General features: G+C 62.9%; 33 protein-coding genes and 2 tRNA genes (1 of these 35 running past the window's edge). 21 read left to right on the forward strand and 14 right to left on the reverse strand.

Annotated elements, in window-relative coordinates; translation table 11 throughout:
* Both cphA and ACIPHM_RS21540 read right to left on the reverse strand, forming a co-directional pair.
* Positions 1 to 962, reverse strand: the 5' portion of a protein-coding gene (gene cphA / locus ACIPHM_RS21535; protein ID WP_400332786.1) for a cyanophycin synthetase. The gene continues 1,672 nt to the left of window position 1, outside the view; the window shows 962 of its 2,634 coding nt (coding positions 1-962); the start codon lies at positions 960 to 962; its stop codon lies beyond the left edge, outside the window.
* 13 nt (positions 963 to 975) lie between these two features.
* Entirely contained in the window at positions 976 to 1,269 is a 294-nt protein-coding gene (locus ACIPHM_RS21540; RefSeq protein ID WP_400332789.1) for a hypothetical protein, read from the reverse strand.
* Here ACIPHM_RS21540 and ACIPHM_RS21545 point away from each other — a divergent pair.
* The 3 genes from ACIPHM_RS21545 to ACIPHM_RS21555 all read left to right on the forward strand — a co-directional run bounded on the left by ACIPHM_RS21545 (position 1,259) and on the right by ACIPHM_RS21555 (position 5,154).
* Positions 1,259 to 3,661, forward strand: coding sequence for an ABC transporter ATP-binding protein (locus tag ACIPHM_RS21545; protein WP_400332792.1), 2,403 nt, complete (start codon positions 1,259 to 1,261; stop codon positions 3,659 to 3,661). The genes ACIPHM_RS21540 and ACIPHM_RS21545 overlap by 11 nt on opposite strands.
* 29 nt (positions 3,662 to 3,690) lie before the next feature.
* Positions 3,691 to 4,158, forward strand: a complete 468-nt coding sequence (locus ACIPHM_RS21550) for a DUF1854 domain-containing protein (RefSeq protein ID WP_400332795.1) — start codon at positions 3,691 to 3,693, stop codon at positions 4,156 to 4,158.
* Between the two features lie 87 nt (positions 4,159 to 4,245).
* Complete coding sequence (locus tag ACIPHM_RS21555) at positions 4,246 to 5,154, forward strand: recombination-associated protein RdgC (RefSeq protein WP_400332798.1); 909 nt, start codon at positions 4,246 to 4,248, stop codon at positions 5,152 to 5,154.
* Between the two features lie 147 nt (positions 5,155 to 5,301).
* Here ACIPHM_RS21555 and ACIPHM_RS21560 read toward each other — a convergent pair whose 3' ends face one another.
* Positions 5,302 to 6,015 (reverse strand): SDR family oxidoreductase, encoded by a 714-nt coding sequence (locus ACIPHM_RS21560; RefSeq protein ID WP_400332801.1) that lies wholly within the window; start codon positions 6,013 to 6,015, stop codon positions 5,302 to 5,304.
* Between the two features lie 195 nt (positions 6,016 to 6,210).
* On the opposite strand from ACIPHM_RS21560, the gene ACIPHM_RS21565 reads away from it, so the two are divergent.
* Positions 6,211 to 6,855 carry a TetR/AcrR family transcriptional regulator gene (locus ACIPHM_RS21565; protein ID WP_400332804.1) on the forward strand — a complete coding sequence of 215 codons (645 nt, stop codon included), beginning with the start codon at positions 6,211 to 6,213 and terminating at the stop codon, positions 6,853 to 6,855.
* Between the two features lie 410 nt (positions 6,856 to 7,265).
* On the opposite strand, the gene ACIPHM_RS21570 is transcribed toward ACIPHM_RS21565, so the two are convergent.
* Complete coding sequence (locus tag ACIPHM_RS21570; RefSeq protein WP_400332807.1) at positions 7,266 to 7,454, reverse strand: hypothetical protein; 189 nt, start codon at positions 7,452 to 7,454, stop codon at positions 7,266 to 7,268.
* 351 nt (positions 7,455 to 7,805) lie between these two features.
* On the opposite strand from ACIPHM_RS21570, the gene minC reads away from it, so the two are divergent.
* Genes minC through minE form a run of 3 tightly spaced genes read left to right on the forward strand, consistent with a single transcriptional unit; the run spans position 7,806 to position 9,690 of the window.
* Complete coding sequence (minC, locus tag ACIPHM_RS21575) at positions 7,806 to 8,567, forward strand: septum site-determining protein MinC (RefSeq protein ID WP_400332882.1); 762 nt, start codon at positions 7,806 to 7,808, stop codon at positions 8,565 to 8,567.
* 43 nt (positions 8,568 to 8,610) lie between these two features.
* Positions 8,611 to 9,426 carry a septum site-determining protein MinD gene (minD, locus tag ACIPHM_RS21580; RefSeq protein WP_400332810.1) on the forward strand — a complete coding sequence of 272 codons (816 nt, stop codon included), beginning with the start codon at positions 8,611 to 8,613 and terminating at the stop codon, positions 9,424 to 9,426.
* A gap of 9 nt (positions 9,427 to 9,435) precedes the next feature.
* Positions 9,436 to 9,690, forward strand: a complete 255-nt coding sequence (gene minE, locus ACIPHM_RS21585; RefSeq protein WP_039397958.1) for a cell division topological specificity factor MinE — start codon at positions 9,436 to 9,438, stop codon at positions 9,688 to 9,690.
* Between the two features lie 342 nt (positions 9,691 to 10,032).
* On the opposite strand, the gene ACIPHM_RS21590 is transcribed toward minE, so the two are convergent.
* The 6 genes from ACIPHM_RS21590 to ACIPHM_RS21615 form a co-directional block, all read right to left on the reverse strand.
* Complete coding sequence (locus ACIPHM_RS21590) at positions 10,033 to 11,781, reverse strand: AMP-binding protein (protein WP_400332814.1); 1,749 nt, start codon at positions 11,779 to 11,781, stop codon at positions 10,033 to 10,035.
* Between the two features lie 183 nt (positions 11,782 to 11,964).
* Complete coding sequence (locus ACIPHM_RS21595) at positions 11,965 to 13,284, reverse strand: acetyl-CoA C-acetyltransferase (RefSeq protein WP_400332817.1); 1,320 nt, start codon at positions 13,282 to 13,284, stop codon at positions 11,965 to 11,967.
* Positions 13,281 to 14,339 (reverse strand): MaoC/PaaZ C-terminal domain-containing protein, encoded by a 1,059-nt coding sequence (locus tag ACIPHM_RS21600; protein ID WP_400332820.1) that lies wholly within the window; start codon positions 14,337 to 14,339, stop codon positions 13,281 to 13,283. The genes ACIPHM_RS21595 and ACIPHM_RS21600 overlap by 4 nt, the downstream gene beginning before the upstream one ends.
* A gap of 2 nt (positions 14,340 to 14,341) precedes the next feature.
* Positions 14,342 to 15,769 (reverse strand): 3-oxoacyl-ACP reductase, encoded by a 1,428-nt coding sequence (locus tag ACIPHM_RS21605; protein ID WP_400332823.1) that lies wholly within the window; start codon positions 15,767 to 15,769, stop codon positions 14,342 to 14,344.
* A 51-nt stretch (positions 15,770 to 15,820) separates the two neighbouring features.
* Positions 15,821 to 18,319: an acyl-CoA dehydrogenase gene (locus ACIPHM_RS21610; protein ID WP_400332885.1), complete on the reverse strand. Its 2,499-nt coding sequence runs from the start codon at positions 18,317 to 18,319 to the stop codon at positions 15,821 to 15,823.
* Between the two features lie 327 nt (positions 18,320 to 18,646).
* Positions 18,647 to 19,474, reverse strand: a complete 828-nt coding sequence (locus ACIPHM_RS21615; RefSeq protein ID WP_400332825.1) for a TetR/AcrR family transcriptional regulator — start codon at positions 19,472 to 19,474, stop codon at positions 18,647 to 18,649.
* Between the two features lie 433 nt (positions 19,475 to 19,907).
* On the opposite strand from ACIPHM_RS21615, the gene tig reads away from it, so the two are divergent.
* The 8 genes from tig to ACIPHM_RS21655 all read left to right on the forward strand — a co-directional run bounded on the left by tig (position 19,908) and on the right by ACIPHM_RS21655 (position 28,964).
* Complete coding sequence (gene tig / locus ACIPHM_RS21620; protein ID WP_400332828.1) at positions 19,908 to 21,248, forward strand: trigger factor; 1,341 nt, start codon at positions 19,908 to 19,910, stop codon at positions 21,246 to 21,248.
* Between the two features lie 126 nt (positions 21,249 to 21,374).
* Complete coding sequence (gene clpP, locus ACIPHM_RS21625; RefSeq protein ID WP_400332888.1) at positions 21,375 to 22,028, forward strand: ATP-dependent Clp endopeptidase proteolytic subunit ClpP; 654 nt, start codon at positions 21,375 to 21,377, stop codon at positions 22,026 to 22,028.
* Positions 22,029 to 22,263: 235 nt separating this feature from the next.
* Positions 22,264 to 23,544, forward strand: coding sequence for an ATP-dependent Clp protease ATP-binding subunit ClpX (gene clpX / locus ACIPHM_RS21630; protein ID WP_400332829.1), 1,281 nt, complete (start codon positions 22,264 to 22,266; stop codon positions 23,542 to 23,544).
* Positions 23,545 to 23,738: 194 nt separating this feature from the next.
* Entirely contained in the window at positions 23,739 to 26,159 is a 2,421-nt protein-coding gene (gene lon / locus ACIPHM_RS21635; RefSeq protein WP_400332831.1) for an endopeptidase La, read from the forward strand.
* A 307-nt stretch (positions 26,160 to 26,466) separates the two neighbouring features.
* A complete protein-coding gene (locus ACIPHM_RS21640) occupies positions 26,467 to 26,739 on the forward strand; it encodes an HU family DNA-binding protein (RefSeq protein WP_400332832.1) in 273 nt (90 codons plus the stop codon).
* A gap of 53 nt (positions 26,740 to 26,792) precedes the next feature.
* A tRNA-Val gene (locus tag ACIPHM_RS21645) sits at positions 26,793 to 26,868 on the forward strand.
* 14 nt (positions 26,869 to 26,882) lie between these two features.
* Positions 26,883 to 26,959, forward strand: a tRNA-Asp gene (locus ACIPHM_RS21650).
* Between the two features lie 82 nt (positions 26,960 to 27,041).
* Positions 27,042 to 28,964 carry a SurA N-terminal domain-containing protein gene (locus ACIPHM_RS21655; RefSeq protein ID WP_400332835.1) on the forward strand — a complete coding sequence of 641 codons (1,923 nt, stop codon included), beginning with the start codon at positions 27,042 to 27,044 and terminating at the stop codon, positions 28,962 to 28,964.
* A gap of 74 nt (positions 28,965 to 29,038) precedes the next feature.
* On the opposite strand, the gene ACIPHM_RS21660 is transcribed toward ACIPHM_RS21655, so the two are convergent.
* Positions 29,039 to 29,713, reverse strand: coding sequence for an arylesterase (locus tag ACIPHM_RS21660; RefSeq protein WP_400332837.1), 675 nt, complete (start codon positions 29,711 to 29,713; stop codon positions 29,039 to 29,041).
* Between the two features lie 22 nt (positions 29,714 to 29,735).
* Here ACIPHM_RS21660 and ACIPHM_RS21665 point away from each other — a divergent pair, with 22 nt between their 5' ends.
* Positions 29,736 to 30,425, forward strand: a complete 690-nt coding sequence (locus ACIPHM_RS21665; RefSeq protein ID WP_400332840.1) for an ABC transporter ATP-binding protein — start codon at positions 29,736 to 29,738, stop codon at positions 30,423 to 30,425.
* Here ACIPHM_RS21665 and pgi read toward each other — a convergent pair.
* The 3 genes from pgi to ACIPHM_RS21680 form a co-directional block, all read right to left on the reverse strand.
* Positions 30,409 to 32,082: a glucose-6-phosphate isomerase gene (gene pgi, locus ACIPHM_RS21670; RefSeq protein WP_400332843.1), complete on the reverse strand. Its 1,674-nt coding sequence runs from the start codon at positions 32,080 to 32,082 to the stop codon at positions 30,409 to 30,411. The genes ACIPHM_RS21665 and pgi overlap by 17 nt on opposite strands.
* Before the next feature lie 109 nt (positions 32,083 to 32,191).
* The gene (locus tag ACIPHM_RS21675; RefSeq protein ID WP_400332846.1) at positions 32,192 to 33,946 is read right to left on the reverse strand and encodes an NAD(P)H-hydrate dehydratase; all 1,755 of its coding nucleotides are present in this window, start codon (positions 33,944 to 33,946) and stop codon (positions 32,192 to 32,194) included.
* Positions 33,947 to 34,187: 241 nt separating this feature from the next.
* Positions 34,188 to 35,462, reverse strand: coding sequence for a D-amino acid dehydrogenase (locus tag ACIPHM_RS21680; protein WP_400332848.1), 1,275 nt, complete (start codon positions 35,460 to 35,462; stop codon positions 34,188 to 34,190).
* A gap of 254 nt (positions 35,463 to 35,716) precedes the next feature.
* Between ACIPHM_RS21680 and purL the strand changes: the two genes are divergently transcribed.
* The 5 genes from purL (at position 35,717) to ACIPHM_RS21705 (ending at position 46,013) form a co-directional block, all read left to right on the forward strand.
* On the forward strand, positions 35,717 to 39,748 hold the full coding sequence (gene purL, locus ACIPHM_RS21685) for a phosphoribosylformylglycinamidine synthase (RefSeq protein WP_400332851.1): 4,032 nt from the start codon (positions 35,717 to 35,719) through the stop codon (positions 39,746 to 39,748).
* Between the two features lie 391 nt (positions 39,749 to 40,139).
* Positions 40,140 to 40,781 (forward strand): hypothetical protein, encoded by a 642-nt coding sequence (locus tag ACIPHM_RS21690; protein ID WP_400332854.1) that lies wholly within the window; start codon positions 40,140 to 40,142, stop codon positions 40,779 to 40,781.
* Positions 40,782 to 40,996: 215 nt separating this feature from the next.
* A complete protein-coding gene (locus ACIPHM_RS21695) occupies positions 40,997 to 42,583 on the forward strand; it encodes a hypothetical protein (RefSeq protein WP_400332856.1) in 1,587 nt (528 codons plus the stop codon).
* Positions 42,584 to 42,718: 135 nt separating this feature from the next.
* Entirely contained in the window at positions 42,719 to 44,245 is a 1,527-nt protein-coding gene (locus tag ACIPHM_RS21700; RefSeq protein ID WP_400332859.1) for a hypothetical protein, read from the forward strand.
* Between the two features lie 136 nt (positions 44,246 to 44,381).
* Positions 44,382 to 46,013 carry a hypothetical protein gene (locus ACIPHM_RS21705; protein ID WP_400332862.1) on the forward strand — a complete coding sequence of 544 codons (1,632 nt, stop codon included), beginning with the start codon at positions 44,382 to 44,384 and terminating at the stop codon, positions 46,011 to 46,013.
* The last annotated feature ends 68 nt before the right edge of the window (positions 46,014 to 46,081 follow it).

Genomic DNA, 46,081 nt, shown 5'->3' on the forward strand with positions numbered 1-46,081 from the left:
TCGCCCATGGCGGCAGCCACGACACGACCGCCCACGACCAGCAGACGGTGCTCCAGCCCCGGCACGAAGCGCTCGACGATCACGCCGTTGCCTTCGTCCAGCGCCACACCGAACGCGGTGATGACTTCGTCTCGCGTGGCGAGATTGATGAACACACCTCGGCCATGGTTGCCGTCATACGGTTTGACGACCACCGGCAGGCCGATGTCCTGTGCAGCTTCCCAGGCGTCTTCGGCGCTGTCGACCAGACGGCCTTCCGGCACGGGCACGCCGCACGATTCGAGCAACTGCTTGGTCAGGTCTTTGTCGCGCGAGATGCTCTCGGCGATGGCGGGAGTGCGGTCGGTTTCGGCGGTCCAGATGCGGCGGGCGGCGGCGCCGTAGCCGAGTTGCACCAGATTGCCGTCCGACAGACGCAGATGCGGGATGTCGCGGTCGTCGGCCGCGTCGACGATGCACGCCGTGCTCGGGCCGAGGCAGTGCTTGTCGACCAGCGAGCGCAATGTTTCGACGGCGGCCTCGACGTCGTAAGGACGGTCTTCGATGGCGGCCATGACCAGATCGCGGGCCGCGAACAGTGCCGCGCGGGTCACCTCTTCGTGCCAGGCCCGCACGATGACTTTATAGACGCCGCTGATCGGGGTCTCGCGCGCCTTGCCGAAGCCGCCGGGCATGCCGGCGAGATTCTGGAGCTCGAGCGTGACGTGCTCAAGAATGTGGCCGGGCCAGGTGCCTTCACGCAGACGCTGAAGGAAGCCGCCGCGCTCGCCTATGCTGCAGCGATGCTCGATGAGAGTGGGCAGCCACTCGGACAGCCGTTCGGGGAACCCCGGGATCTTGTTCGACGGGAACTCCTCGAGTTCACCGATATCGACCCATGCCTCAAGCACCGGCCGATATGTCCACATATTCGGGCCGCGCAGCGACAGGACATCGAAAATCTCAATGTCTTTCTTTTTCATCTAAGGCTTTTATTCACGCGTCAGGGCTGGGTACGGAGAAGCCGGCGAGGCCGATTTCAAGCGGCACAGCCGGTCGCGCTCTTACAGTTAACTGGTTACTTAACGTAAAAATCCGTAAACGGTTGACCGGCGCAATAATATTTCCATGCTGCAGCGTGTCATCGCGGAACTCCGTGCCGCAAAAAGCGTCGCTGTGGTTATACTTGCGGCAATTTTGCGGATTGACAGGGAAAATCCGCCTCGATTTTTTTCGTTTGCCTCGATGTCCGCCCCTTGAGGACACGTCTGCCGCATCAATGACCGACACCTCCGCTCTTGCGGCGTCAACCGCCGCCGCCCCGACCGATTCTCCTGCGCTTTCCACCGCCTCCCGCAGTGCTGCCGCCGAGTCCTGGTATCCGGACCTCGCCGCGCAACTGGCCGACGGGGAGTCCGTGCTGGCCTGGCTGAGCATCGATCTGGACGCCCAGTTGCACTTCGCGCGCGGCGTGGTCGTGGCAACCGAGCACCGGGTGATGGCGCGCGAGGCGCGTCGTGACGGGCCGTCCGGTGCCGCCCAACCCTGGCAGTCCTGGCCCTACCTGGCAGACTTGACGCTCACGCACACCGACCACGCGGGCGTCGGCTCGCTGGAGTTGTGCGACGCCCGCGAGAAGCTCGCGAACTGGCGTTACACCCTCGGCCACAATCCGGCGGCGCTCGCGCTCATGGATGCGGTCGTGCGTCAGCGCGACGCCCGGGTCGCCGGGCATGCCGCGCGCGACGTGCCGCAAGCGCCGGGCACGTGCCCGATCTGTCAGGCCGAACTGCCGCCGGGCGCGGAGGAGTGCCCGCAATGCAACCCGGAGGTGGAAGCCCCGCCGTCGACATGGGCATTGCTGCGGCTGTGGCGATTCGCGCGTCCGTATCGTTTTCAGTTGCTGGCCGGTTTCCTGCTCACGCTGTGCGCCACGGGCGCCACGTTGATCCCGCCGTATCTGACGATGCCGCTCATGGACAACGTGCTGATCCCGTTCCAGAACGGCCAGCCGATCGATTACCACCTGGTGGGAATGTACCTGTCGGGCTTGCTGGGCGCGGGGTTGGTCGCCTGGGTGCTGGGCTGGGCGCGCACGTATCTGCTCGCCAAAGTGTCGGAGCGCATCGGCGCCGACTTGCGCACGGCTACGTACTCGCACCTGCTGCGGCTCTCGCTCGAATACTTCGGCGGAAAGCGCACGGGCGACCTGATGGCGCGCATCGGCTCGGAGAGCGACCGCATCTGCGTTTTCCTCTCCTTGCACCTGCTCGACTTCGCCACCGACGTGCTGATGATCGTCATGACGGCGATCATTCTCGTGTCGATCAATCCGTGGCTGGCGGTCGTCACGCTGCTGCCGCTGCCGTTCATCGCGTGGCTGATTCATCTCGTGCGCGACCGCTTGCGTCATGGTTTCGAGAAGGTCGACCGGATCTGGTCCGAAATCACCAACGTGCTGGCCGACACCATTCCGGGCATTCGGGTGGTCAAGGCGTTTGCGCAGGAAAACCGCGAGGTCGCGCGCTTCAAGGAAGCGAACCGTCACAACCTGATGGTCAACGACCGCGTGAACAAGGTCTGGTCGCTGTTCACGCCGACGGTGACCTTCCTCACGGAAGTGGGGCTGCTCGTGGTGTGGATCTTCGGCATCTGGCAGGTCTCGAAGCATGAGATCACGGTCGGTGTGCTCGCCGCGTTCCTGACCTACATCAGCCGTTTCTATACGCGTCTCGATTCGATGAGCCGTATCGTGTCGGTCACGCAGAAGGCTGCGGCTGGCGCGAAGCGCATCTTCGACATTCTCGATCACGTCTCCAATGTGCCTGAGCCGGTCAATCCCGTGCATCTGAAGGAAGTGAAAGGCGCCATCGACTTGCGCGACATCGGCTTCCGCTACGGCAACCGCGCGGTCATCCGGGGGATGGACCTGCGCATTGCGCCGGGCGAGATGATCGGTCTCGTCGGTCACAGCGGCTCGGGCAAGAGCACGCTCGTGAACCTGATCTGCCGTTTCTACGATGTGGCCGAAGGCTCGATCCAGATCGACGGCGTGGACATTCGCGCGCTGCCGGTCTCGGACTTCCGCCGCAACGTCGGTCTGGTGTTGCAGGAGCCGTTCCTGTTCTTCGGCACGATTGCGGACAACATCGCCTATGGCAAGCCGAACGCGACGCGTGCCGAGATCGTGGCCGCAGCGCGGGCCGCTCACGCCCATGAGTTCATCCTGCGTCTGCCGCACGGCTACGATTCGCTGGTCGGTGAGCGCGGACAGGCGCTCTCGGGTGGCGAGCGTCAGCGTATTTCCATCGCACGGGCGCTGCTGATCGATCCGCGGATTCTGATTCTCGACGAGGCGACGTCCTCCGTCGATACGGCGACCGAGAAGGAAATTCAGAAGGCGCTCGACAACCTCGTCAAGGGACGTACGACGATTGCCATCGCGCACCGCCTGTCGACGCTGCGCAAGGCCGACCGGCTCGTGGTGCTCGATCGCGGCAAGATCGTCGAGGTGGGCAATCACGACGAACTGATCGCCCGCGAAGGCGCGTACTACAAGCTCTATCAGGCGCAGCAGCGCAACGTCGATACCGATACCGACGAGGTCGTCGCGTCGGCCGAAGCTGCCGCGGTGGTGGCAGCGGTGAGCGCTGCGCCGGCGCAGCCGCTGTCCGTCAATTAATCGTTCACCGATCGCTCGCGAAGACACTCATGCAGATTGATTTCACCCTGTCGCGCAACGCCTTCGGACGTCTGGTGCTGACGGACGCCGAGGGCGTCGCCCATGAAGGCGTGGTGCCCGTGCGGGCATTTCCGATTGCCGCGCCGGACGACGGCCTCGCGCTCGTGAGCACCGAAGGGCGCGAGCTGGTCTGGCTCGACTCGCTCGACACGTTGCCGTCGGCCATGCGCGCGCTGGTGCACGACGAACTCGCCGCGCGCGAATTCATGCCGGAGGTGCTGCGCATCAAGGGCGTGTCGACCTTCGCCACCCCGAGCACGTGGACCGTCGAGACGAATCGCGGCGAGGCGTCGTTCGTGCTGCGGGGGGAGGAGGACATCCGGCGTCTGGGTGGACAGACGTTGCTCATCACCGACAACCACGGCATTCACTTCCTGATTCGCGATTCGGCCGCGCTGGACAAGCCCAGCCGGAAGATTCTCGACCGCTTCCTCTGAGCGCATTTCACCCGATTGGGGTTGCCGCACTTCGCCGGACCTCCCGTCACTGGTAAAATCCGTGCTTTTGATTTTGCGGTGATGCCGATGTGGTTCAAGAATCTTCAGTTGCACAGAATTCCTGCCGGTTGGTCCATGAGCGTCGCGCAAATGGAAGAGGCGCTCGAGAAGCACGCCTTCCGCGAGGGCGGCAGCCTTGAGATGCAGGTGCAAGGGTGGGCGCCGCCGCGTGACGGCGGTGAGCTCGTGCACAGCATCAACCGTCAGTTCCTGCTGGCCTATCGTGCGGAGAAGAAGCTCCTGCCGACGACGGTCGTCAACCAGGTCACGCGTGCCAAGGCCGCCGAGCTCGAGGAGCAGCAAGGCTTCAAGCCGGGCCGCAAGCAGATGAAGGAACTCAAGGAGCAGGTCACCGACGAATTGCTGCCGCGTGCGTTCGGCATTCGTCGCGACACGCGTGTGTGGATCGATCCGGTCAATCGCTGGCTGGTCATCGATGCCGCTTCACCCGCGAAGGCCGACGAAGTGCGCAGCCTGCTGCTCAAGACGCTCGATATCATTCTCGAGAACGTCGAACTCAATGAGGCGCCGGTCGCCGTGATGACGTCGTGGCTTGCCGGTAACGATGCGCCGGCCGGCTTTACCGTCGATCAGGACGTGGAACTGCGCTCGAATACCGACGAAAAAGCCGCGGTCCGCTATGTGGCTCACCCGCTCGACGGCGCCGACGTGCGTCAGCACATCGAGGCGGGCAAGCGCTGCACCAAGCTGGCGATGACGTGGAACGACCGCATTTCGTTCGTGCTGACCGACGCGTTCATCATCAAGCGGATTACGCCGCTCGATATCATCAAGGACGCCGCCGATCCGACCGCCGAAGGCGAAGCCGAGAAGTTCGACGCCGATGTCGCGCTCATGACCGGTGAACTCGCCCGCATGCTCGACGATCTGGTCGAGGCCGTGGGGGGCGAGCGTGAGATGGACAAGGCCGCGTGATGTAGCGTTGTTTGCGCCTTTGCCGTTTTGGCGAGGCGAGCGAGACGAATAACAGGAACGCCGCGATGCCCCTTGGGATGTCGCGGCGTTTTTGTTTCCGATGCTGTGCCGAGCGGCGAGCGCTTATGACTGCGCCGACTACGCCGGCTACGCCGTCTGTGCCGTCGGCTCGATCAGATAGATGCCCTGCGAGAGCCCCTGTTTGACCTGACGCGTGCTTTCGTCGACGCTCACCTCCTCTTCACCGGCTTCGACAGCGTCGTATGCCTGACGCACGACATCGGACGGGGCGCTCTTTTCGGCGTCGAGACCGCTGGTCAGATCGGTATCGATGTAGCCGGCGTGCAAGCCGACCACCTGTGTGTTCTGGGCGCGCAACGCCTGGCGAACGCCGTTGGTCAGCGACCACGCGGCTGACTTCGTGATCGCGTATTCGGGAATATTCGACGAACTGATCCAGCTCACGATGGAGAGCACGTTGAGCAGGGCGCCGCCGCCGTTGTGGCCGAGGGCAGGGGCAAACGCCTGTGTCATGGCAAGCACGCCGAACAGGTTGGTTTCGAGCGTTTCGCGCAGCAACTCCGCCGCGCCGGGACGCGTCAGACCGTTGCTCTGGCGCGCGATGCCGGCGTTGTTGATGAGCAGGGTGACGTCGCCGGCCAGCTTCGCGGCAGCGGCGACCTGTTCCGAATCGTTGACGTCGAGCCTGACCGGGATGACGCCCGGCAGCGTGACCTTCGCCGGGTCGCGCGATCCGGCGTACACCTTCTTCGCGCCACGAGCCAGCGCCTGCTTTGCAAATTCGAGCCCCAGGCCACGGTTGGCCCCGGTCACGAACACTACGGCATCTTTGATCTTCATTTCACTGCTCCAGCAAGGTAAGAGGACGCGGAGTTTCGGCTATACTTTATGACAATTGTGATCGACATCGTCATTGGTGGGGCCATTGTGCCGAGTTGTGCGGGTAAATGTCAATGTCGATCAACATTGTCTTTTTCGATGACGTCGATAAACGTGATTGCGCGATTGCGTATGGTGGGCGTGAAGGAGTCGCAAATGGGTATTTCAAGAGAACAGGCGGCGGAAAATCGTGAGGCGATTGTTGCGGCTGCGGAGCGGCTGTTCCGCGAGCACGGTGTGGATGCCGTGGGGCTGACAGCGCTGATGAAGGAAGCGGGCTTTACGCAGGGTGGGTTCTACAACCACTTCAAGTCGAAGGGCGCGCTGGTCGCCGCCGTGATGGCGCGCGCCGTGGCGAACAGCGAAGGGGCGCTGACGAGTGCCGTGGCGGGGGGCGGGCAATATCTGTCGACCACGCATCGCGACGACGTGGCAAACGGCTGTCCGCTGGCAGGCTTCGCGGGGGATGTGCCGCGCATCGGCGACGAAGCGCAAGCGTGCTACGCAAAAGCGCTGTCGGAAGCCATCGACCGCATGGTGGCCAACGAGGTTGCGCAAGGAATAACTCGCGAGCAAGCCAATCGGGCCGCGATGGCGCGCTTCGCCCAGATGGTAGGGACGCTGGTGCTCTCGCGCGCTGTCGTCAGTGCCGATCCGGCGCTGTCGGACGCATTGCTGGAGGCTGGGCGTGGGGCGATTGATGGGGGGGGCGTTCTCGGAGATGAAGATCCCAATCTTTGTCGTCGTCTACCGTGTGGATCGACGCTGGCGGCCCCATCGCTGAAGGGCGGGGGCGTGTAGACAATGCTGCGTCGCCACAACATGGCGGCGCCGATCTCTCGACGCTTTGGATGTCACCCAAACACGGTATACCCGAATCGCTTTCGGGTACCTATTTCGATAGGGATTGCCTAGAATGAAAACGTGCCATCCCGCCTTATCGAAGTTAGGAGGCGACTATGCTGACAGGGAGCTTGATTGGGATGTTGGTGATTGCGCTGGTCGTCGGTGCTGCCGTCGCCTGGCTGGCCGATCGCAATTGGTGTCGCGAGCATCCGGCGGCGCGGCACACATGGCGTCGTCACCGTCGTGATGTAAGACACGGTTGAGTCGTGAAGGAACCCGCTGGGGCATGCGCCCCGGACAAATGAAAAGCCCGCCTTCCGGCGGGCTTTTTGTGACTACAGACACCTCAACAACTGGCTGGGCGTTCAGGCAACGGCCTGAAGGAAGTACTTGCCCTGAACAGTCAGACGCGGCGATTTCTTCCCCGCCTCCAACTCTTCCCACTCGATCAGTTTGCTCTCGAGCAACGATTCGAGGTCCGGGCGATCAAGCTCCACTTGCTCCGGAGCGTCCTTGACCAGCATCAGGGTGGCAAATTCATGATGACTCAGCATCTCCGTCTCCCGGTTTGCGGTTCCACAGGGGGGTCCCTCGTCAGGGACTTTAAGGATAGGTCACGATTATGGCGCTTGCGCGACAAAATTCGCACTTTCGATGCTGCTTCGCAGCATTTCTTTTAGTGGACTTTCCCATGGCCAGCTTAGGCTGTCGTGATGACATTAGTATGTCAATCGACTCGCATTTATCAACGCATAAAACGTATACAAAATGCATCGATTTGCTGCGGCGCACCAATGGTGAAATTCGAGCAAAACAGGGTCTTGCCCCGCTTATTTGCGGTTTGCTCTGACGAAGGAACGGTAGAATGCCCCAATTCGCCAGTCATTCGCGCACAACAACCTGACATGCCGCAAAAGAAAACGCCGTACTTCGAGTTGCGCAGCGGTGCCGTGGACACCCTGCATTTCGTAGTCAAGACGCCTCAACTGGATACGCTGCGCACTGAACTGGCGCAGCGTTTTGAAGCGACCCCGGAGTTTTTTGCTGGCGACACGGTCGCCATCGACGTGCGGCGTCTGGCCGGCGGCGAGCGCGTTGCCGTGCCCGCGTTGGCCAAAATGCTGGCCGAGTTCTGCATGAAGCCGATCGGGGTGGTCGCCAACTCGGAGCAAACGGATTGGGCGGTGGTCGACGGTCTGCCGCTTCTGGATAGCCAGGAGCGTCACGAGCGCCGTACGTCGCGCGCATCTCGCGATAGCGAGGCCTCGGCCGAGACCGGCACCGGGTCCTCGCAAGCCACCGCGGCGCCGGTCGTGCCCGACGTATCTTCGATCCCCTCGACCATCATCGACCGGCCGTTGCGTTCGGGCCAGCAGGTGTATGCGAAAGGCGATCTGATCATCCTCGATCTCGTCAGTTTTGGAGCCGAGGTGATCGCGGAAGGTAATATTCACATTTACGCGCCGCTACGGGGACGGGCGCTGGCAGGCGTAAAGGGCAAGCTCGATGCGCGCATCTTCTGCACCTGTCTGGAGCCCGAGCTGATTTCCATCGCCGGTATTTACCGGACCGGCGAATATGCGCTGCCGCCCGATGTTCAGGGACGGTCGGTTCAGGTGCGGCTGGTAGACGACAAACTGATTTTCGAGCCCCTCGGGCTCAAATGATTCGTAGCTAAATTCATCCTCAAGTTTGGGAAGGCATCGACAGATGGCAAAAGTGATTGTGGTGACCTCTGGCAAGGGTGGTGTCGGCAAGACGACGACCAGCGCCAGCTTTTCCGCCGGCCTCGCCTTGCAGGGGCACAAGACGGCAGTCATCGATTTCGACGTCGGCCTGCGCAATCTCGACCTCATCATGGGTTGCGAGCGCCGCGTGGTGTATGACCTGATCAACGTGATTCAGGGCGAAGCAAACCTCAATCAGGCACTCATCAAGGACAAGTCCTGCGAGAACCTGTTTATCCTGCCCGCCTCGCAAACGCGTGACAAGGAAGCGCTCACGCAGGCCGGAGTCGAGAAGGTTATCAAGGACCTGGCCGGCATGGGCTTCGAGTACATCGTGTGCGATTCGCCGGCCGGTATCGAGTCGGGCGCGCTGCTCGCGATGCATTTCGCCGACGAGGCACTCGTGGTGACGAACCCCGAAGTGTCGTCGGTACGCGATTCGGATCGCATTCTGGGCATTCTCTCGTCGAAGACGAAGCGTGCCATCGAAGGCGGCGAGCCGATCAAGGAGCACCTGCTCATCACGCGTTACAACCCGAAGCGGGTCAACGATGGTCAGATGCTGTCGCTGGAAGACATTCAGGAAATCCTGCGTATCAAGCTTATCGGCGTGATTCCGGAGTCGGAGTCGGTGCTTCATGCCTCGAACCAGGGCACACCTGCCATCCACCTGGATGGTACGGATGTAGCCGATGCGTATCGCGACGTGGTGAGCCGATTCAAGGGCGAAGACAAGCCCATGCGCTTTACCGACTATCAGAAGCCGGGCCTGTTGCAGCGCATTTTCGGCTCGAAGTAAGGAGCGCCAATGTCCTTCCTGTCTTTCCTCCTGGGGGAGAAGAAAAAGACCGCCGCCGTTGCCAAAGAGCGCTTGCAGATCATTCTGGCGCACGAACGCACGGGCTCGTCGCCGCCGGCAGATTATCTGCCGGCCCTGCAACGTGAACTGGTGGCCGTCATCTCCAAGTACGTAAAAATCGCACAAGACGACATCAAGGTCAGCGTCGAGCATCAGGACAACCTGGAAGTGCTCGAAGTGAAGATCGAACTGCCGCAGACCTGACAGGTCCTGGCCGGCCGGCGCCAGCGCAACAACGCGGGTGCCGTTGGTGATGTCCGAATAAGCGAAAGCCCGCCACCCTCGATGCAGGGTGGCGGGCTTTTGTCGTGCCCCACGCTTCGATACCGCGAGGCCGTCCGGTTTTCAGATCGATCAACACGCGCGCCTCGCTTGCGTAATGTTGCGGCGGCCCGGACGGGGCCTCCTACTCCAGCGCCAGTGCGCGAACGCCATTCGCTTCGGAGACCGATATTCTTGCGGGCTTTTCGGAAAGCCCTGCGGCGCGAAAGCGCTTGCCGTCGAGCCCATCGCCTTGCGTGCTCACCCGCTCACTCGATTGCTCGCTTATGCGCTCTCGCGCGCGGGTGGATTGGGCATGGCATTTGCGGGCGCCGGATCGCGCAACTCGCGTCGCAGGATCTTGCCGACAGTCGTCTTGGGCAGTTCGCCCTGACGGAATTCGATGATGCGCGGCACCTTGTAAGCGCTCAGATGCTTGCGGCAGTGCGCGGTCATGGCTTCGGCGCTCAACCGCGGATCTTTCGCGACGACCACGAGCTTCACGCGCTCGCCTGCCACCGGATCGGGCACCCCGACCACCGCCGCCTCGCGCACACCGGGGTGCAGCATCGCCACATCCTCGATCTCATTCGGATAGACGTTGAAGCCCGACACGAGAATCATGTCCTTCTTGCGGTCGATGAGGCGCACGTAGCCGCGCGCGTCCATCACGCCGATGTCGCCCGTCATCAGCCAGCCGTCGGCGTCGAATGTCCTGGCCGTTTCCTCGGGACGATTCCAATAGCCGCTCATGACCTGGGGGCCGCGCACGCACAATTCGCCCGGCTCGCCGATCGGTGCCCAGGTGCCGTCGTCGCGCTTGAAGCGCACGTTCGTCGACGGGGCGGGCAGGCCGATGGAACCGGTGAAATCGCAGTCGGCCATGTGCGCGATATCGACCGGATTCATCGTGACGATGGGCGAGCATTCGGTCAGGCCGTAGCCTTCGATGATCGGCTTGCCGGTGACCTGCTTCCAGCGCTCGGCAATGGCGCGTTGGGTTGCCATGCCGCCCGCCAGCGACAGCTTCAGTCGGGAGAAGTCGCGCGCGCGGAATTCGTCGTTTTCGAGCAGGCCGTTGAACAGCGTGTTCACGCCCGTGACACCGGTGAAGGTCTCGTTGCGGATGATGTAGACGACTTTCTTCACGTCGCGCGGATTCGCAATCAGGATGTTGCGTCCGCCAAGACTCATGAAGACGAGGCAATTCACCGTGAGCGAGAGGATGTGATACATCGGCAGCAACGACAGATTCACTTCGATGTCACCGTCGAGTTGATCGGCCGCCCATGCCTCGGTTTGCAGCAGGTTGGCCAGCACGTTGCCGTGCGAGAGCATCGCGCCCTTGGCGACCCCGGTCGTGCCCCCCGTGTACTGAAGGAAAGCAAGGTCGTCGCGGGTGAGCGGCACCGGGCTCGCCTGGCGTTTCGCGCCGTCGGCGAGCGCGTGACGCAGCGGCGTCGCCTGCGGCAATTCGTAGGGCGGCACCTGCTTGGCGATGCAGCGCATGAGGAAGTTGACGGCGCGTCCCTTGACGTTGACCCCCGGCGCTAGCAGGTCGCCGATCTGCGTGATGAGGACGTTGCGCACTTGTGTGGCGGGAAGTGCCTCCTGCAAGGTTTTCGCGAAGTTCTCGAAGACGACGATCGTGCGTGCGCCGCTGTCCTGCAATTGGTGCTTGAGCTCACGCACTGTGTAGAGCGGATTGACGTTGACGACCACCGCGCCCGCGATGAGGGTGCCGAAAAGGCAGATCGGATACTGGAAGCAATTCGGCATCATGAGCGCGACGCGCTCGCCCTTTTGCACACCGTTCGCTTGCAGCCAGGCGGCGAAAGCATACGCCTGACGGGATACTTCGGCATAACTGATTTCGCTGCCCAGACTCACGAACGCAACGCGTTCGCGGTACTTCCCGATCCATTCGTCGAAGGCCTGCACCAGCGACCTGTAGCGCGTTACGTCGATGTCGGCGGGCACGCCGGGAGGGTAGGCGTCGAGCCACACGCGCGCATGCTGAACCGCTTGATCCATTGTCGTCTCCGTTGAAATATTTCTTTTTTCACTGCCGTTCGTGGCCCGTTGGCGGATCATCGTTTGATGCGCGCTTATGCGGCCATGCGGTCATGCGGACACGGCCGCTCTGCCGTCGGCTCGCCTGCGCTGGCGCGGCAGCGTCTGTGGCTTCTCCTGTGTGCCTTTGTGGCTTTCCTTTGGTTATCGCTCCAGCATCGCGACCACGCCTTGACCGCCGGCCGCGCAGATCGAGATGAGACCGCGTCCGCCGCCGCGCTCGGCCAACAGCTTGGCGAGCGTGGCCAGAATGCGCGCGCCGGTTGCGGCGAACGGGTGGCCACACGCGAGCGAACTGCCGTTCACATTGAGTCGTTGACGGTCGATGCTGCCCAGTGGCGCGGTCAGTCCCAGCTTGTCGCGGCAGTAGGCGGGGTCTTCCCACGCCTTCAATGTGCAGAGCACCTGCGCGGCGAACGCTTCGTGGATTTCGTAGAAATCGAAGTCCTGTAGCGTGAGTCCGGCCTGGGCGAGCATGCGCGGCACCGCGTAGGCCGGAGCCATGAGCAGGCCTTCGCGCTGTGCGTCGTCCGCGTTGAGGAAGTCGACGGCGGCCGTTTGCGAGTACGTCAGATAGGCGAGCACCGGAATGCCGCGCGCTCGCGCCCAGTCTTCGCTGGCGAGCAGCACGCACGACGCGCCGTCGGTGAGCGGTGTGGAGTTGCCTGCCGTGAGCGTGCCGCTCGCGCTGCGGTCGAACACCGGTTTGAGGCTGGCCAGTTTTTCGAGCGTGACGTCGGGGCGCAGGTTGTTGTCGCGTTGCAGGCCGTGAAACGGCGTCATCAGATCGAGGAAGAAGCCGCGTTCGTAGGCTTGCGCCAGATGTTCGTGACTGGCGAGCGCGAGGGCGTCTTGCGCGGCACGCTCGATCTCCCAGTGTTTGGCCATCAACTCGCAATGCTCGCCCATCGACAGGCCCGTGCGCGGCTCGCTGATACGCGGCAACGCCGGGTTGAACAGCATGCCGGGACGCACCTTCGCGAGCGCCCCCAGCTTGCCCCCGGTGCTGCGTTGACGGTTCGCTTCGAGCAGGATCTTGCGCAGCTTTTCGTTGACGGCGACAGGCGCGTCAGAGGCGGTGTCCACGCCGCCCGCAATCGCCACGTCGATCTGACCGAGCGCGATTTTGTTGCCGGTCAGGATGGCCGTCTCTAGCCCCGTGCCGCAGGCTTGCTGGACGTCGTAGGCCGGGGTCTGGGCGGCGAGCGTCGTCGACAGTACGGATTCGCGCGTCAGATTGAAGTCGCGGGCGTGCTTGATCACGGCACCGGCGGCGACTTCGCCAAGTGTCTGAGCGTGAAGTTCGAACCGGTCGACGAGGCCCTGAATCGATGCGGTGAGCATGTCCTGATTCGACGCCGTGGCGTAAGCCGTATTAGAGCGCGCAAACGGGATGCGATTGCCGCCGAGGATCGCAACGCGGCGTAACGCCGGCGCGGGTGCAGTGGGTTTGAAGGCGCTCATGGAAGGTCCGTGTCGGAGGATGAGGAGGGGTGGGCGAGTGGGGCGTGGGGCGCGGCTGGCGCATGGCGATTCGCCTGCCACCGTCCGCGCAGATGTGGGACGGTGCCTGCTGCGTCGCGTAGTTCGAAAATATCGCCGCCGGTCGTACGCCAGAGGGTCACGTCGCCCGGCAGCAGCACCGGCGTTTTGAATTCCACCAGCAGATCCAGATCTCGTGCCTGAGCGTGCACCTCAGCGGGCAATACCGCGGCGAGCGTTCGGGCGAAGCTCCACATGCCGTGAATGATTGGCCGTGCAAAGCCGAACAGCTTCGCGGTGAGGGGCCACAAATGGATCGGGTTGTAATCGCCGGAGACGCGCGCGTACTGACGGCCGAGGTCGCCCGGTACGTGCCACGTGGCGGATCTCGTCAGCGCCGGATCGGTGCTCGGGTTCGCGCCCGATTCCGCCCGTCGTTCGGTCCGCAGTTCTGCGCGATAAGGCGCACCGAGCGGGTCGCGCACGCCGGTTCGCAGATACAGGCTCTCGCCCATCCACACCACGACATTGTCTCGGCGAGCCGTCGTGAGGACTGTGAACACTTGCCCCTTGTCGTGCGCGTACAGCGGGCCGCAACGAACATCGATCGTGAGACAGTCCCCGGCGGCAAGCGTTGCCTGCTGGCGGATTCGATTCGCCAGATGCACCATGCCGAGCATCGCGAATGGAAACGCGCGGTCGGTCATCAACAGCATGTGCAGCGGGAACGCGAGCAGATGCGGCCACGTCGGCGGCACGCCCTGGGCGTCGGAGAAATCGCAAAGACGGGCGTAACGCGCGATGTCGGCGGCGTCGAGCAAAAGATCGCGACGCTCGAATGCCAGCGGCGGCATGGCTTGCGCGCGCGCCGGCTTGCGCGATGACAGTAACGCCCGCTGGTAGAGATGCAGCGGCGAGGGCAGATGCGTGACGGGGGTCACGGTGGTCACGGCGGTCTCGGTGGCCACGCGCGGCGTCGATGCCGTGTCTGCAACGTGTGCCATATCGGGCGGATCGCCTGGGCGGTCGTTGGGCATCGTCACGCTCCAAGCAGGCTTTGCCCGCACACGCGTACCACTTGTCCTGTCAGTGCGCCCGACGCCGGATGCGCCAGCCACGCAATCGCCTGCGCAACGTCGACCGGCTGGCCGCCCTGACCGAGCGAGTTCATGCGGCGTCCGGCTTCGCGAATGGCGAACGGCACGGCAGCGGTCATTTGCGTCTCGATGAAGCCGGGGGCGACGGCATTGATGCTGATCTGGCGGGCGGCCAGTATCGGCGACCAGGCTTCGACCATGCCGATCACCGCCGCTTTCGACGCCGCGTAATTCGTCTGCCCCCGGTTGCCCGCAATGCCGCTGATCGACGCCACGCCGACGATCCGGCTGTTCGCGCGCAGCACGCCGGCGTCGAGCAACGCGCTGTTCAGACGCTGCGGCGCCCCGACGTTGATGTCGAGCACGCTTTGCCACTGGGCGTCGCTCATGCAAACGAGGGTCTTGTCGCGGGTGATGCCCGCATTGTGAACGAGGATGTCCAGGCCGCGCGGCGCATGCGCGGCCAGATGCGCGAGCAGCGTGGCAGCCGCGTCGGGGGCGGCGATGTCGCACGTCAGTGCGCTGCCGTCGAGGCGGGTGGCGACGGTGGTTAGCGCGTCCTGTGCCGACGCAATGTCGACGCACACGACATGGGCGCCGTCTCGTGCCAGCACGGTGGCGATGGCCTCGCCGATGCCGCGCGCCGCCCCGGTCACGAGCGCTACCTGACCGGCCAGCGGGCGGGTGTCGCGCATCGGCGGTGCCTCGAACACGGGGGGCTGGAGCGTAATGGCCTGACCGCTGACATAGGCCGCGCGAGGCGAAAGGAAGAAGCGCAGTGTCGAGTGCAGGGCTTCGCGGGCGCCCGGCGCGACGTATAACAACTGCGCTGTGGCACCGCGCTTGAGTTCCTTGGCAAGCGAGCGCACGAACCCTTCCAGCGCACGTTGCGCGGTGCTGGCTTGCGGTGTGGGCGCCAGCGACGGCGGCACCCCCAGCACGAGCACGCGTGCGCATCGGTCGAGCGAGGCAAGGGTGTCGTGGAAGAAGGTGTACAGCGCGCTTAACTCATCGGTGCTCGCGATGGCGCTCGCGTCGAACAGCAACGCTTTGGGGCGCACGCCTTCGCTCGGATTGAACCGGCCGCTCATCGTGCCCGTCTTGTTGGCGTATGAAATCCAGTCGAGACGTTCGGCGTGCGCGAGGCTCGGCACGCCCAGCCAATGTAGCTCGCGCGCGAGTCCCGGCAACAACGGTGCGTCGCCCGCACCACCGACGACGGCGAGCGGAGCCGGCATGGAGCGGACTTCGGCGACGTCGTCGCCGGACTCGGGCATGCGCTCGAGCGGCACGGGGCGGGGCAGGCCCAGCGCGTTGGCCAGACGGCTGCCCACGGCGGAGTTGGCAAAGGCAAGATATCGGTCGGACATCGTCACGGCGTGGAAATCCTCAGAGTGATGGGCGCTGGCTGGCGGGAGAACTCATGACGCGAGCGCTTCGTTCGCCGCTTCCTGTTGCTGGGCTTGCTGCATGTCGGCGAGGCGGCCGAAGTCGGCCGGGAAGTCGTCGACCGCTACCGCTCGCGCAGCGTAGTCGGCGTATTGCGCGAGCAGGCGGCGCTCGTCGTCGCTCACGCGTTGTTGCTTCGCGGCGTCGTCGACCCATGCGGTGAATTCGGGCAGGCTCTGCGGCATGGCCGGCAGATGACCGTCCTTGATCGCCGCGCGCAGGCGTTGCTCGATGGCGGTGACTTGCGGCGTCATCTGGAAGACGATTTCGCCGTAAGCCAGACCGTCGATCTCAGGTCTCGGCGAATAGCTGTCGGCGATGAGACGCTCGCGGGCGTCGCCCGGCGTTTGCATGATTTCAGCCACGCGCGAGGCCAGCGCATCGGCGGGCTTGGCGTACGGCAGGCCGAGGGGCGCGAGCTTCCAGTGCATCCACCATGCCACGCCGCGCGACGGATAGTTCGCCAACACGCCTTCGAAGGCTTCGCGCGCTTGCCAGAGGGCATCCTGCGCGGCCCAGTGCACCAGCGGCAGATCGGCCTCGGGACGTCCTTCGTCCTCGAATCGCTTGAGCGTTGCGCTCAGCACGAAGAGTAGGGAGAGGATGTCGCCCAGGCGTGCCGAAATGCTCTCGCGGCGCTTGAGCGAGCCGCCGAGCACGGCCATCGAGACGTCGGACGCAATGGCGAGCAGCGTCGACATGCGGTTTGCGGCGCGATAGTAGGCGTGCAGTTCGGGCGCGGCGTTCGACGGCACCGACGAGAATCTGGCGTGCGTGATGCCTTGCAGGGCGCCGCGCACGATGTTGCTCGTGACGAAGGTCAGATGGCCGAAGAGGGCGTCGTCGAAGGCGCGCACGGCGGCGTCGTGATCCGCCGTTTGGGCGGCGGCGAGTTCCTTGAGTACGTACGGATGGCAGCGAATCGCGCCCTGGCCGAAGATCATCAGGCAGCGCGTCATGATGTTTGCGCCTTCGACGGTGATCGACACCGGAATCTGCTGATACGCGCGGGCGAGGAAGTTGTTCGGGCCCATGCAGATGCCTTTGCCTGCAACGACGTCCATGCCGTCGTTCACCACTTTGCGGGCGCGCTCGGTGACGTGGTACTTCGCGATGGCCGAAATCACCGACGGCTTTTCGCCGAGATCGACAGCGAGCGCAGCCATGCGGCGCGTGGCGTCCATGGCGTAGAGATTGCCGGCCATGCGCGCGAGCGCTTCCTGCACCCCTTCGAACTTGCCGATCGGCGTGCGGAACTGGCGACGAACCGCCGCGTAAGCGCCGGTAGCGCGCACGGCGATCTTCGAGTAGCCGACGTTCGACGAGGGCAGCGAGATGGCGCGGCCCGCGGCGAGGCATTCCATCAGCATTCGCCAGCCCTTGCCGACTTGCGCCTGTCCGCCGATCACCCAATCGAGCGGAATAAAGACGTCCTTGCCCGAGTTGGGGCCGTTCTGGAAGACGGCGTTCAACGGCCAGTGGCGACGGCCGATGACGACGCCCGGATGGTTCGTCGGGATCAGAGCGCAGGTGATGCCGGGCTCGTCGTCGTCACCGAGCAGATGGTCGGGGTCCAGCGCGCGGAATGCGAGGCCGAGCACGGTGGCGATGGGGCCCAGCGTGATGTAGCGCTTGCTCCATGTCACGCGAAAGCCCAGCGTTTCGCGGCCGTCGTGCAGGCCGCGGCACACGATTCCGATGTCGGGAATCGCGGCGGCGTCGGAGCCGGCATAGGGACTCGTGAGCGCGAAACAGGGAACCTCATCGCCCTTGGCCAGACGCGGCAGGTAATAGTCCTTCTGGGCCTGCGTGCCGTAGTGCAGCAGCAATTCGGCCGGACCGAGCGAGTTGGGCACCATGACCGAGACAGCCGCAGACGAGCAGCGCGAGGCCAGCTTCATCACGACCTGTGAGTGCGCGTACGCCGAAAACTCAAGGCCGCCGTAGCGCTTCGGGATGATCATGCCGAGAAAGCCTGCGTCCTTCGCGTATTGCCACGCTTTGGGCGGCAGATCCTGCCAGACTTGCGTGCTTTCCCAATCGTTGGACAGGTCGCACAGGTGCTCGACCTGATGGTCCATGAAGGCCTGTTCGTCGGGCGAGAGGGTGGGCGCGGGTAGTGCCATGAACTTCTGCCAGTCGGGGCGGCCGGAGAACAGATCGGCGTCCCACCAGACGGTGCCGGCTTCGATGGCATCTTTTTCGGTGTCCGACATTTCCGGCATGATGGTCCGGAACTTGGCGAGCATCGGCGCGGTAACCCACGCGCGGCGCAGCGGGCCGATGGTGAGGATCAAGGACGGGAGAATGAACACGACGCCGAGGATGACGGCTGCGACCGTTCCCGTCAGTCCCGAGAGGACGCCTGCGCCGACCCATAGCACGGTTGCGATCAGCCACTGCCAGGCATGGGCGCGATAGAAAAGCAGGGCGGTGACGCCCACGACAAACGCGAGAATCCATACAGCCATCATTTTCTCCTCCCTTTCGGTTCAGCTTCCCGGCAGGCGCTACACGACCTGTGCGCATCATGCGTTCTCCACGAAGGGAAAACGGGTAGCGCCGGGGGCTGTCGTCCTCATGCCGTCTGTCGGTTTTCGCTGACGTTGTGCGCAGTTCGAATCGGCGACGGCGTTTTTGTTGGATCGTTCGGCGACGTATTGGTGCGCCGGGAATTTGGGTAAAGCGTCGAAATTGGGATTTCCATTCAACGGAGATCCGGTGCCGACGCAGCGCGGGCGGTGAATGTCGCGCGGCGCGTCGGAGGTCTCGTCGGTCGCTTGCCGGGCTTCGGGGTTTCAGGCGTTCGCGAGCGAGCGGTCGTTGTCGCTCGCTGCCGGCCCATCGTCATTCGACTGAGATGGCGAAGGAGCGTCTGGCACGTGTCCCGTTTCGCGGGGCGGTGTTACATCGGCATCCTTTGCGAGCGCGAAGACGGCGGCGAAGCTCGCCAATTGTTCTTCGCCAGGCATCGGGGCCTTGAGCGCCGCGACCATGAGCGCGGTGAGGCGCGCGACGACGTGAAGGTCGCCCATCGGCTGGCCTTGCGCGAAGGTGTCGATCAGGCGTGAGGTGTCGCTGCTCGCGAGCACGCCGGCGAGCGCTTGCAGCGCGAAGTGCAGACGCCAGCCCAGCTCCTGGCGCGGCAACTCGGGCAGCGCGCGGGCGAACGCTTCGAAGAAGCGCTCGAAGACCGGGGCGTAGTGCTGTTGCAGATAGTCGCGGATGAAGGGCGAGGGGTCGGCGTAGACGCGTCCGAGCAGGCGCAGGAACGCCGGGCCGCCAATATCGCGATGGTGCGAAATGGCCAACGCGGGGATGAACATGGCGCCGAGTACATGCTCGCAGGTCAGTTGCGGCGCGGGCCATGCCGTTTCGGCGCGGGTGAGCAGCGCCAGGCGTTCGTCGTTGAGCCGGTCGAGCCGGCGCGCGAGCATGGCCTGGAGTAGTGTTTCCTTGCTGCCGAAGTGGTAGTTCACGGCGGCCAGATTGACTTCGGCGCGCGAGGTAATCTGCCGCAGCGACATCGCTTCGTAGCCGAATTCGATGAATAGATCTTCTGCGGCATCGAGAATGCGCAGCTTGGTGTCGCCGGCTTGGCGGCCGACAGAGATGCGAGGGCTCACGACGAATCTCCAGTGAGACGCGGCACGACGCCGCGTCATCTCAAGGAACCGATGTTTCATTCAAACGTTCGATTGAATCCTAGGCGGTAAGCGTGCGTCTCCCAAGATCTTTTTGTGGACGTCGCCCTCTAATGCGTGGTTTCGCCACAGGGGTGCACGGCTCACGAGATGACAGTCGCCGGGCGCCCACGAAAGGTGAAATGTCCAGATTTCCTTGCTTTGCAGGCGGAAAGTCTGGAGGCGGGACAATAGTTTGCTAAAATGTCCCGCTTTGTGTGCAAGACCGTTTTGGCGCTACCCCGATTTGTCGGGGGCGGAGGGAAGCCGGCGTCGCATCGTCGGTTCCGGCCCAAGGTTGATTAACTGACAGGGTCCGCTTGTGGCAATCCCTCGCCGCAACACAGAACGACCCTCTGGATGGACGAATATCCTCATGACTATCGCTGTTGAAAACCTCGGCAAGCTCGAGCGTCGCTTTACCATCGCCCTGCCCAAGCAGGAAGTCGAAAAAGAAGTTGCAGCACGCATTCAGAAGCTGTCGAAGACGGTGCGTATGCCGGGCTTCCGTCCGGGCAAGGTGCCCCTGAAGATGGTCACCCAGCAATACGGTGGTCAGGTCGAAGCCGAAGTCGTGAGCGACAAGGTTGGCCAGCAATTCTTCGAAATCAGCAAGGAACAGGATCTGCGCGTTGCAGGTCAGCCGCGTTTCGCGCCGAAGGCCGACGCTGCCGAGACCGAGTACGCATTCGACGCCACGTTCGAAATCTATCCGGAAGTGAAGCTCGGCGATCTGGCCACGGCTGAAGTGAGCCGCACCACGACCGACGTTTCGGAAGCCGAGATCGATCGCACCATCGACATTCTGCGCAAGCAGCGCGTGCACTACCACGTGCGCGGCGAAGCCGGCGCCCACGGCGACGGCGGCTCGGTCGAAGCCAAGGACGGTGACCGTGTGACGGTCGATTTCGTCGGTAAGATCGACGGTGAAGTGTTCGCTGGCGGTAGCGCGGAAGACTTCGTGTTCGTGCTGGGCGAAGGCCGCATGCTGCCGGAATTCGAAACGGCTACGCTGGGCCTGAAGGTCGGCGAGTCGAAGGAATTCGAACTCAAGTTCCCGGACGAGTACCACGGCAAGGAAGTGGCCGGTAAGACCGCCACGTTCACCGTCACGCTCAAGAAGGTCGAGTGGGCGCATCTGCCGGAAGTGGACGCCGAGTTCGCCAAGTCGCTGGGTATTGCCGACGGCAGCATCGAAAAGATGCGCGCTGACATCAAGGAAAACCTGTCGCGCGAAGTGAAGCGTCGTACGCAAGCGCTGCTTAAGGATCAGGTGATGAACGCGCTGATCTCCGTGGCGGAGCTGGACGTGCCGAACGCGCTGGTTGCTCAGGATCAGGAGCGTCTGGTGGCGATGGCGCGTCAGGATCTGACGCAACGCGGCGTGCCGAACGCCGGCAACGTGCCGATCCCGGCGGAAATGTTCAAGGAACAAGCCGAGCGTCGCGTGAAGCTGGGTCTGATCCTGGCGGAACTGGTCAAGCAGAACGACCTGCAAGCCAAGCCGGAGCAAATCAAGGCCGAAGTCGAAGAGTTCGCGAAGAGCTACGAAGACCCGCAAGAAGTCGTCCGCTGGTACTATGGCGATCAGCAGCGCATGGCGGAAATGGAAGGTTTCGTCGTCGAGAACAACGTTGTCGAGTTCGTCCTGGGTAAGGCCAAGGTGACCGACAAGCAGGTGAGTTTCGAAGAGTTGGCCGGCAATACGCAAGCCTGATCGAACGCGACACGACCGACTGAACCGCCGCGGCCGCAAGGCCGTGGCGGTTCTTTACCAAATGGCCTCCGGGTTTCCCCCTTGCGGCGCGCAAAACCATCTCGATAGAAGGGTCGAACCGATATGATTACCCGTTCCGAATTGCTCGCCCAACTCGCCTCCCAGACACACAACTCCGCCCTCGAGACGCAAGGCCTTGGCCTCGTGCCGATGGTCGTCGAGCAAAGTGGTCGTGGTGAGCGCGCTTACGACATCTATTCGCGACTCCTCAAGGAGCGCATCATTTTCATGGTTGGCGAGGTCAATGACCAAAGCGCCAACCTCGTTGTCGCCCAATTGCTGTACCTCGAGAGCGAAAATCCGGACAAGGAAATCTCGATGTACATCAACTCGCCGGGTGGCTCCGTTTCGGCGGGCCTGGCGATTTACGACACGATGAAGTTCGTCAAGCCGCCGGTCTCGACGCTGTGCCTCGGCATGGCCGCGAGCATGGGGGCTTTCCTGCTGGCCGCCGGCGAGAAGGGCAAGCGTTTCGCCCTGCCGAACGCGCGCATCATGATTCACCAGCCGCTGGGCGGCGCGCGCGGTCAGGCCTCCGACATCGAAATTCACGCCAGGGAAATCCTTCTGCTCAAGGACCGGTTGAATCGTCTGCTCGCCGATAACACCGGGCAAGAGATCGACGTGATCGCGCGCGACACCGACCGCGACAACTTCAAGTCGGCCGCCGATGCCGTGGAGTACGGGCTGATCGATCGCGTGCTGCAAGAGCGTCCCTGATTCGGGCACGAATTCGGGGCGTCTGACGGCAAAATCGTTGGCGCGACACCCTGCATTTTCGTTTTGAGACGCGGGGTGATCGCGCCAAGCCTTTGTCGTATAAGGGAATTTATGGCTGTCGCGGGTGGGCCACACGCTCGCGCAGCATGGCGTTACAATGGAATTCACGTATGCCGCGTTTGCCGCCCCGGCGGGGGACGACCGGGGCGCAAATTGCTAGCAGGCTGACACAGATATGGTGGATAAAAAAAGCACTTCCAACGGCGAAAAGCTGCTCTACTGCTCCTTCTGCGGAAAGAGCCAGCACGAGGTCAAGAAGCTCATCGCAGGTCCGTCCGTGTTCATTTGCGACGAGTGCATTGATCTGTGCAATGAGATTATTCGCGACGAGGCCGCAGCGGCCGAAGACGAGAGCGGCAGCGGCGCCAAGTCCGACTTGCCGTCGCCGCAGGAAATTCGCGAGAGTCTCGATCAATACGTGATCGGTCAGGACCGTGCCAAGAAGATTCTGGCCGTTGCGGTCTATAACCATTACAAGCGATTGAAACACCTCGGCGACAAGCGCGACGAGGTCGAACTTTCCAAGAGCAACATCCTGCTGATCGGGCCGACCGGCTCGGGCAAGACGCTGCTCGCACAGACGCTCGCGCGTCTGCTCAACGTGCCTTTCGTGATTGCCGACGCGACCACGCTGACCGAAGCCGGTTACGTGGGCGAGGACGTCGAGAACATCATCCAGAAGCTCCTGCAGAACTGCAATTACGAGATCGAGCAGGCGCAGAAGGGCATTGTCTACATCGACGAAATCGACAAGATCAGCCGCAAGTCGGACAATCCGTCGATTACGCGCGACGTGTCGGGCGAAGGCGTGCAGCAGGCGCTGCTCAAGCTGGTTGAAGGGACGATGGCTTCGGTGCCCCCGCAGGGCGGCCGCAAGCATCCGAACCAGGATTTCATCCAGGTCGACACGACGAACATCCTCTTTATCTGCGGCGGCGCGTTCGATGGTCTCGAGAAGATCATCATGAACCGCACCGAGAAGACGGGGATCGGCTTCGGCGCGACGGTCAAGACGGGCGAAGAGCGTGACGCGGGCGAATTGCTGCGAGACGTCGAGCCGGAAGATCTGATCAAGTTCGGTCTGATTCCCGAGTTGATCGGTCGTCTGCCGGTGGTTGCCACGTTGGGTAAGCTTGACGAAGACGCGCTGGTCACGATTCTCATCGAACCGAAGAATGCGCTGGTCAAGCAATACCAGAGTTTGTTCTCGATGGAGGGCGTGGAGCTGGAGATTCGTCCGGCGGCCATGCACGCGGTGGCGCGCAAGGCCATCAAGCGCAAGACCGGCGCGCGTGGCCTGCGTTCGATCATCGAACAGGCGCTGCTCGAAGTCATGTATGAACTGCCGTCGCTCAAGGGCGTCACCAAGGTGATCCTGGACGAAAACGCGATCAGCGGCGACGGAAAGCCGCTCTTGATCTATCAGGAGTCGCCCAAGGTTGCCGGCTCCAATTGAACGGTCAACTCAGCGCTACCCCAAGCCGTTCATGGAAACATGGACGGCTTTTTTTCCTTCATACTAGTGCCACGGGCAATGAAACCCCGAGTGGTGCAACTTGTTGGCGAAAGGGCTCTTCCAGCCTCTTGTAATTCTCGCCGGCGGCCTCAATTAGCTGGAACACAACGGTATCGTTAAATATGGGGAACGAGATGTCAGGCACCCAAATCCTCCCGCCCGAAGCGATTCAACTGCCCCTGTTGCCTTTGCGCGACGTGGTCGTGTTTCCGCACATGGTGATTCCCCTTTTCGTGGGGCGTCCGAAATCGATCAAAGCGCTTGAAACCGCGATGGAAGGCGGCAAGCACATCATGCTGGTCGCACAGAAGGCCGCGGCCAAGGATGAACCCACGTCGAAGGATCTCTATGAGATCGGCTGCGTGGCAAACATCCTGCAAATGCTCAAACTGCCGGATGGCACCGTCAAGGTGCTGGTCGAAGGGATTCAGCGCGCGCGTACGCTGAGCGTGGATGAGGAAGAAACTCAATTCACCTCGGAAGTCATGCCGCTCGAACCGGACGACGGCAATTCGCCGGAATCCGAGGCGCTGCGTCGCGCGATCGTCGCGCAGTTCGACCAGTACGTGAAGCTCAACAAGAAGATTCCTCCGGAGATCCTGACCTCGCTGTCGGGCATCGACGAAGCGGGTCGTCTGGCGGATACCATCGCCGCACATCTGCCGCTCAAGCTTGAGCAGAAGCAGAAGATTCTGGAAATGTTCCCGGTCATCGAGCGTCTCGAGCATCTGCTCGCGCAGCTCGAGAGCGAGATCGACATCCTCCAGGTGGAAAAGCGTATCCGCGGGCGCGTGAAGCGTCAGATGGAGAAGAGCCAGCGCGAGTACTACCTGAACGAACAGGTCAAGGCAATCCAGAAGGAGTTGGGCGAAGGCGAAGAGGGCGCGGATCTCGAGGAACTCGAGAAGCGCATCAAGGCCGCGCATCTGCCGAAGGAAGCCAAGAAGAAGGCCGACGCCGAGCTCAAGAAGCTCAAGCTGATGTCGCCGATGTCGGCCGAAGCGACCGTCGTGCGCAACTACATCGATACGCTGGTCGGTCTGCCGTGGCGCAAGAAGAGCAAGGTGAACAACGACCTGACGAACGCCGAGAAGGTGCTCGACGAGGATCACTTCGGTCTTGAGAAGGTCAAGGAACGTATCCTTGAATATCTTGCCGTGCAACAGCGCGTGGACAAGGTCAAAGCACCGATCCTGTGCCTGGTCGGGCCCCCCGGCGTGGGCAAGACCTCGCTCGGTCAGTCGATCGCACGTGCCACGAACCGCAAGTTCGTACGCATGGCGTTGGGTGGCGTGCGTGACGAGGCCGAGATTCGCGGTCACCGTCGCACGTACATCGGTTCGATGCCCGGCAAGATCTTGCAGAGCCTGTCGAAGGTCGCCGTGCGTAACCCGCTGTTCCTGCTCGACGAAGTGGACAAGATGGGCATGGACTTCCGTGGCGACCCCAGCTCGGCGTTGCTCGAAGTGCTTGACCCGGAACAGAACCACACGTTCTCGGATCACTACGTCGAAGTCGACTTCGATCTGTCGGACGTGATGTTCGTGGCCACCTCGAACTCGCTGAACATTCCGGCGCCGCTGCTCGACCGTATGGAAGTGATTCGCCTGTCGGGTTACACGGAAGACGAGAAAGTCAATATCGCCCAACGTTATCTGCTGCCGAAGCAGAAGAAGAACAACGGGTTGAAGGAAGGCGAAATCGATCTGACGGAAGCCGCGATTCGCGACATCATTCGCTACTACACGCGTGAAGCCGGTGTGCGTTCGCTTGAGCGCGAGATCTCGAAGATCTGCCGCAAGGTTGTGAAGATGTTGCTGCTCAAGAAGGTCGAAGGCTCGTCGATCAAGGTCGATGCGGGCAATCTCGACAACTTCCTGGGTGTGCGCAAGTTCGACTTCGGTCTGGCGATGAAGGAAAACCAGATCGGCCAGGTCACGGGTCTGGCGTGGACGGAAGTGGGCGGCGATCTGCTGACCATCGAAGCCGCGCTGATGCCGGGCAAGGGCAACATCATCCGCACGGGTTCGCTCGGCGACGTGATGAAGGAGTCGGTCGAAGCGGCCCGCTCGGTGGTGCGTTCGCGTGCACGCCGTCTTGGTGTATCTGATGAGCAGTTCGAGAAGAAGGACATTCACATCCACGTGCCCGAAGGCGCGACGCCCAAGGACGGTCCGTCTGCCGGTATCGCGATGACGACGGCGCTCGTGTCGGTACTCACCGGTATTCCGGTGCGTGCGGATGTGGCGATGACCGGTGAGATCACGCTGCGCGGCGAAGTGCTGCCGATTGGCGGTCTCAAGGAGAAGCTGCTGGCGGCTCATCGTGGCGGCATCAAGCTCGTGTTGATTCCGGAAGAGAACGTGAAGGATCTCGCAGAGATTCCCGACACGGTCAAAAACGCGCTGGAGATCGTGCCGGTGCGCTGGATCGACAAGGTGCTTGAGCTCGCACTGGAGCATGCACCGGCGCCGCTGCCTGAGGAAGAAGCGAAGGCAGCGCCTGTGACGCCGAATGCAGATGCAGGCGGCAAGCAGGACGTCATCAAGCACTGAGTGTTGTGTTCTATCGAGGCGAGTGACTGAGCGTGAAAGCGTCCTGTCATCGCCCGACAGGAAAATACTCAAAAAGCTCGGGGTTTTCCCCGGGCTTTTTTTATGGGGGCAAGGTGCCCGAAAATAGCGGTCGGCAAGTACGGATTCAGGAGTGCTTCCGATGCTGTCCAGTGGCCGCAAAACGGCTTGACATCAGGGTTTGCGGCTTGTCTAATGGCAAAGCCAGCGGACCTCTCAGATCAATGTCAAGGCGCGCCAAGAGCGCTTCCGCGGCTCAATCGCCTACTATCCTTGCAAGGGGGTTACAGTGAATAAGACGGAACTGATCGATCAAATCGCGCATGAGGCCGACATTTCGAAAGCGGCTGCCGGTCGGGCACTTGATTCGTTTGTGGGTGCGGTAAAAAAAGCTTTGAAGAAAGGTGACGATGTGACGCTGGTCAACTTTGGCACGTTCCATGTTGCCAAGCGCGCGGCCCGCACGGGACGTAATCCGCGCACCGGTGAAGCCATCAAGATCAAGGCGGCGAAGGTTCCGAAATTTCGTCCTGGCAAAGAACTCAAAGATGCTGTAAACTGACCAGCTTTCCTGCTTCGGCAGGAGGTAGTAAGAACAAGACTAAAATCGGGAACGGGTGCTTAGCTCAGTTGGTAGAGCGGCGCCCTTACAAGGCGTAGGTCGGGGGTTCGAGCCCCTCAGCACCCACCAGTTCCAGATCTTGGGGAGCGGTAGTTCAGTTGGTTAGAATACCGGCCTGTCACGCCGGGGGTCGCGGGTTCGAGCCCCGTCCGCTCCGCCAAATTGTGAAAAGGCGAACTTCGGTTCGCCTTTTTTGCCATATAGCGTCATAAAACGCATCCAGACGACTCTTCCGATTTCGTATGTTCGACTTCATTCGCCGTCATCAACGATTGGTACTCATCTTCCTGACGGTGTTGATCGTGCCGTCGTTTGTGGTGTTTGGCGTTCATGGCTGGCAGGAATACGCCTCGGACGCCAGCACGATCGCCAAGGTCGGCGATCAAACCGTGACGCGTCAGGAATACGACAGTGTGCTGCGCGCACAGACCGAGCGCATGCAGCAGATGTTCGGCGGCGCCGTCGATGCAAGCCAGATCAACACGCCGGAAATGCGCGCTGCGGTGCTGGATAACCTGATCCAGCAGAAGCTGCTCACGCAGGAAACCCTCAAGAAGAACCTGTCGGTGCCCGACGCCCAGGTGCGCGAGGCCCTGCTGGCCATTCCGGCGATTGCGCAATTGCGCCGCGCGGACGGGTCCATCGACCAGGCCGCTTACGAACAACTGCTGTCTGCACAGAACCTCACGCCGCAGCGTCTCGAAGCGCAGATTCGCTACGAACTCGCATCGAACCAACTGCCGTCGAGCGTGCAGGCAAGCGCGATGCTGCCGAAGGCCGTGCTCGATCGTTTCGCGCAACTGCGTTCGCAGCAGCGCGAAGTCTCGGCGCTGAACTTCCCGCTCTCGGATTACGCTGACAAGATCGTGCCGACGCCGCAGCAGATCCAGGCGTACTACGACGCGCACAAGGCGGCTTTCCAGACGCCCGAGTCGGCTGACATTCAGTACGTGTTGCTCGATCCGAAGGCCATGCCGGCATCGGCTCAGGCAGCGCCGAGCGATGATGTGCTGCGCAAGATGTACAACGACAATCTGAAGCAATACACGACGCAGGAAGAGCGTCGTGCGTCGCACATTCTGATTGCCTCGCCGGCGGACGCCTCGCCTGCCGACCATGCCAAGGCAAAGGCCAAGGCCGAAGCCGTGCTCGCGCAGCTCAAGCAGAACCCGAACGACTTCGCCAGGCTGGCCAGCCAGAACTCGGAAGACCCGGGCTCGAAGGCCAACGGCGGCGATTTGGGCTTTTTCACGCGCGACGCGATGGTCAAGCCGTTCGCCGACGCCGCGTTCGCGCTCAAGCACGAGGGTGACGTGAGCGATGTCGTGAAGAGCGACTTCGGTTATCACATCATCAAGTTGACGGGTATCAAGCCGTCGCAAACCAAGTCGTTCGACGACGTGAAGGCGCAACTGGCCGATCAGTACCGTCAGCAGGAATCGGCCAAGGGTTATGCGAAGCTTGCCGATCAGTTCACGAATTCGGTGTATGAGCAGCCCGACAGCCTGCAACCGGTGGCCGACAAGCTCAACCTGAAGGTGCAGACGGCGAAGGTGACGCGTACGCCGGATGCAGCGCTGGCGCGGAGCCCGCTGGGCAACGACAAGCTGCTCAAGGCAGTGTTCGGTGACGAGTCGCTCAAGAACAAGCGCAACACCGAAGCCGTGGATGTTGGCCAAGGTGTGCTGGTGTCGGCTCACGTGGTCGCCTACCATCCGGCCGCCACCCCGCCGCTCGAGCAGATCGAAGCGCAGGTCAAGCAGAAGGCGATTGCCGATCTGGCGGAGCAGGCGTCGAAGAAGGCCGGGGAAGCCAAGCTGGATGCGCTCAAGAAGGGTGGCGACGCCCAGTTCGGTGCTGCGCAAACCGTCTCGCGTGACAATCCGGGCAAGTTGGCGCCGACGGCCCTGACCGCAATCTTCAGTGCCGACGCCAGCAAACTTCCCGCCTACGTTGGCGTGGATCTGGGCGAGGGGCAGGGCTATGCGGTGTATCGCATCAGCAAGGTGACGCAGCCGGCCGGCCAGGACGCACAGCGTCTCGCTGCCGAAGCGCAGCAGTTGAGCCAGTTGGCCGCTCAGGCCGAATGGAATGCGTGGCTGGGTGACCTGCGTGCGCGCTCGAAGGTGAAGGTTGTCAACGACGTCACCAAGTCGAGCAACTGATTGCACGGCAGACGCTCAAGTCGTCTGTCCGGTGAGTCGGAAGGAAAAAGCGGCCAATCAGTTGGCCGCTTTTTTTATGCGCCGGATTTCGGTGCGCGTGAGTCGGCGGCTTTGGCGGGTGGTTTCCCGGCGGGCTTGAGCAGTGGCTTCACCGTTGGCCAGACGTTCTGAAGGATCTGCGGATGGGCCTTGGCGAGCGGGTGAATCTGGTCCTGCTGGAACCAGTCCTGATGCTCGATGACGCCAGCAAGCAGGAACGGCACGTAGCCGGTTTTTTCCTGCTTGGCGACAGTGGAGAACATGTTGAAGAACTGCTCGCTGTAGTCGGGTCCGTAGTTCGGCGGAATGCGCATGCCGACAACGATCACACGGCTGCCGGCTTTGCGGGACGCGTCGATCATTTCGCGCAAATTGCTGCGCGTGAGATCCAGCGGAATGCCGCGCAGGGCGTCGTTTCCGCCGAGTTCGATGATGGTGATCGCGGGGTGATAGCGCTCGAGCAAAGGGGCGAGGCGCGAGCGCCCGCCGCTTGTCGTGTCGCCGCTGATGCTCGCGTTGACGACGTTATAATCGAACCCGCTTTGCGTGATCGTCTGCTGCATCAGATTGACCCAGCCGGCGCCGCGCGCGATGCCATATTCCGCCGAAAGGCTGTCGCCGACGACAAGAATCGTCGGCGCGCCAGAACTTGCCGCGTTCGCTGTGGTCCCTGTCAGCATGCACCAGCCCACGAGGGCTGAGGCGGCCATTTTCAAGAACTCTCTTCTTGCCATGTCGTTTTCCGAAAACGTTATTGAAGTGCGGGGTCTGGGCAAACGGTTGCGTGACGCGACCGGTGAACTGATCATTTTGCAGGATATCGATTTTTCCGTCGCGAAAGGCCAGACCGTGGCTATCGTCGGCGCGTCCGGGTCAGGCAAATCCACGCTGCTCGGCCTGATGGCCGGCCTCGACACTGCGACCGACGGCCGCATCACGCTGCTGGGCAAGTCGCTTGGCGAACTCGACGAAGAAGGTCGCGCTGCGCTACGGCGCGGTGCCGTCGGCTTCGTCTTCCAATCCTTCCAACTGATGCCGCATCTGACCGCGCTCGAGAACGTGATGCTGCCGCTCGAATTGTTGGGTGAGACACGTGAAGTGCGCAATCGTGCCGTCAAATTGCTCGAAGAGGTGGGATTGGGATCGCGTCTGACGCACTATCCGAAGCAACTCTCGGGCGGCGAGCAGCAACGCGTGGCGCTCGCGCGCGCATTTGTCACCGAGCCTACTGTGCTGTTTGCCGACGAACCCACGGGCAGTCTCGATACGGCGACGGGCGAGCGGGTGATCGACCTGATGTTCTCGCTCAATCAGGCGAGCGGCGCGACGCTGGTGCTGGTCACGCACGACTTGGCGATTGCACAGCGTTGCGATGCAACGGTGCAACTCGCCGGCGGTCGATTGGTCAACGGCGACGCCTGAGCGCCTCACCCGCAATACGGATCAACGACGCTGTGGAGGCGTCGTGCGCACCGGGCTTGAGAGAGTCCGGATCGACGAGTTCGGGTTCGATCGCACGACACAGCGTCTTGCCCAGCTCCACCCCCCATTGGTCGAACGGGTTGATGTTCCAGATGGCGGCCTGAACGAATACCTTGTGCTCATACAGGGCGATCAGCGCCCCGAGGCGCTCCGGCGTCAGCTTGTCCATGACGAGCGTGTTGCTGGGACGGTTGCCGTCAAAGCGACGTTGCGCGCCTAACGGGGTGCCTGCCTGTTCCGGTGTTGCCGTCGAGCCGCCTTGCAGGAACGCTTCGCTTTGCGCGAAACAATTGGCAAGCAGCTTGCGGTGATGATCGAGATAAGCCGGTTGATCGTACTGCGGTTCGAGCACGGCAATGAAGTCGACCGGCACGAGTGTGGTGCCCTGATGCAGCATCTGGAAGTACGCGTGCTGGCCATTCGTACCCGGCTCGCCCCAGATGATCGGCGCGGTCTGCCACGCGACGGGCGTGCCGTCGATCTGCACCGACTTGCCATTGCTCTCCATGTCCAGTTGCTGCAAATACGGTGGGAGCTTCTGCAGCGCGTCCGTATAAGGGGCGATGGATAGGGTCTGCGCGTCGAAGAAATTCCGGTACCAGATGCCGATCAATCCGAGCAGCACGGGCATGTTGGCTTCGAGCGGCGCGTTGTGGAAGTGTTCGTCCATCGCGTGTGCGCCGGCGAGCATCGCCTCGAAATGCGCGGCGCCCAGATAGAGCATGATGATCAGGCCGACCGACGACCACAGCGAGTAACGTCCCCCCACCCATTCGCTGAACTGGAATACGTTCTCGCGAAGAATGCCGAAGCCCATCGCTTCGTCGACATTGGTCGAGACCGCGACAAAATGCTTGTCGAGATCGCGCTCCGGAATGCCATGGGCGATGAACCACGCGCGAATCGTGCGCGCGTTCGTCATGGTTTCGAGCGTGGTGAACGTCTTCGAGCACACCACGACCAGCGTCGCCTCGGGATCGAGCGTCGGCAGCGTGCGCGCGAGTTCGGTCGGGTCGATGTTGGCGATGAAGTGCGCCGAGAGGTCCGGGCGGCCGTAGACGGCGAGGGCGTCGCACACCATGCGCGGTCCCAGATCCGAGCCGCCGATGCCCACGTTGATCAGATGCTTGATGCGTTTGCCGGTGGCACCCACCCAGCGGCCATCGCGCACGCGCTCGCTGAAGTCACGCATGCGTGCGAGGGATTCGGCCACGCCGCTGCTGACTTCGCCCGAGGTGTCGCGAAAGACCATGCCCTTGGGCGCGCGCAGCGCAATGTGCAACGCCGCGCGATTTTCCGTGACGTTCACATGTTCGCCCGCCCACATGGCGTCGCGTTTGGCGGGCACGTGGCATTCGCGTGCGAGATGCGTGAGGAGGGTGCGCGTCTTCTCGGTGATGCGGTTCTTCGAGTAATCGAGATACAGGCCAGCCGCGTGCAGCGAAAAGTTCTCGACGCGCGCGGTGGCACCTGCGCCGGCGAACCAGTCGCGCATATGCTGCGAGGCGATTTCGTCGCGGTGCTGGAGCAGGGTGCGCCAGGCGGGGAGGTGGTCCAGACGAACGGATGTCTTGTACGGCATGTGCGATAGGGACATTTCGATAAAGCGAAGTATAACGGGAGTCACCGCGAAATCACGCCGAAATGCGGCTACGGGCAAGCCCCGGCGTACTTTGGCATGGCTTGCAGGTCCCGAAATGAGGTTTTCAGGGCGCGCTGGCGACGTTCGGGCGGCCTGTTGGCGCCGATCGCATGGATCGTGCCGAGCGCGTGGCACGCATTCCCTCGCTCAGCCATTCACCCAGTTCGGCGCGAATGGCCGGCAGGAGTTCGGACGCCGTCAGCCCCGCAGGTCCGGTGCCTGCGCTCACGCAGCGATCGGCGGCCCTGCCGTGCATCCACACGGCGGCCAGGGCGGCCTGCGTTGCCGGCATGCCTTGCGCGAGCAGGGCGCCAATGACGCCGGTGAGCACGTCGCCGGTGCCTGCCGTCGCCAGACCGGCGTTTCCCGTCGTGTTGATCCAGGCACGAGTGCCATCGTCGATCACGCTGCCTGAGCCTTTGAGCACGATCGTCACGCCGAAATGCTGGGCGAGCGCGCGCGCGGAAGCCAGCCGGTCCGATTGAATTTTTGCCACGTCGCAGCCCGCCAGCCGTGCGGCCTCCAGCGGGTGCGGCGTGAGCACCGTCGGCCCTGAGCGACGGCGCACGCGCTCGGCGAGCGACGGTTCGGCGGCGAGCAGATTGAGCGCATCGGCGTCGATCACCAACGGCGTATGTTCCAACGCGAGTGCGCGCGACAGACACGCGGCAGATGCCGCCGAAGTGCCGAGTCCCGGTCCGATGGCGACCGCCTGCATGGCCGAAAGGTCGAGATTCTCGGCGTGACGAAGCATCAACTCCGGATGTACCGGATCCCACGCAGGGGCGTCATGGGCGACGAACCCCACATAGACGCGCCCGGCGCCGGTCATCAAGCCGGTCCGGCCCGACAGCATGGGCGCGCCGACCATGCCCTCGTTACCGCCGAGCACAGCCAGCGATCCATAGCTCCCTTTGTGGGAAGCCTGACGACGCTGCGGGAGATGCGCGAGGAACGCGCTCGGGGCGCTTGTCGCAAGGACGTTGCCGCTCACACCCGCAGCGTCCGTAGAGCCCGCAGCGCGCATGGCTGTCAGCACGTCTTCCGTTCCCAACGAAGCGACGAGTACGTCTCCCGCGATGTCGCGGCCAGAGCCGGTCAACAGGCCTGGGCAGGCGCCGAGCATCGCAATCGTCACGTCGGCATGGATAACGGGTCCGTCGACCACACCCGTGGCGGCCGCCAGCCCGCTGGGGATGTCGATGGCGAGCACCGGCGTGCCTTGCGCGTGGGCATGCGTAACGTTTTCGACGAGCGCTGCAGCGGCCCCGTCGAGCGGACGAGACAGCCCGATGCCGAACAGGCCGTCGACGATCCATGCGTAGGCCGTCGGCTGTGACCACGTGGCGGGCGCGGGCCGCACCGGCACGCCCGCGGCGAGAGCCTCGCCGTGCGCCCAGCGTGCGTCGTCGGCCACGGGCGGCGCGAGTTGCCACACGTCGACGCGCACGCCGAGACGATGCAGCTCGCGTGCCGCCACGTAGGCGTCGCCGCCATTGTTACCCGGACCAGCGAGCAACAGCACCGGCTGCCGCCCGGCACTCGCGAGCGCCGGAAGATGGCCGTAGAGCCAATGCGCGACGGCGGCGCCTGCGCGAGCCATTAGCGTATGCGGGGGCAGTTGCGCGGCAGCAAGGCGCTCGATCTCGCGCAGCGCACCGGGCAGAGATAAATCGAGCGCGACGTAGGCGCTTGCGGTCGTCGATACGGTGTCGGGCGGGAGGTGGGGGGGCGTTGGGCGGGCCAGCGGACTTGGGCTGACAGGAGAGGTGATGGCCGCAAGGGCGGCAGCATCGTCGACGCGCGGAGAATCGGACATGACAGGCATAGCTCCCTGAAGCGAGGGCGGCAAGGACGGCGAGAGCGGCAAGCACAGCGCATGGCTTGCCGCGCCATGCTTGCCGACACGGCGGGCCGAATGCGGCCGTACGCCGCGTACCGATCTTGAGATTATGCCGTCAACGCACGATTCTGCCTGCCGGTGCGAATCCCGATGTCGTGTGGGTCGTCTCTGACGCGGTGCGCCCGATTGCCGAGCGCAATCAGGGTAATCAGCGCAATCAGTGCTCGTAACGAGCGAGCGTCAGCCCGTTCAGGTCGATGCCCGGGGTTTGTCCCGAAATGACGTCGGCGAGTACGCGTCCGGAGCCGCAGGCCATCGCCCAACCGGTCGAGCCGTGGCCGACATTGAGGAAGATCCCCGGCACATGCGTGGGGCCAAGCAGCGGGGGACCGTCGGGCAGCATCGGACGCGCACCTACCCACGCCCGCGCTTCGCGGTATCGGCCCGCGCCTGGGAACCAGTCCGTCGCCACCTTGTAGAGCGTAGCGATGGCGCGCTCGCGCAGCACGAGCTGCGTGTCGCCCAGCTCGGCCGTGCCCGCGATGCGCAGACGGTTGCCTTGCGGGGTGATCGCGGTCTTGAACGACTCGTCCATGACGGCGATGCGCGGGCTGAAAAGCTCGGTCTTGACCGGCACCGTGATCGAGTATCCCTTGATGGGCCAGAGCGGCAGATCGATGCCCAGCGGACGCAGCAACGCCGTGCTGGCCACGCCGGCGGCGATCACCACCGCGTCGGCTTCGAGCGTCGTTTGCTGCCCCGTCTGGACGGTGCTGGCCGTCTCGACCGTCACCCCGGCGCGGCCGACATTCGGGCGCACGGACAGCACGGTCGTCTCGGTGGCGAGCGTCACGCCCATGTCGCGGGCGATCTGGGCGAGGCGCTTGGTGAACAGCGGGCAGTTGCCGGTTTCGTCGCGAGGCAGGTGGAGTCCGCCGGCGAGTTGCGCGTCGGTGGAGATCGCGGGTTCGAGCTTGCGGCACTCGTCGGCGCTTAGCACGCGGTGCGGCACCTCATTCTCGGTGAGCATCGCACGCGCCGGCCCGTTCATCCTGATTTCGCGCTCGGTGCGGAACAGTTGCAGATAGCCCTGCGTCTGCTCGTATTCGAAAACGTGGGTCTCGCGCAGTTCGTGCAGGCAGCGCTGGCTATAGAAGGCGATACGTTGCATCCGCTCGCGATTGATGCGGTAGCGCTCCAGCTTGCACTCGCGCAGCCAGCGCGTGGCCCAGCGCCACGTGCCGGCAGACAGGCCCGGCCGGAAGATGAGCGGGCTCGCGGCGCTGAACATATAGCCCAGCAGCTTGCGCGGCATGCCGGGCGCCGCCCAGGGCGTGACGTAGCCCGGTGCGATGACGCCCGCATTGCCGAAGCTGCTCTCCTGCGCAACCGTGCTGTTGCGCTCGACGAGCGTGACCGTGTGCCCCGCGGCGGCCAGATAGTAGGCAGTACAAGTGCCGATGACCCCGCCGCCGATAACGATGACCTTCATTCCCAACCGTCTGGTGTGTGGCGAACGCCCGTTCGTTCGCTTGTTAGTGTCGTTCTTTGACGTGCCGCGCGCCGGGCAACCGGTTTCGCGGCCCGAGTGGATACGGGGCGCATAGGTTACCAGAGAGACGCCCTCACAGGGCGGGACGCAACGCAGAATGCCTGTCTCGCACCCGGGTATAACCCGGGGTAAGCAGGGTATAATCCCGGTTTGTCGTTCCCCCGCGTTTTGAACGCCTCGCCTTCCGTCCTTCCATGACTCACATTGCCTGCTTCGCCGGCGCCTTGGCGCTTTCCGAATTCCGCCAGCAACGTCTTCTGCAGACCCTGCAAGCCATCGACAGTTCGATCGTTCGTATCGACGCCCGCTACGTTCATCTCGTGGCCAGCGCCGAGCCGCTTTCGAGCGAAGACGTGGCCCGCGTCGCCGGTCTGCTCACTTACGGTGAGCCGGTACGCGAAGCGCCGGTCGGCGACCAACTGCTGGTGATCCCGCGTCTGGGAACGATTTCGCCGTGGGCGAGCAAGGCAACCGATATCGCACGCAACTGCGGCATCGATCACGTGCGTCGCATCGAGCGCGCCGTCGAATACACGATCGGTGTGAAGTCCGGCCTGCTGGGTGGCAAGAAGTCGCTCGCGGCCGATGTGCTGGCGCGTGTCGCCGGTGTGCTGCACGACCGTATGACGGAGACGGTCGTCGCCTCGCGCGCCGACGCCGAGGCGCTCTTCGTCGAGCTGCCCGCCAAGCCGTTGCAGACGGTGGACGTGATCGGTGTGGGTCGCAGCGCCCTCGAAGCCGCCAACGGCGATTTGGGACTGGCGCTCGCCGAGGACGAAATCGACTATCTGGTCGACGCCTTCACCACGCTCAAGCGCAACCCGACCGATGTCGAACTGATGATGTTCGCGCAGGCCAACAGCGAACATTGCCGTCACAAGATTTTCAATGCGGACTGGACCATCGATGGGCAGCCGCAGGACAAATCGCTGTTCAAGATGATCAAGAACACGCACGAACTGCACCCGCAGGGTACGGTGGTTGCGTATTCGGACAACGCTTCGGTGATGGAAGGCGCCGAAGTCGAGCGTTGGTATCCGCGCGGTGCCGATGGCAAGTATGGCCGCAGCGTCGAGCTCACGCACACGCTGATGAAGGTCGAGACGCACAACCACCCGACGGCGATTTCGCCGTTCCCGGGCGCGTCGACCGGCGCGGGTGGCGAGATTCGCGACGAAGGCGCAACGGGCCGTGGCTCCACGCCGAAGGTGGGCCTGACGGGCTTCACCGTGTCGAACCTCGCGCTGCCGGACGCGCGCGAATCCTGGGAAAACGATCGTGACGTGGCCGTGCCGCCGACGCTGCGCAAGCCCGACGACACCGGCGCCGACTATGGCCGCCCGGACCGCATCGCCTCGCCGCTGCAAATCATGATCGACGGCCCGCTGGGTGGCGCTGCGTTCAACAACGAATTCGGCCGCCCGAACCTCGGCGGCTACTTCCGTACCTACGAACAGAACGTGGGCGGTCGTGTGCGCGGCTATCACAAGCCGATCATGATCGCCGGCGGCCTGGGCAATATCGCCGCGCAGCACACGCACAAGCATGATCTCCCGGCTGGCACGCTGCTCATCCAGATCGGTGGTCCGGGCATGCGCATCGGCATGGGCGGCGGCGCTGCCAGTTCGATGGCGACCGGCACCAACACGGCTGAACTCGACTTCGACTCGGTGCAGCGTGGCAACCCGGAAATCGAGCGTCGCGCACAGGAGGTCATCAACGGGTGCTGGCGCCAGGGCGAAGCCAATCCGATCCTGTCGATCCACGACGTCGGCGCAGGCGGTATCTCGAACGCATTCCCGGAACTCGTGGACGGCGCAGGCAAGGGCGCTCGTTTCGATCTGCGTCAGGTTCAGCTCGAAGAGTCGGGCATGTCGCCCGCCGAAATCTGGAGTAACGAAGCGCAGGAACGCTACGTGCTGGCTATCGCGCCGGACAGCTTCCCCGCGTTCCAGGAGATCTGCCAGCGTGAGCGTTGCCCGGTGGCGGTTGTCGGTATCGCAACGGACGAGCGTCAACTGAAGCTGGTCGACCCGATGCATCCGGAATCGCCGGACCCGGTCGACATGCCGATGGACGTGCTGCTCGGCAAGCCGCCGCGCATGCATCGCAACGTCACGCGTGTGAAGACCGAACTGCCGCCGGTGGACGTCACCGGTCTGTCGCTCGACGACGTGGCGCGTGCCGTGCTGCGTCACCCGACGGTGGCCAGCAAGTCGTTCCTGATCACGATTGGCGACCGTACCGTGGGCGGCCTGACCGCGCGCGACCAGATGGTTGGCCCGTGGCAGGTGCCGGTGGCCGACTGCGCCATCTCGCTGATGGACTACGCCGGTTATCGCGGCGAAGCGATGACGATGGGCGAGCGCACACCGCTGGCGGTGATTGACGCCCCAGCGTCGGGCCGTATGGCGGTCGGCGAAGCCATCACCAACATTGCGGCGGCGCCGATTGCGGCGCTCGACCAGATCAAGCTGTCGGCCAACTGGATGGCGGCGTGCGGCACCGAGGGTGAAGACGCTGCGCTGTTCGATACGGTCAAGGCCGTGGGCATGGAACTGTGCCCGGCACTGGGTCTGTCGATTCCGGTCGGCAAGGATTCGCTGTCGATGCGCACCAAGTGGGACGACGCGGGCCGCAGCAAGGATGTAGTCGCCCCCGTCTCGCTGATCGTGTCGGCGTTCGCACCGGTCGAAGACGTTCGCGGCCATCTCACGCCGCAACTGCGCTCGGTGGCAGACGCCGGTGAGACGGTGCTGATCGCCATCGATCTGGGTCACAACAAGAATCGTCTGGGTGGCAGTATCCTCGCGCAAGTCACGCAACAGATTGGTGACGTCACGCCGGATCTGGACGATCCGGCCGATCTCCAGCGCTTCTTCGACGCGATTCAAAAGCTCAACCGCGAGGGCAAACTCCTCGCTTATCACGATCGCTCGGACGGCGGTCTTTTCGCCACGGTCGCGGAAATGGCGTTCGCCGGTCACGTTGGCGTGTCGCTCAATGTCGACATGCTCACGCTCGACGACGGCTTCGAGTCCGACTACGGCGACGCCAAGGACTGGGCAAAGCAGACGGTCGGCCGTCGTGAAGACAAGACGTTGCGCGCGCTCTTCTCGGAAGAGCTCGGTGGCGTGATTCAGGTGCGCGCTTCGGAGCGCGACGCCGTCTTGCAGACGCTGCGCGAAGCCGGGCTGTCCTCGTGCACGAACGTGATCGGCAAGCCGAACACGAGCGACGTCATCGAAATCTATCGCGACGCCAAGAAGATCTTCGGCGCATCGCGTGCCGAACTGCATCGCGTGTGGTCGGAAGTGAGCTGGCGCATTGCGCGTTTGCGCGACAATCCGGCCGCTGCCGACGCCGAGTACGAAGCCCTGAACGACACCAGCGATCCGGGCCTTTCGCCGAAGCTGACGTTCGACGCGAGCGAAGACGTGGCGGCGCCGTTCATTGCGACCGGCGCGCGTCCGAAGGTCGCGATCCTGCGCGAACAGGGCGTGAACTCGCATCTGGAAATGGCCTACGTGCTGGACAAGGCCGGTTTCGACGCGTACGACGTGCATATGAGCGACCTGCTCGCGGGCCGTCACTCGCTCGAAGCGTTCAAGGGTTTCATCGCTTGCGGCGGCTTCTCGTACGGCGACACGCTGGGGGCGGGTGAGGGCTGGGCGAAGACGATTCTGTTCAACCCGGCGCTGGCCGAGCAGTTCGCGGGCTTCTTCAACCGCGCCGATACCTTCGCGCTGGGCGTGTGCAATGGTTGCCAGATGATGAGCAACCTGTCGAACCTGATTCCGGGCGCGGCCGCATGGCCGAAATTCACGTACAACCAGTCGAAGTACGAAGCGCGTCTCACGCAAGTGGAAGTGCTCGAATCGCCGTCGCTGTTCTTCAAGGACATGGCCGGCTCGCAACTGCCGATCGTGATCGCGCATGGCGAAGGTTTCGCGAACTTCGGTCAGCAGGGCAACATCGATCAGGCGATTGCCGCGATGCGTTTCGTCGATCATCGTGGTCAGCCGACCGAGCAATATCCGTTCAACCCGAACGGCTCGCCGCGCGGGCTGACGGCCGTGACCACCGGCGACGGCCGCTTCACGGTGATGATGCCGCACCCGGAGCGCGTGTTCCGCACCGTGCAGATGAGCTGGGCGCCGCCGCAATGGGGCGGCGACAGCCCGTGGATGCGCATGTTCCGCAACGCTCGCCGTTGGGTGGCCTGATGGCCTGAGCCTGTCACCGGCGGGGCGATAAGTCGCCCCACGGCCGCGAGGCGTCGCCGGCGCCACCATTGCAATGAAAAAAACCGCCTGTCCTGTCATGGGGCAAGCGGTTTTTTTGTGGGTCGACGTCTTGACCTGTCAGGGTTGACAGTTGTTCGCCGCAAACGGGCCATGGCTCAATCGTGTGTCGGCATTTCGCGTCCGACGCGAAATGAAGCAGGGCCGCCATGTTTCTCATTCCAGCGTTCCGGAGGAGGTGTTGTGCATCCGCGAGCGCAATGGATATCGCTCGTATGCGCAAATGTCGTGCCACGAGTGATCGTGCGGCGTAACTCGCAGTTTTTGCGGTTACGGCAGAAACCCAGGAGAGTATCTGCTAGGAGATGTGATCATGGAAAACAAGCCGGTGGTGGAGTCGGAACCGAGAATACTGGAGGCGACCGGGGACAACGGAAAACTGTTGTTGACCTCGGATTACTACAATCGCGAGCACGTGACGGCGGAGGTGCCGCAATACGAGGGCATGGCGACGGGGCAGACCGTGGGCGTGCGATGGCGAGGCCCTGCCGTGCCCCCCTACGACTCACCGATCAGAATCGTGCCGTTTCCGGCCATTCTGACCTTTGACATTCCGCGCTACGAAGTCCTCGACGCTATCGGCAGCGCGGTTGTCGTGACATTTACGGTGCAGCGCGGCGCCCAGCAACCCATCGAGTGGTCTCTCCCGCTCAATCTCAGAGTGCAGGGCACGGCCTTGCCCGCGCCGACGATTGCCGTCTCGGGAACCACCGCGACGGTCACGGTCACTTACCCGTCGCAGGCCACCGGTCAGCGGGTTCACGTCCGGTGGCAGGGTACGGTTGTTCACGACACCGAACAGCAGTCCGTCACACCCGGCACACCGAACGTGTTCCACATCCCGCCGGCATGGGTCTCGCAGAACAGCGGGAAGATGGTCTACATCAACTACGCCGTAGGAACGACATCGGGCGATCCCTACCTCTTCTCCCGAACGTTGCGCAAACAGCTTTGACGCGGATTCGAAGTCCGGACACCCCTGCGCTCCAGAACGTGACGACGGCGAGTTCGTCACGTACTGGATAACGGGGCGCCTGGTTTGCGCGAACGGCCGCGACACCTCTGGACCCGGTTCATGAGCCATGGGTTGACAGCTCGCGGCGCGCCATGGAGCGTCCGGCCGGGCAAGGCTCGGCAACGCTGGGGCGCATGAATGTGTGGGGGTGACAAATGAAGATCCGTTTGATCAAGAGTATCAAGAGCGGCGGCGCTGGCTGCGCCCTGGTGCTTTGGCTCGTGCTTGCGGCGTGTACGACGTTCGGCCCGCAGGTGTCCGGGCCAGTGCCCCCCGAGGCGCGCACCCCTCCCGCCGTCGCACCGTCGCTCAACGCCGTCATCGATCCCGCCGCCCAATTGGAGGGGTGGTACAACCGTACCGATCAGAATTGCGGCACGGCGAATCGTCCGGCGTTTCTTTGCAGTGGCGTCATGTTACGGGCGACGGAAACCAATCCGGCTTTCTTGCCGTGGGATCCGAGTCCGGATGCCATCCAGAAGGGGGGGATTTCGTTCTCCTGGCTGCGCACCGATAGCGGGTTCTCGAAGATGTTCCATAACCCGAACGGGTTTGTCGTCTACCCGGATATGGAAGTGCCGTCCGGGACGCAGGAACTACAGGTGTATTGCGCGTTCCCGCTCGATGCGGATACGTGGAGACGGCCAACGGATCAGGGCTGTGGCCCCCTGACTTACGATCCCGTCGAAAGCCGGTCTTGCGAGGTGCTTGGCATCACCACGGCGCAGCAATGGGTCGCGCATTTTGACAAAAGGAAGAAACGCCCCTACAACATGTGCGCGTGGAATGTTCGCATCGGCCAGCAAGGTACGGCAGACAGGTTTTATCAGAACATTCGGGCCGAAGCGTTAGTCACTCGAACCGATTCGATGGACTGGAACGAACTCATTATTGCAACGTGGGCGACCGGCATCGGTACGGCGCTGCCGATTCAATCGTTCTTCTATCTCCAGAATGTGTCAGGCGGGCTTGTCAAAGCGCAAACGGACCAGCAGCGTTACTTCCAGGCGTACGGTAAATTCGTGCCGATCGTTCGCATCGGATTGCCGGCAAATAGCGGTGCGAAGGCCACGTTCGTCTACACCCTCGCCGATCAGGTGGTAGCCCCGCCCGACGACAGCATCGCAACGATGACGCCCAAGGTGCTGGAAGCCTCGGCAAACAACGGGCAGCGGCTATTGCTCAATGACTTCTACTCGCGCGATTTCGTCACGATCGAGGTGCCCGTCTATCCGGGAATGAGCACTGGGCAGACCGTGGGCGCGAGGTGGCGGGGACCGTCCGTCACTTACGACACACCGATCCATCCGGTGACGTCGATTGCCCCTGTGACGTTCCAGGTGCCGCGCGTCGAAGTGATCGATGCGATTGGTACGACGGTGCCCGTATCGTTCACCGTGAAGCGCGGCAACAATCCAATCGAGCATTCGGCGGCGCTGAATTTGCAGATCGAAGCGCAAGTGCTCGTGTTACCGGCGCCGACGATCAACGCGGGCAAGACAGAGGTCACCGTGTCATTCCCCGGCGCGCTGAGTGATCAGACGGTGCAGGTCCGGTGGGCGGGGGTCGTGGTGCGTGACACCGTCAGTCAGTACGTCGATCCGGGGCATCCCAACGTGTTCGCAATACCGTCCTCGTGGGTCACCGAGAACGCGGGCAAACCGATTGCGGTGAACTACGCGGTCGGCACCCGATCGGGGACTCGCTATCAGTTCTCGAAGATTCTCCGGATCAACCCGTGAGCACCTGTGCGGGGATTTCGCACCGCGACACGAACGGTGCGAGGCGGCGGACGACCTGTCAGGGTTGACAGTTGTTGCCCATGTTTATCGGATGGCCAAATTAGTCATCTTCGAAGCGCATGAGGGGGCATCATCATGAGCCACGATCTTATTACGTCACTGCGTAGAAACCTGCGCCATTGGCGCAACGGGGTGCTGTGGGCGCTGCTCTTTGCCGTCATGGCCCCGGCTCATGCGCTGACGGGCGTCGAGTATCTTGTCAATCAGCGCGACGAGCTCAACTTCGGTATTGCGCTGGCGCAACGCCTGAACGCGCGGTTCGCGGATACGTCAGCGTGCCCGGGAGGCGAGGCGCCGTACTTGTGCAATGGCGTGATTATCCGTGAGACGGGATATAGCCCGGACTTCCATGCATGGAATCCGAGCCCGAGCTCGGTCACCCGCAACGGCGTCTCGGCGTCTTACATGCGTGCCGATGCAGGCGTCACGGCGATCGCCCACCAGGGCGGCGAGGGACTGATATTCGCGCCGTTCGGTGCGCCGGCGCAGTTGCCGCTTACCGCGCGTTGCATCTACCCGTCCGACGCAGGGACCGATGGGCGTGCAGACAAGTGCGGCATTCGCACGATTCCGCTGAGCGCACCGTGCGCTCAACTGGGCATTACCACGTTGGAGGCCTGGCGAGCTAACTACGATCAGACCAAAAATCCTTACCAATGCGCGTTGGGCGTGGATACAGCGGCATTCATGCTGAGTCTGGCCGCGCGCGCGACGTTCCCATTGCCCCATACCCGGCTGGAGCAATGGAACGAGTTCATCATCGCGCCCTGGCCGCAGGACGTCCCTGCGCAAATTCCGCTCGAAGCCGCCATGTATACGCCCGAGTCGGCGAGCTACCGTACGGGTGCGCAGGCTATCCAGACGGACTACTTCAATCAGACGGGGAAATTCCTGCCGGTCATCAAAGTCGACATCAAAGGCAATCCGCAAGCGCCGTTTTCCTATTCCGCAGCCGATCAGGTGATCGTGCCGGACGAGAGCATCGCTGCGATTGCGCCGAGGGTGCTTGAAGCCACTGGGGAGGTTGGGCACCGGTTATTGCTCAACGACTTTTACACGCGCGACTTCGTGACGGTCGAGGTGCCTGACTATCCGGGGATGAGCATTGGGCAGACCGTGGGGGCGAGATGGCGAGGGCCATCCGTGACTTACGACACGCCGATCAAGACGGTGACATCGATAGGTCCCATGACATTCGAAATTCCGCGTGTGGAAGTGGTCGATGCGATCGGCACGACGGTGCCCGTGACGTTCAGTGTCAAGCGGGGCAATAACCCGATCGAGAACTCGGCACCGCTGAATTTGCAGATCGAAGCGCAGGCGCTCGTGTTACCCGCGCCGACGATCAACGCCGAAAGAACAGAGGTGACCGTGGTGTTTCCCAACGCGACGAGCAATCATGCGGTGAAGGTGCGGTGGTCGGGCGTGGTGGAGCGTGACACCGTCAGTCAGTACGTCGATCCGGGGCATCCCAATGTATTCGTGATACCAGCCTCGTGGGTCAGCGAGAACGCGGGCAAAACGGTCGCCGTGAACTACGCGGTCGGTACGAGATCGGGCGCTCGCTATCAGTTTTCGAAGATTCTCAGAGTCAGGTTTTGATCGTCTGCGGTGACTCGTCGTCCGATGACCCGCCGGGGGCGAGGCAAGGTATGGCCTGTCAGGGTTGACAGTTGCCGCTCACCATTCTTGGTTGGCTGGATTAGACCTCTGGCAAATGCGGATTGGGGGCATCATCATGATCCACGGTTTCGCAACTCGTTTGCGTCAACGTTTTCGCGGTTGGCACGTCGGGCTGTTGTACGTGCTGCTTTTTGCGGGCGCTGCAACGGCCCAACCACTGACCGGCGCCGACGTCGCTTACCTCGTCAATCAGCGTTATCAGTCCACGGTGGCCCAATGCGCGGCAGGTCGTCCTGCATGGCAATGCTCCGGTGTATTGATGCGTGCCCTGTCGGGCGACTCTGCCGTCACGTTTGGCCAGCTCAGCGCGCAGGAGACGGCATTGCAGTCGGCGAGCGTGGCGTATGTCCGACGCGATGTGACTACGGTAGCGCTGGCATCGAGTGCGGGACTCATTTTGGCGGACGGCTTTACCGCGACAGGTCAGGGCAAGCCTTACGAAGTGCGTTGCGCGTATCCGTTTGCGATGCCGCTTGCGACGGACACGGCATCGCATGGCTGCAACTTGATAAATGACACGCAACCGACGCCACCCGACTGGAGTTCGTGCGCCGGGCTCGGCGTGTCCGACGCGCCCGGCTGGGTTACGTATTTCAACACACAGGGAATCGATGTCGTAAAGCAATGTTCGCTGAGCGCGACGATAGCGAGTCAATTCAAGGCAAGCCTTGAGGCGCACGAGCAGGTATCGGCGGATCTGGCGGACAGCCCGACAATGCTGCTCCTCGCGGCCTGGGATCCTGCGAGGCCCGAGACGATTCCGTTGCAGGCGTTTTATTACGACGTCGCCAATGGCGGGCAACTCACGCAGGCACAGCGCTACCAGAGGCAATACTTCGATGCGACCGGGCAGTGGCTGCCGATTCTGCGCATGGCGATGGCAAGTGGCGTGCCTACGGCATTCGGCTTCGACGAGCGCGACCAACTCGACTACGGCATTGCACTCGCGCAACACCTGAACGCGCGGTTTGCGGATACGTCCGTATGTCCGGGCGGTGTGTCGCCGTATCTGTGCAATGGCGTGATCGTCCGGGTCACGGGATATGGCAGTGGATTCCATTCGTGGAATCCAAGCCCGACCGCTGACAGACTTAACGGCGTGTCGACGACTTATATGCGTGCGGATGTCCACATTACTGCGGTTGCGTACGGGGGCGGCGAGGGACTGATCTTCGCGCCGTTAGGCGCGCCGGTACAGACGCCCCTTATCGCACGTTGCATCTACCCGGGCGATGGCGCTACCGACTTGCGTGCCGATAAATGTGGCATCGCCAGGATTCCGCGCAGTGCGCCGTGCGCACAACTCGGCATTACCACCTTGGCGACCTGGCGAGCCAACTACGATCAGACGGGATGGGACCAGCAATGCGCGTTAGGGGTCGATACGGCAGCATTCGATCTCAGTGTGGCGGCACGAACGACGTTCCCGATGCCCCCGTTGCCCTCATACGAGTGGTGGAACGAGCTCGTGATTGCGCCATGGCCGCAGAACATCCCCGGGCAGATTCCGCTCGAGGCTGTCATGTACACCCCGGAGTCGCCGACCTACCTCGCTGGTGCGCGCTACATTCAGAACGACTACTTCAATCAGACGGGGCAGTTCCTGCCGATCATCAAGATCGACATTCCAGGCCACCCGCAAGCGCCGTTCTCTTATACACCTGGGGATCAGGGGACAGCGAATTAGCACACGCGGGGCGTGGGTCGACGGATGACCTGTCAGGGTTGACAGTTGTTGCGCACGATGAGCGGATG

Source organism: Pandoraea sp. NPDC087047 (genome assembly GCF_044745225.1).
GTDB lineage: Bacteria > Pseudomonadota > Gammaproteobacteria > Burkholderiales > Burkholderiaceae > Pandoraea.

Excerpts from the sequence above, each read along its gene's own strand:
- ACIPHM_RS21555 (WP_400332798.1), top strand. The coding sequence starts at position 4,246 with ATGTGGTTCAAGAATCTTCAGTTGCACAGAATTCCTGCCGGTTGGTCC.
- ACIPHM_RS21570 (WP_400332807.1), bottom strand. The coding sequence starts at position 7,454 with ATGCTGAGTCATCATGAATTTGCCACCCTGATGCTGGTCAAGGACGCT.
- ACIPHM_RS21700 (WP_400332859.1), top strand. The coding sequence starts at position 42,719 with ATGAGCCACGATCTTATTACGTCACTGCGTAGAAACCTGCGCCATTGG.
- ACIPHM_RS21695 (WP_400332856.1), top strand. The coding sequence starts at position 40,997 with ATGAAGATCCGTTTGATCAAGAGTATCAAGAGCGGCGGCGCTGGCTGC.
- ACIPHM_RS21565 (WP_400332804.1), top strand. The coding sequence starts at position 6,211 with ATGGGTATTTCAAGAGAACAGGCGGCGGAAAATCGTGAGGCGATTGTT.
- ACIPHM_RS21545 (WP_400332792.1), top strand. The coding sequence starts at position 1,259 with ATGACCGACACCTCCGCTCTTGCGGCGTCAACCGCCGCCGCCCCGACC.
- ACIPHM_RS21600 (WP_400332820.1), bottom strand. The coding sequence starts at position 14,339 with ATGCCCAACGACCGCCCAGGCGATCCGCCCGATATGGCACACGTTGCA.
- ACIPHM_RS21660 (WP_400332837.1), bottom strand. The coding sequence starts at position 29,713 with ATGGCCGCCTCAGCCCTCGTGGGCTGGTGCATGCTGACAGGGACCACA.
- pgi (WP_400332843.1), bottom strand. The coding sequence starts at position 32,082 with ATGTCCCTATCGCACATGCCGTACAAGACATCCGTTCGTCTGGACCAC.
- ACIPHM_RS21550 (WP_400332795.1), top strand. The coding sequence starts at position 3,691 with ATGCAGATTGATTTCACCCTGTCGCGCAACGCCTTCGGACGTCTGGTG.
- minE (WP_039397958.1), top strand. The coding sequence starts at position 9,436 with ATGTCCTTCCTGTCTTTCCTCCTGGGGGAGAAGAAAAAGACCGCCGCC.
- minD (WP_400332810.1), top strand. The coding sequence starts at position 8,611 with ATGGCAAAAGTGATTGTGGTGACCTCTGGCAAGGGTGGTGTCGGCAAG.
- ACIPHM_RS21680 (WP_400332848.1), bottom strand. The coding sequence starts at position 35,462 with ATGAAGGTCATCGTTATCGGCGGCGGGGTCATCGGCACTTGTACTGCC.
- ACIPHM_RS21590 (WP_400332814.1), bottom strand. The coding sequence starts at position 11,781 with ATGGATCAAGCGGTTCAGCATGCGCGCGTGTGGCTCGACGCCTACCCT.
- ACIPHM_RS21595 (WP_400332817.1), bottom strand. The coding sequence starts at position 13,284 with ATGAGCGCCTTCAAACCCACTGCACCCGCGCCGGCGTTACGCCGCGTT.
- ACIPHM_RS21655 (WP_400332835.1), top strand. The coding sequence starts at position 27,042 with ATGTTCGACTTCATTCGCCGTCATCAACGATTGGTACTCATCTTCCTG.
- ACIPHM_RS21665 (WP_400332840.1), top strand. The coding sequence starts at position 29,736 with ATGTCGTTTTCCGAAAACGTTATTGAAGTGCGGGGTCTGGGCAAACGG.
- purL (WP_400332851.1), top strand. The coding sequence starts at position 35,717 with ATGACTCACATTGCCTGCTTCGCCGGCGCCTTGGCGCTTTCCGAATTC.
- ACIPHM_RS21605 (WP_400332823.1), bottom strand. The coding sequence starts at position 15,769 with ATGTCCGACCGATATCTTGCCTTTGCCAACTCCGCCGTGGGCAGCCGT.
- clpX (WP_400332829.1), top strand. The coding sequence starts at position 22,264 with ATGGTGGATAAAAAAAGCACTTCCAACGGCGAAAAGCTGCTCTACTGC.
- ACIPHM_RS21560 (WP_400332801.1), bottom strand. The coding sequence starts at position 6,015 with ATGAAGATCAAAGATGCCGTAGTGTTCGTGACCGGGGCCAACCGTGGC.
- tig (WP_400332828.1), top strand. The coding sequence starts at position 19,908 with ATGACTATCGCTGTTGAAAACCTCGGCAAGCTCGAGCGTCGCTTTACC.
- ACIPHM_RS21705 (WP_400332862.1), top strand. The coding sequence starts at position 44,382 with ATGATCCACGGTTTCGCAACTCGTTTGCGTCAACGTTTTCGCGGTTGG.
- ACIPHM_RS21675 (WP_400332846.1), bottom strand. The coding sequence starts at position 33,946 with ATGTCCGATTCTCCGCGCGTCGACGATGCTGCCGCCCTTGCGGCCATC.
- ACIPHM_RS21610 (WP_400332885.1), bottom strand. The coding sequence starts at position 18,319 with ATGGCTGTATGGATTCTCGCGTTTGTCGTGGGCGTCACCGCCCTGCTT.
- lon (WP_400332831.1), top strand. The coding sequence starts at position 23,739 with ATGTCAGGCACCCAAATCCTCCCGCCCGAAGCGATTCAACTGCCCCTG.
- ACIPHM_RS21690 (WP_400332854.1), top strand. The coding sequence starts at position 40,140 with ATGGAAAACAAGCCGGTGGTGGAGTCGGAACCGAGAATACTGGAGGCG.
- minC (WP_400332882.1), top strand. The coding sequence starts at position 7,806 with ATGCCGCAAAAGAAAACGCCGTACTTCGAGTTGCGCAGCGGTGCCGTG.